This is a genomic window from Pseudoxanthomonas sp. Soil82 (assembly GCF_040446535.1).
GTDB lineage: Bacteria > Pseudomonadota > Gammaproteobacteria > Xanthomonadales > Xanthomonadaceae > Pseudoxanthomonas > Pseudoxanthomonas kaohsiungensis.
Genome location: NZ_JBEAAK010000001.1, coordinates 900,711 through 954,236, shown reverse-complemented (window position 1 = coordinate 954,236; position 53,526 = coordinate 900,711). Strand labels below are relative to the sequence as shown.

Sequence of the window (53,526 nt, the reverse complement as noted above, 5' to 3'; positions counted from 1 at the left end):
GTCGACGAACGCCGCCTCGAGCGCCAGGGTCCCGAACACGCCGCGACGGGTGCCGGTGAGCACGCGCAGCATCTGGCCGCGGCCACCGGGCATCCTGCCCAGCGGCAGGAAGGCCACGTCGCGCAAACGGGCCGCGGTGTCGCGCTCGGACTGGAACAGCGGCGTCAGCCAGCGGCTCCACAACTGGTAGATCCAGACGTGCGAACGGCGCGAGCGCTGGTAGGCGTCGAGCGCGTTGGCCAGCGACGGCGCCTCGCGGAGCGATCGCGCCAGTGCGGCGGCATCCATCAGCGCCATGTTCACGCCCTGCCCGAGCTGCGGACTCATCGCATGCGCCGCATCCCCGGCCAGCACGACCCGCCCCCGGTACCAGTGGCGCGCGATGGTGTCGCGATAGCGCGCCCGTGCCAGCTGCGCGGCGTCGGTGATGCCGGCGAACACGGCCGACGCTTCCGGCCACAGTTGCCGCAGCTCCCCGTGCCAGGCATCCAGTCCCCGCCTTTCCCAGGCTTCGAAGTCGTCGGCGCGCAGGCTCCAGAAGAAGCTCAGGCGACGGGTCGGGTCGCCCGGGCAGCCGCCTACCGGCAGCAGCCCGACCATGCGCCGCGCGGCGACGTAGCGCTGGCGCAGTTCGGCCACCGCCGGCCACTCGCCGACCGGGAGCAGGCACCACAGCGCGCCCCACGGATAGGGCCGGTCAATGCGCGGGGCCGCCACCTCCTGGCGCAGGCGCGAGGCCGCACCGTCGGCGACCACGACCAGGTCGTACGGCCCGTGCACCTCGCCCTGCGCATCGCGCAGCAGGCCGCGCTCGTGGTCCACGGCCACGATCTCGCGGCCGGCATGCAGCGCCCGCGAGCGGCCGGGCCAGGCCGAATCGAGGATCGAGAACAGGGCACCGCGCTGCAGGCCGACGCCATGCAGGCGCCGGTCCAGCCCGGCGTAGCGCATGTCCATCACCGCGCGGCCGCAGGGCGTGTCGCCGAACAGCCGGTCCACGCGTGCGCCGTGGCGCAACACCGGCTCCAGCAAGCCCATCTGCCACAGCACCTGCAGGCCGCTTGGCTGCAGCAGGAAACCCGCGCCCACCGGGCCCGGCTTCGTGACGCGCTCGAACACGGTGACCTCGTGCCCATCGCGTTCCAGCAGCACGGCACTGGCCTGGCCGGCACTGCCGTAGCCGACGATGGCGATGCGCTGCGATTCCATGGCTGTCCCCGCTCTCCGTTGCCCGTCCTTCCCTTTCGCTATCCTAGCCGGCGATCCCGGCAACCGGTGCGGACCGCATGCTCCTCTCCTCTCGAAACCTCGCCCTGCTACTGCTGCCGTTCCTGCTGCCCGCGGCGCACGCCCATGCCGCCGCGCAACCGGCGCCGGAACTGCTGTGGACCGTCGGCGGCTTCTCCGCGCCGGAATCGGTGGTCTACGACCACGCGCGCGACCGCTTCTACGTGTCCAACATGGCCACGCGCGGCGACGGTGCGATCGCCGGCGACGGCTTCATCAGCCGGCTCGACGGGCGCGGCAACATCACCGAGCTGAAGTGGATCACCGGCCTGCAGAACCCGAAGGGACTGGCGCTGGCGAACGGCCGCCTGTATGCGGGCGACGACGACGCGCTGGTGGAGATGGACCTGGACGGCGCGCGCATCGTCGCCCGCCATGCGCCGGACGACGGCGGCCCGGCGCAGTTCAACGACGTCACCGCCGATGCGCGCGGCAACGTCTACGCCTTCAGCGGGCGCCTGGACACCGTGTTCCGCCTGTCCGACGGCGCCTTCGCGCCCTGGGCGAAGGTCGACACGGACACCACCGGCAAGTTCAACGGCGTGCGCGCCGACGGCGACCGGCTGCTGCTGGGCAGCTGGCGGGTGCCCGCCGCGCAGGGCGAGCAGTTGGGCCACCTCACCACGATCGACCTGGACACCGGCGCGGTCGGCCGCATCGGCAACGCGCCGATCGGCCATATCGATGGCATCGAGCCCGACGGCCGCGGCGGCTGGATCGTCAGCGATTTCACCCCGGGCCGGCTGCTGCGCATCGGCCCGGATGGCAGCGTCGAACCGCTGCTGACGCTGTCGATCGGCACCGCCGACCTGCACTACCTGCCCGACCGCCAGTTGCTGCTGGTGCCGATGCTGCGCGACGACCACCTGCGCGCGTACCGCTGGGCGCCGGCGGACTAGGCCGGGCCGGCCGCGCGGGGTCACTCGCCCAGCAGCGCCAGCACCTGCGCGTCGGACAGGCCGGTATCGGCCAGCGGGTTGGCGCTGACCTGCGCGTACCAGTCGGGCACCGCGGCCAGCCGCGGCCGGGCGAAACGGATCCAGTCCACGTCCATGGCCATGTCGGTGCGGGCGTCGGCCTCGCGGCTGCGGTTGATCCTCTCCGGATCCTCGGGCAGGCCGTGCGGCACGTCGTCGCTGTGGGTGTAGGCGACCAGCCCCACCTGCATGGCCGGGTTGTTCTCCATCCGGTACCAGCGGTCGCGTACCTGCCATTGCGATTGCGCGTCCGGGCGCGCCAGCGCGACCAGGGCCATGCCCACGCGCACCAGCCGCAGCTCCACCCAGCCGGTCGGGAACGGCCGCAGCTTGAGCGAGGAATAGCTGTTGTAGGTGCCCTTGGTCTCGGTCATCTGCACGCCGGGCACGTGGCCGACGCCGGTGGTGATGAAATGCCAGTTCTCGCGGCGCGGCTGCCACTGCGCCGCGCTGCTGCGGTTGGGCACGCGCGCCAGCAGGCCGCCCAGCGACCAGGTGCCGCCGGCCACTTCGGTGGCCGCGCCGCGCACGCGCACGCGGGCGCGCACGTCGAAATCGCCCTGCACCTCCTGGAACAGGAACGGGGCATTGAGGTCGCGCACCCACGCCGAATGCTGCGGCTGCAGGTTCAGCGCGCCCGGCGTGGTCCGGCCGATGTCCAGGTGCCTGATCTTGTCGGGCCAGCCGTAGGCCTCGTGGAACAGGGTCCACGGCGCGTGCGTGCCGCGCGCATCGAATTCGTCGCTCAACCGCGACAGGTCGTCGGCCGACGCCACCGGCGCCAGCAACACAAGCCACAGCAGACTGCGCATGTCGTACTCCCGCGGTTGGACAAGCGTGCAGCGTGTCGACGCGGACCGGGAACGACATGTTTACATGCCGGTTTGCCTATGTCCGCCGACCGTCCGCGCGGACGTCCGCGGACACTTCGCGCCGGCGCGCGCAGCGGCTACCCTGAGCCGGGGTTGCGACGGAGCGGCGATGAGCACACCGGCACCGGGTCCACATTCGCCGCAGGGCCTGCTGCGCGCCGTCGGCCGCTGGCAGATCCTGGGCCTGTCGATCAACAGCGTGGTCGGCAGCGGCGTGTACCTGCTGCCGGCGGCGGCGTTCGCGCTGCTCGGCCCGTGGAGCGTGTGGGGCGTGCTGCTCGCCGGGGTGACCGTGAGCCTGCTGGTGCTGTGCTACGCCAAGGCCGGCAGCTATTTCGACGTGCAGGGCGGCAGCGCGCTGTACGCGCGCGAAGCGTTCGGCCCGTTCGCCGGGTTCCAGGTCGGCTGGATGATCTGGCTCACCCGCATCGCGACGGCCGCCTCGCTGGCCAACGGCCTGGCCGCGGCGGTCGGGCGCTTCTGGCCACTGGCCAATGAAACCGGAGGGCGCATCGCCGTGGTGGCCGGTTCGCTGCTGCTGCTGGCAGGCATCAACATCGCCGGCGTGCGCTGGGCGGCGAACGTGTCGATGGCGCTGGTGTTCGGCAAGCTGTTGCCGCTGCTGCTGTTCCTCGGCATCGGCGTGTTCCATGTCGACTGGCAGCTGGCCTTCGGCGGTGAGGTGCCGGCCGCGCTGGACTGGCGCCAGACCGGCCAGGCCGCCCTGCTGCTGCTGTTCGCCTACGCCGGCTTCGAGAACCTGTCGGTGGCCGCGGGCGAGTACCGCAACCCGCGGCGCAACGTGCCGTTCGCGCTGGTGGCGATGATCGCCCTGGTCACCGCGCTGTATGCGGCGGTGCAGCTGGTGGCACAAGGCACGCTGTCCGCGCTGGCGGAATCGGCCACGCCGGTCGCCGACGCAGCCGCGATGTTCGGCGGCGAGCCCCTGGCCTGGCTGATGACGATCGGCGCGGCGCTGTCGATCCTCGGCACCAGCAACGCGACCATGCTGCTGGGCCCGCGCTTCCTGCACACGCTGGCCAGCGACGGCTATGGTCCGCGGGTGCTGGCGCGCGTGCATCCGCGGCTGCACACGCCGGCGGTCGCGATTGCCTTCCAGTGCGCGCTGGCCCTGGCGCTGGCGCTGAGCGGTTCGTTCGTGCAGCTGGCGCTGCTGTCGATGGTCACCCGCCTGCTGGCCTACATCAGCACGGCCGCGAGCGTGCTGGTGCTGCGCCGGCGCCTGGGCGATCCGCCGGGCGCGTGGCGCCTGCCGGGCGGGCCGCTGGTGCCGGTCGCCGCGCTGCTCCTGTCGCTGGCGATGCTGCTCAGCGCGAGCATGGCGCACCTGCTGGCGGTCGCACTGGCGATGGCGGTGGGCAGCGTGTTCTACCGCTTCCCACGACCGGCGCGCTGATCCGCCACCGGCCAGCCTGTGCCGCCTAGCGCGACTGCAGCGCGGTCTGCAGCCCGACCAGGCGCGCGACCATGATCGCCAGGTAGAGCTGGCCGATGATCGCCTCGAACACGGCCAGCCCGCGCATCACCGGCGTGGCCGGGGTGAGGTCGCCGTAGCCCAGCGTGGCCAGGGTGACGAAGCTGAAGTAGATCGCATCGCCCATGCCCAGTCCGTGCGCGAGCGGAGCGCCGGCGAACAGCATCGCATTCGGCTGCAGGCGCACCACGGCCACGTAGATCACGCCCCAGCACACGCCCACGAGCAGGTAGGCGCTCAGGGCGGCGCACAGGTGCTCGGCGTCGATGCGCACGCTGGACAGCGAGTAGCGGATGGCGCCGTAGGCGGCGACCACGGCCACCCCGCACCACAGCAGCGCGGCCACGGCCGAGCCACTGGCCGACTCCGACTGCGAGGCGTACCAGCGCAGCGCCAGGGCCAGGCCGAGGACGGCGAACATCACCCGACGCTTCTGCAGCACGCCGATCGGCGCGACCGCCGCCACCAGGCTGGCGGTCAGCAGCACCTCCATGAACACGCGACCGAAGTCCAGCGCTTCCAGCAGCGGGCCGACCGCGATCGTCGCCAGCAGGGCGAAGAACAGGAGCGCGTAGCGATGGCGCGTGAACGGGCCGGGCAGCGGCAGCGGGCTCGGCTGCACCGGCTCACCCCGCGGCGTCGGGCACGAAGAAGAACACCGTCGCCAGGATCAGGTACACCGCCAGCAGCTGCACGCCGCGCAGCCAGTCGGCGCGCCCGTCGCTGGCCACCTGCCCGGCGATGATCACCGCGAACAGGATGGTCAGGACCAGGCCCGGACCGAACACCAGCCCCATCGGGTGCGGGCCGACGAAGAAGCTCAGCAGCACCAGCAGCGGCGCGACCAGCAGCGCCAGCTGCACGCTGGCGCCGAGCGTGATCGACATCGACAGGTCCATGCGGTTGTGGCGCGCGGCCACGATCGCGGTGGCCTGCTCGGCCGCGCCGCCGATCACCGCCAGCACGAACACGCCGGTAAACGCGTCGGAGAAGCCCATCGCCTCGCTGGCCGCCTCCACCGTGCCGACCAGGATCTCGCTGAGCCAGATGATGCCGACCGTCACCGCGCACAGGACCGCCATCGCCTTGCCGGGCGTCCATTGCGGGCCGTGGTGCAGGTCGCCTTGGTCGGGCTGCCCGGCGGCCGCGGCCGCGTCGGCACGGCTGCGCACCAGGGTGAAGGCCACGTTGGCCACGTACACGGCCAGCATGATCCCGGCGATCAGCGCGCTCATCGAGGTCATCTGCACCTGCGCCTGCGGCACGATGGCCAGGTAGGCGGCAGGGATGATCAGCGCGGTCACCGCCAGGGTGAGCATGGTGGCCTGGGTGCGCGCGGCGCGCGCATCGTAGGCCTGGTCGCCATGGCGCGTGCCGCCCAGCACCATCGCCACGCCGAGCACGAACAGGATGTTGCCGATGATGGTACCGGCGAGCGAAGCCTTGACCATGTCGTGCAGGCCTGCCCGCAGCGCGGCCAGGGCGATGATGAGCTCGGCGGCGTTGCCGAAGGTGGCATTTAGCAGCCCCCCCAGGCCAGGACCCAGCCGCGTGGCCAGCGAACCGGTCGCCTGCGCCATGATCGAGGCCAGCGGCACGATGCCGCCGGCGGCGACGGCGAAGACCAGCAGGTCGTTGCCGGGGGCGAAATGCTCCAGGGCGATGGCGATCGGCACGAGTACCAGCAGCCATTTCATCGGCGGATTCCAGCGCAGTGGGCGCCGGTACCGTCGCGCAGGCGGCGGCGGCCGGGCAATTGGCCCTTGGCCCTACCCGCGCCGGGCAGCGGGTATCGGTGGTGTGGCGCGCTTGCCGCGCCACTATTCCGGAACGGCGGGCGAAGTATCCGGTCTCTTCATAGTCCGGCCGCGTCGCCGGCCTCGCTGCGCCGATATGCTGGCCTGCCAGTTCCGCCGGTCCCGGGCGGGCGCAGACAAGGATGGCCGTGAACCGGATCCGGCGTGCGTGGCCCGCGATGCTTGCCCTCGCGTTGCTCTTCCCATGGGAGGCGCCGGCGCGCAAATCCGCCGGTCTCGCCGAAACCCCGCCGATGGGCTGGAACAGCTGGAACACGTTCGGCTGCAAGGTCGACGAGCGGCTGATCCGGCAGATGGCCGATGCGATGGTCGCCTCGGGCATGAAGGAGGCCGGCTACGAGTACATCAACATCGACGACTGCTGGCACGGCGGACGCGACGCGGACGGCTTCATCCAGGCCGATCCCAAGGCCTTCCCGTCGGGGATGAAAGCGCTGGCCGACTACGTGCATGGCAAGGGCCTGAAACTGGGCATCTATTCCGATGCCGGCAACACCACCTGCGCCGGCCGGCCCGGCAGCCGCGGCCACGAGTACCAGGACGCACTCACCTACGCACGCTGGGGCATCGATTACGTCAAGTACGACTGGTGCGACACGAAAGGCCTCGACCCGGCGTCGGCGTACACCACCATGCGCGACGCGATCCACCGGGCCGGACGGCCGATGCTCTTCAGCATCTGCGAATGGGGCGACAACAAGCCCTGGGAATGGGCGAAGGACGTCGGCCATGCCTGGCGCACCACCGGCGACATCTATCCCTGCTGGAATTGCGAGCACAGCCATGGCTCGTGGTCCTCGCTGGGCGTGCTGCCGATCCTGGACAAGCAGGCCAGGCTGCGCCAGTACGCCGGCCCCGGCCACTGGAACGACATGGACATGCTGGAAGTCGGCAACGGCATGAGCGAGGACGAGGACCGCGCGCACTTCTCGCTGTGGGCGATGCTCGCCTCGCCGCTGATCGCCGGCAACGACCTGCGCACGATGAGCGAGGCGACCCGGCGCATCCTCACCCATCGCGACATGATCGCGATCCACCAGGATGCCCTCGGCATCCAGGCGATGAAGTGGCTCGACGAGGGCGACATCGAGGTCTACGTCAAGCCACTGGAACGCGGCGAGTACGCGTTGCTGCTGCTCAACCGCGGCGACCTCGCCCGCGACCACCGGGTGGACTGGAGCTTCCACGAGATGAAGGACGACCTCAGCGGGCGCAGCATCGATTTCGGCCGCGAGCGTTTCGCCTGGCGCGACATCTGGAGCGGCGGCACCGGCAACACCGCGACTGCGTTTGCCACGTCGATCCCCGCGCACGGCGTGGTCGTCCTGCGGCTGTCGCCCCGCTAGCGCGCGGTCCATCGATCGACGCGACTCCCCGAGTGCAGGGGCGGCCGGCATCGCTGCCGGCCGTCGTGTATACCACTGACCTCGCAACCCGCCGGCACGTCCCCATGCCCGACTACACTGCCCCCGGTGCCTACGTCGAAGAGACCGCGTTCAGCGCACGCCCGATCGAAGGCGTCGGCACGACGACCGCCCTGTTCGTGGGCCCGGCGCGGAGCGGTCCCGTCGTCGGCACGGTGGAAGCATCCGACGACTTCCCGCTGCTGACCAGTCCTGCCGATTTCGAGCGCGTCTACGGTCGCCCTGTGGCGCTCCGCTTCCATGGCGCGACGGCGATCAATTACCTGGCCCACGCCGCGCGCACCTATTTCCAGGAAGGCGGTTCGCGCCTGCATGTCGCGCGCGTGGCGACCGTATCGCAGGCGCCCGGCGACGGCGGCGCGACGGCCGCATCGGCGGTGTTGGCCGCCGGCGACGCGGCAGGGGCAGTGGCCATCCACGCCGCCTTCCCGGGCGAGGCGGGCAACGGCACGGTCACCCTCACCGAAACCGCGACCCCGGCCACTGCGGCGATGCTGGCGTCGGCGCCCGCGGGCAGCTGGCTGCGCACCGGCGGCGACGGCACGAGCGCGGACTTCCTCAAGACCGGCGACGCGTGGGTCGGCTGCACCGATCCGGATGCGGTCGTGCACGACGCCGGCGCACTGCTCTCCCGGCAGCCCCGGTTGCTGGCGCTGGATATCGCCTTCGTCGATGCGGATGGACGCGAAACGGCATGGCACGCACTCGGCTACGACCGTCGCCATCCGCGCTGGGCCGGCGAGGTGCTGTCTTCCCACAACGCCCGGCGCCTCTGGCATCCGCTGCTCCTGCAGGTGGGCGAACGGGTCGATGCGGCCAGCCTGCGCACGATGCTGCTCGGCAACGCCGCTGCCGGGGCGCGAGGGGCCACGCGTTGCCAGTGGACGCTGTCCGGCGGCAGCGACGGTCCCGTACCCACGGCCGACGACTACGAGCACGCGCTGCGCCTGGCCGGAACGCTGCAGGAGGTTTCCACGGTGGCGGCACCCGGTGCCGACGTTGCCATGCAGGCCCTGGTCGCCCATGTCGACGGTTCGCGCAACCGGCGCTTCGCCGTGCTGGACCCGCCGCAGGGACTGGACATCGCCCAGGTCCGGGCGCTGCGACGCAGCCTCGATACCGCGCATGCGGCCCTGTACTACCCGTGGGTGGCCATCGCCCGGCCCAGCGCCGACCCGGGCGATGGCCCTCCGGAGACCTTGCTGCTACCACCCTCCGGCTTACTCTGCGGCATCTACGCCCGCACCGATGTCGAGCGCGGCGTGCACAAGGCGCCCGCCAACGAGGTCGTGCGGACGGCCGTCGGCTTCGAGCGCGCGATCGACCGGGCCCGGCAGGACGTACTCAACGCGGAGGGGGTGAACTGCCTGCGCTGGTTCGAAGGACGCGGCCACCGGGTCTGGGGCGCGCGCACGCTGTCACCGGACCCGCAATGGAAGTACGTGCCGGTCAGGCGCCATCTCGACTATCTGCAATCCTCCATCGAACGGGGCACGCAGTGGGCGGTGTTCGAGCCCAACGACGAACGACTGTGGACCAGCCTGCGCCAGCGGATCGGCGACTTCCTCCTCGCCGAATGGCGCAAGGGCGCGTTGCAGGGGACGACGCCGGAACAGGCCTTCTTCGTCCGCTGCGATCGCACCACGATGAGCCAGGTCGACCTCGACGCCGGGCGGGTCGTCTGCCTGGTCGGGGTGGCGCCGATCAAGCCCGCCGAGTTCCTCGTCTTCCGGGTTGGCCAGGCGACCGCGGCGTCATGAAGGCCTTGCCGCCGGCGCCACGTCCGTCCGCGCGCGCGCCAGGCGCAGCGCGTTGGCCACCACCGACACCGAGCTCAGGCTCATCGCCAGCGCGGCGATCATGGGGCTGAGCAGCAGGCCGGCCAGCGGATACAGCACGCCCGCGGCGACCGGCACCCCCAGCGCGTTGTAGAGGAAGGCGAAGCCCAGGTTCTGCTTCATGTTGGCCAGGGTCTGCGCGGAGATCGCGCGCGCCGCCACGATCCGGCGCAGGTCGCCCTTGACCAGCGTGACCTGCGCGCTGGACATGGCCACGTCGGTGCCGGTGCCCATGGCGATGCCGATGTCTGCGGCAGCCAGCGCCGGCGCGTCGTTGATGCCGTCGCCGACCATCGCCACCTTGCGCCCTTCCGCGCGCAGGCGCTGCACCAGCGCCACCTTGTCGGCCGGCTTCACCCCGCCGTGCACTTCCTCGATGCCCAGCGTGCGGCCGACCGAGCGCGCGGTCGCTTCCGCATCGCCGGTGGCCATCACAATGCGCAGGCCTTCGCCGCGAAGGGCCGCGAGCGCATCGGCGGTGGTGGCCTTGACCGGATCGGCCAGGGCGATCGCGCCCGCCAGGCGGCCGTCCCGCGCCAGGTACATGACGGTCGCACCCTCGTCGCGCAGCGCATCGGCCGCGTCGCGCACCGGCGCCAGGTCGACGCCCACGGAGGCCATCAGCGCTTCGTTGCCCAGCGCCAGCGCGTGCCCGTCCACGTGCCCGCGCACGCCCTGCCCGGTCACCGATTCGAAGCCGGTGGCCGGCGCGAACGCCAGCGTGCGGCGCGCGGCTTCGGCCAGGATCGCCGCGGCCAGCGGATGCTCGCTGCCCTGCTCCAGCGCCGCCGCCCCGGCCAGCAGCGCGTCCTCGCCAGCGTCGCCAGCGGCCAGCAGCGCGCGGAACGCCGGGCGGCCTTCGGTCAGCGTGCCGGTCTTGTCGACCACCAGCGTGTCGATCCTCGCCAGCTGCTCGATCGCCGCCGCGTCCTTGAACAGCACGCCCTCCTGCGCGGCGCGGCCGGTGGCCACCATGATCGACATCGGCGTGGCCAGGCCCAGCGCGCACGGACAGGCGATGATCAGCACCGAGACCGCGTTGACGATGGCGTAGACCCACGAGGGCGACGGACCGAAGAAGCCCCAGGCCAGGAAGGTCAGCAGCGCGATCGCCAGCACCACCAGCACGAACACATGGGATACCCGGTCGGCCATGCGCTGCATCGGCGCCTTCGAGCGCTGCGCCTGCGCGACCAGTTGCACGATCTGCGCCAGGACCGTGGCCGACCCGACCTGCTCGGCGCGCATCACCAGGCTGCCTGTGCCGTTGATCGTGGCACCGATCAGGCGCGCGCCGGCCGCCTTGTCCACCGGGATGGGCTCACCGGTGAGCATCGATTCGTCGACGCTGGAATGGCCCTCCAGCACCGTGCCGTCGACCGGCACCTTCTCGCCCGGGCGCACGCGCAGGCGATCGCCCACCTGCACTTGTTCGAGCGGGATGTCGGCTTCGCTGCCGTCGCCGGCGATGCGCCGCGCGGTCTTCGGCGCCAGGCCCAGCAACGCACGGATCGCCGCGGAGGTGCGCGAGCGCGCCTTCAGTTCCAGCAGCTGGCCGAGCAGGGTCAGCGACACGATCACCGCCGCCGCCTCGAAGTACACGTTGACCCGGCCATGCTCGCGGAACGAAGCCGGGAACACGCCCGGCGCCACCGTGGCCACCACGCTGTAGGCGTAGGCGGAGGCCACGCCGATCCCGATCAGGGTCCACATGTTCGGGCTGCGATGGCGGATCGACTGCACGCAGCGCTGGAAGAACGGCCACGCCGCCCACAGCACCACCGGCGTGGCCAGCGCGAACTCCAGCCAGGTGCGCGTCGGCGCGGCCAGGCCGTGGAAGCGGTGGCCGAACATCGCCAGCACGAACACGGCCAGGCTCAGCGGCAGGGTCCAGAAGAAGCGCCGGCTGAAGTCGCGCAGCTCCGGGTTGTCTTCCTCCTCCAGGGTGGGCATCTCCGGCTCCAGCGCCATGCCGCACAGCGGACAGGTGCCGGGCCCGGCCTGGCGGATCTGCGGATGCATCGGGCAGGTGTAGATCGCGCCCTCGGGTGGCGGTGCCGCGGGTTCCGTCCCCGGCTGCAGGTAGCGCGCCGGATCGGCCTCGAACTTCGCCCGGCAGCCGCTGGAACAGAAGTGGTAGGCCTGGCCCCCGTGCGTCGCCGATCCACCCTTGGCATCGGCCGGGTCGACGGCCATGCCACATACCGGATCGCGCATCGTCGCCTGGCCGTCGCCGTGGCCCCCGGCGCAGCAGGCGCCCGGCCTGGTGGGACCGTGCTGGCCGTGGGAATGCAGCGGATGCTGGTCGTGTCCGTGGCTCATGCCGGCTCTCCGGCCAGCGCCTTCAGGATCGGACAGCCCTCCACGCTGCCATGCCCGGGGCAGGCCTCGACCAGGGACTGCAACGCAGTCCGGATGCGTTCCAGTTCGGCGATGCGCCGGTCGACGTCGGCCAGCCGCGCGGCGGCGGTGGCTTTCATGCCGGCCATGTCGTTGTCGCGCCGGCTCGACAGCGACAGCAGCTCGCCGATGTCCTCCAAGGTGAAGCCCAGTGCCTTGGCCTGGCGCACGAAGCGCAGGCGGCGCAGGTCGGCCCCGGCGTACACGCGGTAGCCCGACGCCAGGCGCGGCGCCGGCGGCAGCAGGCCCTGGCGCTCGTAGTAGCGGACGGTGTCGATGTTCACGCCCGCCTTGCGGGCCAGTTCGCCGATCTTCATGGGGAGGCATCGTGCGGGGATGGGCATAGCTTGGACCCTTGACCCAAGTCCAGTGTCAAGGCCCACCCGGCGCCGCCACCCCACCGGAGGTGGCCGGCGTGCGGCCACCGCCTGCGCTACAGCCTTCCTTCCGAGCCGGTGTAGGCCGCGCCCTGCACGTTGCCGTTCTCGTCGGACAGGCACGACCAGGGCGCCTGTGCGCCCGGCACCTGGATGGTCACGCCGACGCCGGCCTCGGCCCACAGCACCTCGGTGACACTGAGCTGCTCCTTCGCCACGCCGGCCTGGCGCGCCACTTCGGCCAGGCATGCCTCGCGCGCAGCGGGGTACTGGTCACCGGCCGCGGTAGCGGAGGTGGCCGGTGCCGGCACGGGCTCGGTGGCAGTGGCCGCGGCCGCGGCATCGGCCGACGGCGTGGCGGCCGGGATGTCCGCATCGTCGCGCTTGTTGCAGGCCGCAAGCATCGCAGCCGACAGGCAGGCGAGCAGCAGCAGCGAGGAAGGCTTCATGGCGCAGCTCCGCGATGGATGGCATGCCCAGGCTAGACCGGCCGCGTGCAGGTCCGGTGACGAGGCGCGCCATCCCGCTGCCGCGGCGCGTGCGCCACTCGCGAAGCGGCCGCGATGGATCGATGCCGGATGGCGCGTCCCGACCTGGCCGCGCCCCCTCCGCGGATCGGTGCGGCCAGCGCGGAGGCCCGCTACGGCCGCGCCTCCAGCACCAGGTTGAACGGCGTCTGCGTGGCGCGACGGAACCGGCTGAAGCCGGCTTCGGCCATCACCTCGCGCAGGCGCGCCTCGCCGGCCTGCGCGCCGAGCGCCGGCCCGTTGCGCGCCAGCGACACCGGCACGCATACCTGCGATGAGGCGCCGTAATAGACGCGGCCGACCGGATTGAGGTTGTCCTCGACCCGGTCGCCGGCGAACGGCTCGACCAGCAGGCAGGTGCCGTCGTCGGCGATCGCCTGGCGCGCGTGGCGTGCGGCGCCGACCGGGTCGCCCATGTCGTGCAGGCAGTCGAAGAAGGCGATCAGGTCGAATCCCTTCCCCCCATAACCGGTGGCGTCGGCGACTTCGAAGCGCACGTTCTCCACGCCCGCTGCCGCCGCGCGTTCGGTGGCGACCCGGATCGAATCGGCGTGGTAGTCGTAACCGGTGAACTCCGAGGCCGGATAGGCCTGCGCCATCAGCACCGTGCTGGCCCCGTGGCCGCAGCCGACGTCGGCGACCTTCGCCCCCTGCTGCAGCCTGGCGACCACGCCATCCAGCGCCGGCAGCCATTCGCCGAGCAGGTGCGCGTTGTAGCCGGCGCGGAAGAAGCGCTCGGTGCCGTGGAACAGGCAGGCGTGGTGCTCGCCCCATTCCATGCCGCGTCCGCTGCGGAAGTTGTCGATGGTGCGGTCGAGCGCATGGAACGTCGCCTCGATCAGGTAGTACGCACCGGGCAGGTCCACCGGTCCGCCGGGTCCGGCCAGGCACAGGGCCTGCACCTGGTCGAGGCTGTAGCGCCCGCTGGCCGCGTCGTACTGGACGTAGCCGCCGGCCGCCTGGTTGGAGAGCCATTCGCGCACGTAGCGCTCGTGGGTGCCGGTGCGTTGCGCCAGCTCGGCCGGTGTCGCCGGATCGTCGGCCAGCGCCTTGTACAGCCCGAGGCGGTCGCCGGCCAGCACCAGCGTCGCGCTGATCGCGGCGCCGAGGTCGCCGACCGCCATGCCGAGGAACTGGCCCAGGCGCTCCTGGTCGAGGGTGGCTTGTTGCTCGTTCATCTCGCTGCTCCTGCGGTCTGGCCTCCCCCCCAGGCGGAATGCCTTGCCATCGATTGCAACGCGATGCCGGGCAGGCAGCGGACGCGGACCGTTGGCCCACTGCGCGGCTACCTGAACAGGACAGGCGGCGGCAATGCCACCGCCATGCATCCGCCGGCGACGGACCAACGTGGATCGGCAGGACGTCGGCGTTGTCGATCCCAGCCCGTGCCCCGCACGTTGTCCCATCGCAGATGGAGCGCGCTGCGACGACGCCCGTCGCTACCGGATGACGCCCGGCGGCGCGCCCTCAATCGTTCCGGGGCGCCCGTGTCGCACCGAAGGTGAGGTGGTCGTCCAGCTCCGGACCACCGCCGCGATCGCCGCTGCCGGCGGCCACGAGCAGCACGCCGCCGAGCATCGTCGCCTGGGTGCCGTGCCGGCCTTTCGGCAGCGGCGGCAGCGTGCTCCAGCGCTGCGTGGCCGGATCATAGGCTTCGACCTCGCTGTGGCCGGGCACCTGCGCCGGGCTCTCGCCGCCCAGCACCACCAGCCTGCCGTCCATCGCCACCGCCGGGGCGCCGGCGCGCGGCGTGGGCAGCGGCGCGGGCAATGTGCGCCAGCGACCGCTGCCGATGTCGTAGACGTCCACCCCGGGAATGGTGAGCGACATCGTCTCGCCGGTATCGTGAGAGGTGCGGCGACCGCCAGCCGCGTAGATCCGTCCGTCGATCACCACGGCATGGAAATGGTCGCGCGCGTGCGGCGCGTCGGCCAGCGCGCGCCACTGTCCGGTCGCCGGGTCGAACACGTCTAGCCACGGCACGAAGCCGGCCATGTGCCCGCGCGTATTCCCGCCTACCAGGTAGACCAGCCCATCGTGCACGACCACGCCGGCGGCGCCGCGGCGGCGGTGCGCCGGCACTTCGGCGCCTTCGCTCCAGCGGTCGCTGGCGGGGTCGTAGACCAGCACGTGGGTCAGCGGCTGCTCTTCGGGAAAGCCGCCGGTGAACGCACCCAGCACCCATAGCCGGCCGTCGTGGTCGACCGCCTGCATGTGGTGGACCTCGAGCGGCGGTGGCGCGCCCCGCGTCCAGGCACCGGTGGCCGGATCGAAGATGTCGAGCGGTCGCGCATCGCGCCCGCCCAGCAGGTAGAGGCGCCCGTCGACCGCGACGAAGCCGTTCTCGTGGCGGGCGGCTGGCTTGCCCTGCGCGGCCGGCATCGACCAGGCAGGCAGCGCATCGCCGGCCACCGCCAGCACGGGAGCAAGCAGCAGGCCGGCGGAGAAGACGGCGTGCCACAGCCGATGCGGCAGGCGTGCGGGTCGAAGCGGAACGATCAGGTCCATCAGGTGTTTCCGTACAGCGGCAGGGGCGTCGCGGCGACGCCCGCCGACCCTAGCGCAATCCCGCGCACCGCGCCTGCGCCGGGCGGCCGCGTCAATGCGCGTGCGCGTTTGCGGCCGCTGCGGGCATCCGCCGCCACACCTCGCGCTCCACCACCCTGCCCTGCGCGTCGCGACGCTCCAGCGTCCAGGTGTCGCCCTCGAGGCGGTAGTCGAAGCGGTACTGCCCATCGCCTTCGAGCGGGAAGGACGCCATCCGCGGCGTTTCGGTGTACTGGCCATCGACGGCCTCGTAGCCGCCGGCGCCGCCGGCCCAGAACTTGCCGTCGCGGGTGGTGGTGAAGGCGAAGGTGCCACCGTCCAGCACCTTGATGCCCTGCAGCTTGGCCTCGCCGTAGTCCACGCGCTGGCCCGCGCCATCGACGAATTCGCCCGCCTGCAATTGCCAGGCGCCGTCGAGGCTGGCGGCGGGCGCGGCCGAAGCGGCGAACAGCAACGTGGCGAACAGGGCTAAGCGATGGGTCATGGCACGGGCCTGGCGGTCGTCGTGGGAGCTGCAGGGTATCGCCCCGCCGCGGTCTGGCGCCATCGATCCGCCGCCGGCCGTGGATCGACGCAGGCCCTCGCCACGCAGGCTCAGGCCGCCGGCACGCCTTCGCCGCCGGCCTGCGCTTCGCGTGTTCGCGAAGGCGAACGCGGAAACCGGGTGACCACCGCCGCTGCTGCCAGGCCGAGCATCAGCGAGCCGACGTACATCCATGCATAGCTGCCGTAGCGGTCGAACAGCCAGCCGCCGAGCAACGGGCCCAGCGCCATCCCCAGCCCCGAGAGCATCGTCATCGCGCCGATGACGCCGCCGAGGATGCGCGGCGGGAACGCCTCGCGCGCCAGCGATGCGTAGAGCGGCATGGTGCCGCCGTAGGCGAGGCCGAACACGAACGCCACCGCGTAGAACCCGCCGAGCCGTTCGACCGCCAGGTACGCCACGGCCGCCAGCGCCTGGATCGCCAGGCCCGCGACCAGCACCGGTTTGGCGCCATAGCGGTCGCCGAGCAGGCCGAACAGCAGGCGCCCGCCGAGGCCCGCGGCGCCTTCCATGCTGTAGATGGTCACCGCCGCGGTCACCGACAGGCCGCAGCCGACCGCGTAGCTGACCGTGTGGAAGATCGGCCCGGAGTGCGCCGCGCAGCAGGCGAAGAACGCCAGTGCCAGCACGATGAACGGCTTCGAGCGCAGCGCCTGCGCCATCGTCATGCCCGGAGCGGCCACGCCGCCGGTCGCATGCGCGTCGCCCACGGGCGCGGCACGCACGAACCAGGCTGCCGGCAGGGTGAGCGCCCAGCACAGCAGGCCCAGTACCAGCAGCGTCTCGCGCCAGCCGACCTGGGTCAGCAGCCAGGCCACCAGCGGCGACATCGTCATCGGCGCCACGCCCACGCCCGCCGAGACCAGCGCGATGGCCAGGTTGCGGCGGCGATCGAACGCGGCCGCGGTGGCGGCCATCACCGGCGCGAAGAAGCTCGCGACCGCCACGCCCAGCAGCAGGCCGAAGGTCAGCTGGAACTGCAGCAGCGTGGTCGCGCGGCTGGCCATCACCAGCGCCAGCCCGAGCAGGACCGAGCCGGCCAGGACCACCGGCCGCGGGCCGATCCGGTCGCTCAATGCGCCCCAGCCGAATCCGGCGAAACCGCTGGCGAGGAAGGCCACGGTCATGGCCGCCGACAGTCCCGCGCGCGACCAGCCGGTGTCGCTGCCCATCGGCTGCAGCAGCACCGCCAGCGAGAACAGCGCGCCGACGCCGACGCAGCCGAGCACCGCGCCGGCGGCGACCAGCGACCAGTTGCGGTCCAATGCCGGGACGGCAGTGGTGGAAGGCGGCATGGCGGCAACTCCTGGGGTAGACCCGGGAACGACGGACCACCCGGGCCGGATTCGACAGGGGGCAACCGGCGATGCGCGACGCCGACCAGGCTGGCCGCCCGCGGCGCGGCCATGCCACGGCGCCCGCGGCGCCCGACGTATCAGTGCAGCGCCGCCATGTGGCGAACGTCAGCCGCTGGCGTGGTCGCAGCAGGGCGGCGCGCCGATCGCGCCGCCGGTGGATCAGCGCGGACCGCCGCGCATCGCCGGACCGGGCCCGGACTCGGGCCCGAAGCCGCGCGGTCCCACCGGATGGCCCCGGTAGTACCCGGGGCCGGGGTAGCCCGGCCCGTCGTAGGTGTTCATGTCCAGGCGCATGTTGATCGTACGCTCGTCGCCGCTGTCGGTGGTATAGGTATCGCAGTAGTTCAGGCTGGCACCGCCGAAGGTGCTGCTGCCCAGCTGCGAGGAGTAACCCATCCCGGTGGAGACGCTGCCGGTGACCTTGGCCTCGCTTCCGTCGGGCGAGGTCGGGCACAGGGTGCGCCGTACGCCCCGCGAACTGGCCGCCGGCGCCGGTACGCCGGACGCATCGCCGTAGTAGGTGCCCGGAGGATCGTTGCCATACGGCGAGGCGGCCTCCGGCAGCTTCAGGTCCAGCGCCGCCGCATCGCTGGCGAAGGCCGGAGCGGCGGCCAGGCACAAGGCGAAGACAGGGATGGCGATCAGGCGCATGGCGGCGGTTCCGGAAGTCGCCGGACGGGCGACGTGCGGCCACGCTAGCAAGCCCCGATTGAATGGGGGCTGGCTTGCGGCCTGCACGCCCGTCGCGGCGACCGGACCACACGCTGCCGCCTGCGTGCCTGCAATCCACATCGCCGTGACGCCGCTACCGGGAAGATCGCCGCATGAACCGCATGCAGCCCCGCCCCACCCTCGCCCATTCCCGGCGCACGGTGCTGATCCGCCGGCGGCTGACCCGGCCCCGCCCGCTCACGCCCCTGTACCCGATCCTGGGAGGCACCATGCAACCGGAAGACGACGCCCGCCTCGGCACGCCGCCGGAGGCGCGCCATCCGCAGGCCGACGGCGGCAAGCCGCCACGCATGGCCATGGGCCTGATGATCGGCCTGATCCTCGGCTGCGCGGCGGTGGTCGCGGTCGTGCTGTGGCTGTTCGGCAACGTGCCTGGCAGCGGCTGAGACCGCGCGCGACGGCGGGCGGCGGCGGCGACGCCCGCGCCGCCACGCGCTAGACTGCGCGCCCCCGAGGCTTTGGCCGACGAACGAGCGCCGCCCCGATGATCAACAACGACGTGCTGCGCAGCATCCGCTACATGCTCGACCTGGGCGATGCCAAGGTGGTGGAGATCGTGCACCTGGTCGACCCGGCATTCCCGCTCGACAAGGCCGACATCCCCGCGCTGCTGAAGAAGGAAGACGAGGCCGGGGCGGTTCCATGCAGCGATGCGCTGCTCGCGCGTTTCCTCGATGGCCTGATCGTCTACTACCGCGGCCGCGACGAAAGCCAGCCGCCGCGCCCGGTGGAGCAGCGCATCACCAACAACCTGGTGCTGAAGAAGCTGCGCGTCGCCTTCCAGCTCAAGGACCTGGACATGCACGAGATCTTCGCCCAGGCCGGCTTCCCGCTGGGCAAGCCGGAAATGACCGCGCTGTTCCGGCAGCCCGGCCACAAGCACTACCGTCCCTGCGGCGACCAGATCCTGCGCAACTTCCTCAAGGGGCTGACCCTGCGTTACCGCACCGGCGGCTAGCGGGCGGCCGGCAACGCGGACGCGTCCGCCTGCGCCCGGAACCGCACCGGGATCCGCGACAGCCGCCGCAACACCGCGCGGTCCGCCGAGTTCTCCAGGCGCTCGAACAGCAGCATCTCGGCCGGACGCCACAGGCCCACCCAGCCCACGATCAGCAGCCCTTCGCCGAGCACGTCGGCTCCGGGCGTATGCACGCTGTGCAGCAGGTGCCTGGCGAGCAGCGTCACCGCCAGCACCGCCAGGCCGATCAGCAGGGCCAGGCGACCGATCCGCATGCGCCGCCGCAGCTTCCACTCCTCGTGCTCGAGCGCGCGGCGGAAATGCGCGTGCACCGCCGCCTCGATCTCCGGCAGGCTCCCGCGCAGCGCCTCCGGCCCCCGCACCACCAGCTCCAGCGGCTCCTTGGAAGGCACCTCGTCCACCGACTCGCGCAGCCAGGCTTCGGCTTCGCGGTCCAGGGCGCGGTCGTGGAAGGGCGCCGGATCCAGCGAGTCGAACAACTGGGGCAGCGAGTCGATCCGCATTTCGATGGCGGGCATGGCAGTGGCTCCGGGCTCCATAGCGAGGATATCCGCCGCGTGCCGGTGGCGCGGAATCAGCGGCGGCGACGGTACTCCAGCAAGGCGTAATACAGCAGCGGGATCACCAGCAGGGTGAGCACGGTCGAGACCAGGATGCCGAACACCAGCGAGATCGCCAGCCCGTTGAAGATCGGATCGTCGAGGATGAACATCGCGCCGGCCATCGCCGCCAGCGCGGTGAGGGCGATCGGCTGGGCTCGCACCGCGCAGGCGTCGACCACGGCCTGCTCCGGCGCGTGCCCGCGCGCGACCAGGTGGTTGATGAAGTCCACCAGCAGGATCGAGTTGCGCACGATGATCCCGGCCAGGGCGATCATGCCGATCATCGAGGTCGCGGTGAACTGCGCGCCCATCAGCGCGTGGCCGGGCATGACCCCGATCACGGTCAGCGGGATCGGCGCCATGATCACCAGCGGCACCAGGTAATCGCGGAAGTAGGCGACCACCAGCAGGTAGATCAGGACCATGCCCACCGCGTAGGCGATGCCCATGTCGCGGAAGGTCTCGTAGGTGATCTGCCACTCGCCGTCCCACTTGACCGAGAACGCCGCGGTGTCGGCCGGCTGGCGGATGAAGAACTGTTCCAGTCGCTGGCCGTCGATGGCGTTGCCGGAAACCTGCCCGACCAGGTCGAACATGCCGTACAGGGGACTGTCGGCGCTGCCGCTCTCGTCGCCAGTCACGTACACCACCGGCAGCAGGTCCTTGTGGTGGATGTCGCCGTCCCAGCCGTCGCGGCGCACCTGGACCAGCTCGGACAGCGGCACCAGCTGGCCCTGGCCGCCACGCACGCGCAGCGCCAGCAGCCCGTCCAGCGTGGCCTGGTCCGCCGGCGGCAGGCGCAGGCGGATCGGACGCGGCTGCCTGGAACCGTCGTCGACCAGGTAGCTGGCATCCAGCCCGCCCAGACCCGAGGCGATGGCCTCGGTGATCGCCGCCTGCGACACGCCCAGCCGCGCGGCGCGAACGCGGTCGACCACCAGCGTTTCCCGCGCCGCCTCGGCCTCCACGCTGCTGTCCACGTCGACGATGCCGCCGGTGGCCAGGAAGCGCTGCTCCAGCGCCTGGCCCAGCGCCCGTGCACGACCGTAGTCGGGGCCGTAGACCTCGGCCACGATCGGCGCCAGCACCGGCGGTCCGGGCGGCACTTCCACCACCTTCACCGAGGCGCCGTGGCGCTCGCCGATCCGCGACAGCTGCGGGCGCAACGCCGCGGCGATGTCGTGGCTCTTGCGCCGGCGCTGGTGGCGGTCGACCAGGTTGACCTGGAGATCGCCCAGGTTGGCACCCTCGCGCAGGTAGTACTGCCGCACCAGGCCGTTGAAGTTGATCGGTGCGGCGGTCCCGGCGTAGCCCTGGTAGTCGAGCACCTCGGGCGTGCGGTCGAGCACGGCGGCCAGCTCGGCCAGCAGTGCGCTGGTGTCCTCCAGGGTGCGGCCTTCCGGCAGGTCGACCACGACCTGCAGCTCGGACTTGTTGTCGAACGGCAACATCTTCAGCACCACCAGGCGGACGCCGGCCAGGCCGGCGGCGACCAGCACCAGCCCGGCCATCGCGGCGAACAGCAGGCGCCGGCGCCGCGCGCCGCGGTCCGGATCCAGGAACGGCCCCATCAGCCGCGCGAACAGGCGGTGCAGGCGCGCGGCCATGCCACCGCCGGCGTGGCGGTCGCCGCCGCCCGCGCCGCCGGCATCGGCCTCGGCCGGCGGTGCATGGCGGCGCAGCAGCTTCAGCGACAGCCACGGCGTGACCACCAGCGCGATCAGCAGCGACAGCAGCATGCCGACCGAGGCGTTGATCGGGATCGGCCGCATGTACGGCCCCATCAGGCCGGTGACGAAGGCCATCGGCATCAGCGCCGCGATCACGGTGAAGGTGGCCAGGATGGTCGGCCCGCCGACCTCGTCCACCGCCGGCGGGATCGCCTCGCGCAGGGATTTCCCGCCCTCGGCCATGTGCCGGTGGATGTTCTCCACCACCACGATCGCGTCGTCGACCAGGATGCCGATCGAGAAGATCAGCGCGAACAGCGAGACCCGGTTGAGGGTGAAGCCCATCGCCCACGATGCGAACAGGGTCGCCGCCAGGGTCAGCACCACCGCCGAGCCGATCACGATCGCCTCGCGCCGGCCCAGCGCGAACAGCACCAGCAGCACCACCGAGCTGGTGGCGAAGAACAGCTTCTTGATCAGCGTCAGCGCCTTGTCGCTGGCGGTCAGCCCGTAGTCGCGGGTGACGGTGACCCGCACGCCCTCGGGGATGACCTGCCCCTGCAGCGCGTCCAGCCGTTCCCGCACCTGGCGGGTGATGTCGGCGGCGTTGGCGCCGGGCTTCTTGGCGATGGCCAGGGTCACGGCCGGGGCCGTGCCGCTGGCCGGCCCTTCGCGGCCGGGCGGCGCACCGTGCCAGACGTAGCGCACCGGCAGGTCGGCCGCGTCGGTGATGGTGGCCACGTCCTGCAACCGCACCGGCTGGCCATCCGCCACGCCCAGCACCAGGTCCGCGACCTCCTGCCGGTCGGCGAGGAAGCGACCGGCGGCGACCTGGACCACGCCCTCCGGGCCGATCCGTTCGCCGGCCTGGCGCGCGAGGTTGGCGGCCTGCAGGGCGGCGGCCAGGTCGGACACCGCCAGGTCGTGGCTGGCCAGGCGCGCCGGATCGAGGGCGACCATTACCGCGCGCTCGGGGGCGCCGATGGTGGCGATGTCACGCGTGCCGGGAATGCGCTTGAGCTCGGCCTCCAGGGTATGGGCGACCTCGGCCAGCTCGACCGCGCCCTGCCGCGGATCGTCGGTCCACAGGGACAGGGTCATCACCGGCACGTCGTCGATGCCCTTGGGCTTGACGATGGGCGGGCCCACCGCCACGCCAGGCGGCATCCAGTCCTGGTTGGAGAACACCTTGTCGTACAGGCGCACCAGCGCCGGCTGGCGCTCCACGCCGACCTCGAACTCCACCGTCAGCACCGCCATCCCGGGCCGGCTGGTCGAGTAGGTGTGCTTGACCTGCTCGATCTCCGCCAGCTTCTGTTCCAGCGGATAGGCGACCAGCTGCTCGACCTGGCGGGCGTCCGCGCCGGGGAACGGCACGATGACGTTGGCCATGGTGACGTCGATCTGCGGCTCTTCCTCGCGCGGGGTGATGGCGACCGCGACCAGGCCGAGCAGCAGGCCCAGCAGCGCCAGGATCGGCGTCAGCGGATTGTCCTGGAAGGTGCGGGCGATGCGCCCGGACAGGCCCAGGCGGACGGGTTCCAGCGCTGCCATGTCAATTCCCGCCCTTGCGCGCGGCCACCAGCGCCTGCACCGCGGCGACCGGGTCGGCGGCGATGGTTTCGCCCGGCGCCAGCCCGGCGATCACCTCGACCATGCCGTCCGCCCGTGCGCCCAGGCGCACCTGCCGCAGCGACAGGTGCCCATCGGCCAGCACGTAGACCGCGTCGACCTCGCCGCGCCGCGCCAGCGCCGTTTCGGGCACGCGCGGGAACGCCGCGCCCCTGGCCGCCGGGAAGGCGACCTTCGCGGTCGTGCCCGGCTGCGGCACCGGATCGAGCGGTGGCAGCTGCACGCGCACCCGGACCGCATGGGTCGCGGCGTCGGCGGCGGGAAACACCACCACGTCGGCGGCATCCACGTGGCGGCCATCGCCGAAGGCGACCTTGGCGACCGGGTTCGCACGGATCGCCTCGGCGTCCGACTGCGGCACGCTCACTTCGATGCGCAGCGCCTCCGGCGCGAACACGGTGATCAGCGGCTGGCCGATGCCCACGCTTTCGCCGGGCTCGACCGCGCGCATGCTGACGATGCCGGCATAGGGCGCGCGGATGGTGGTGTAGGCGCTCTGCTGGCCGACGTTGGCCAGTTGCGCCCGGGCCGCATCGCGTTCGGCACGGGCCTGGTCGAGCTGCATCTTCGACACGTACTGGTTCTCGGCCAGGCCGGCCATGCGCTTGTAGGTGGCCTCGGCCAGCTGCAATTGCGCGCGCGCGGCATCGACGCCGGCCTGCTGCTCGACCGCCGTCAGCCGGACCAGCACCTCGCCGGCGGCGACGCGGTCGTTGACGTCGTGCCGGACCTCGGCCACCCGCCCGCTGGTCTGCGCGGTCAACCCGGCCTCGCGCACGGCTTCGACCACGCCGTCCCATTGGCGGCCGCCGCCCTCCACGCCGGCCGCGACCACCAGCGTGTCCAGGCCCTCGATGGGTGCCTGCGTGGGCACGTCCTCCGTTCCACCGCAGGCGGCGAGGGCGGCGGCGAGCGCCAGCGACGGCAGGCGCGGCAGGATCTTCATGCCCTTCCTCACGGTGCCGGCCTCACTTGAACGCGCAACCGCCGGGCAGGCCCAGCTTGCGGAACACGATCGCCGCCGGGCAGAAGCCGGTGACGCTGGACTGCAGCAGGTTCAGCCCGACGAACGCGGTGAGCAGCAGCCACCAGGGCGAAACGAGGTACACCAGGGCGACGCTGGCGAGGACCATCATGCCGGCGAAGGCGAGGACGGCGCGGTCGATGTTCATGGTTGTTCTCCTGTTGCCTGGGGGAATTCTTCGCGTCAGCGGATTCGCATGACGCCGAGCAGCTTGAGCACGTACTTCTCGTAGACCGGTTCGGTGTTGCCGGACCTCATCTTCATGAGGAAGTACTTCTCGAAGGCGACCTTGGCCATGTGCACCCACCCGCCCTTGCGCGCCCAGGTGACGTTGCGCGGCGGGATCTGCGGCAAGGCCACAAAGGCGACGCCGGTGTCGCCCATGTCGGCCAGGCAGATCGCGTTCCAGGTGGCTTCCGCGGTGGCCGGGGCGCTCGCGATGTCGGCCTGGATGTTGCGCGCCACCGCGGTGACCATCGACTCGATCATGAAGCCGGTCTTGGGCGCGCCGGTGGGAACCGGCGTCGCCTCCACCGGCGGAATGGCCACGCACACGCCCAGCGAGTAGATGTTCGGGTACGCCGGATTGCGCTGGTGCCGGTCGATCAGGATGAAGCCGCGCGGGTTGCACAGGCCTTCGATCCCGCGCACCGCGTCCACGCCGGTGAATGCAGGCAGCACCATCGAGTAGCGGAACGGAAGCACGTGCTGCTTCTTCGGCTGGCCGTCGTCGTCCATCTCGGCCACGTCCATCTCGCCGTCGCGCACGCCGGTGATCTTCGCGTTGGCCAGCCAGCGGATGTGGCGCTGGCGGAACTCGGATTCCAGCAATCCCCTGGAGTCGCCCACGCCGCCCAGGCCCATGTGGCCCACGTAGGGTTCCGGGCTGACGTAGGTGATCGGCACCCGGTCGCGCAGCCTGCGCTTGCGCAGGTCGGCATCGAGGATCATCGCGAATTCGTAGGCCGGGCCGAAGCAGCTGGCGCCGGCCGCCGCACCGACGACCACCGGGCCCGGCGCGTCCAGGAACGCCTGGTAGGCCTGCCACGCCTTGGCGGCATGCTCGGTCGTGCAGACCGATTGCGTATGGCCGCCCGGCCCCAGGCCCGGGACCTCGTCGAAGGCCAGGCGCGGTCCGGTGGCGATGACCAGGTAGTCGTACTCCAGCGCGCGGCCGTCGCGCAGCAGGACGCGGTTGCGCTCCGGTTCGACCCGCTGCGCCCCGGCCCCTTCGAAGCCGATGTCGTGGCGGGCCAGGTGCGTCGGCACGCTGATCTGGATATCCGCCGGCCGGCGCCAGCCGACCGCGACCCACGGGTTGGAGGGCGTGAAGGAGAACAGGTCGCCGTCGCCGACGACCGTGACCGCATGGCCCTTGCCCAGCGCGCCACGCAACTCGTAGGCGGCGCTCATTCCGCCGATGCCCGCGCCCAGAACGATGATGTGTGCCATGTCCCGGTCCTCCGGCAGCCGACCCGCCCAGCGGGCGATTCCACCGGCTTGCATTTAAATTAGCACTGTCTTATATTAGCGTCAACTGATTTATATGGGAACGCCCATGCCCGTGGATATCAACGAGCTGGTAGCCGCCGCCCGGTCACGCATCCGCGAGGTCGAGCCGGGCGACTGCCTCGCCGGCGAGGCGCTGGTGGTCGACGTGCGCGAGCCGGCCGAGTTCGCCCAGGGCCACCTTCCCGGCGGGGTGAACCTGCCGCGCGGCGTGCTCGAGTTCCAGATCCGGGCGCACCCGGCGGTGGCCGGCCGCGCCGCCGGGTCCTCGGCGCTCCCGCTGCTGCTCTACTGCCTCACCGGCGGGCGTTCCGCACTGGCTGCCGACAGCCTGGGCCAACTCGGCTTCGAGGACGTCCGTTCGCTTGCCGGCGGACTCCAGGCGTGGCGCAATGCGGGCCTGCCCGTGAGCATGGATTGACGATGGCCCGAAACCAGACGCCTCCCGCCTTCGACCTGGACGCCATGCACGCCCATGCCGGCGAGGCGACGCGGCTGCTCAAGGCGCTCGCCAACGAGAAGCGGCTGCAGGTGCTGTGCCTGCTGGCGGGTGGCGAGCGTTCGGTCGGCGAGATGCAGGGTCTGCTCGACCTGGGCCAGTCGGCGCTGTCGCAACACCTGGCGGTGCTGCGGGACGAAGACCTGGTGCGCACGCGGCGCGAGGCGCAGACGATCTTCTACGCGCTGGCGCCAGGCCCGGCCGAAGCGGTGATCCGCACCCTGCATGGAATCTACTGCGCGCCGCGCCGCCCGGGCCGGCCCAGGAAATGACCGCGCCACCACCGGCCCCGTTGCCCACCAAGGAAACTTCCATGTCCGCCATTCCCTCCTACACCGAGCTCACCCGCGAGGTCTCCCGCAACCTGACCCCCCTGCGCACGCACAACGCCGACGTCATGGAGGGCTTCGGCGCCCTGAGCAAGGCCGCGCTCGCACCGGGGGCGCTCGACGAGAAGACCAAGGAACTGATCGCCATGGCGATCGGCGTGGCCAACCGCTGCGACGCCTGCCTGGGTTTCCACGCCAAGGCGCTGGTGCGGCTGGGCGCGACACCGGAGGAGTTCCGGGAAATGCTCGGCGTCGCCGTCTACATGGGTGGCGGCCCTTCGCTGATGTACGCCGCCAACGCGATGGCCGCGTACGAGGAGTTCAGCAAGGCTCCGTAACGCCTTCGCACGCCGGGGCGGGCTTCACCACACCAGGTCGTCCGGCACCTTGAACTGCGCGTAGTAGGCGTCGTCGGCCGAGTCGGGCGCCGCGTCGGCCTCCGCGCCCTGGCCATGGTCGAGCACGATCATGTTCGGGTCGCGCTCGCGCACCTTGTCCGCGGCCACGCGCGGCAGCAGTTCGAAGCGGTCGTCGATGCGCACGATCACCAGCGCGCCGGCCGACAGCTTCCTGCGCTGGTCGTCGTCGACCCGAACGCTGCGGATGGCGCCATCCACGGTGAAGCGGTACTCGCCCTCGCCCGCGCGCGGCACCTTGCGGTCCTCGACGATCTGCCGCGCCTGCGCACGCAGTTCCGCCGCCCGTGCCTGCGCCTTGCGCGCGGCGGCGAGGGCTCGATCACGCTCGGCCTTCTCGGCGCGCGCGCGCTCGGCCTCGCGCTGGATCTCGCCCGGCTCCACGGGGCCCTTGCCATGCCGGGCGCGGACCTGTTCGCGCGCAACCTCGGCCACCTTGGATTTCTTGACCAGGCCGGCCTTGAGCAGCTGTTCCTGGAGCGGATTGGGCTTGGCCATGTCGTGCCTGTCTGCGCGCGGGATCGACGGTCATCATACCGCCGCCCCTCGCGCGCACCGCGGGCGCGAGGTTCCGGGCCCCAAGGCCGGCCGCGGGGTTCGGCGCCAGCCAGCGACAGCGGTCCAGCGGACCACGCGGCAGCGCCGCCCGATGCAGGTTTGCGTATCGCGCCATTCCATTTCGCGAGCCGCGCGGCACGCGCCGCGGAGCGTTGGCGACGCCATGCCAGTATTGTGCGGCGCCAATGCGCACACGGGAGGAGTGGATGGACGATCGACTGCGGCGGATGCGCATCGCCATGCTGGCGGTGGTGGCGGTGATGGCCATGCCGGGGGCGGCGCAGCCGGCGCCGCGCGAGGCGGACGCCGACGCGCTGGCCACCGCGCTGGTGGCGCGGATGACGCTCGAGGAAAAACTGCCGCAGCTGCTCAACACCGCGCCGGCGATCCCGCGCCTGGACGTGCCGGCCTACAACTGGTGGACCGAATCGCTGCACGGCGCGCTTGGCACCCTGCCGACCACCAATTTCCCCGAACCGATCGGCCTGGCCGCCAGCTTCGACGAGGACCTGGTGCAGCGCGTGGCCGCGGTGATCGCGACCGAGGTGCGCGGCCTGCACGCGCTGGCGCGGCAAACCGGGCGCACCGGGCGCATCGGCACCGGCCTCAACACCTGGTCGCCGAACCTCAACATCTTCCGCGACCCGCGCTGGGGCCGCGGCCAGGAAACCTACGGCGAGGACCCGTTCCTGACCGCGCGGATCGGCGTGGCCTACGTCCGCGGCATGCAGGGCGACCACCCGCAGTGGCTGGACGTGGTCGCCACGCCCAAGCACTACGCCGTGCACAGCGGCCCGGAGTCCACCCGCCACCAGGCCAACGTCTACGTCTCCCGCCGCGACCTGGAGGACACCTACCTGCCCGCGTTCCGCGCCGCGGTGGTCGAGGGCGGCGCCGGCTCGGTGATGTGCGCCTACAACCGGGTCGACGGCCAGCCGGCCTGCGCCAGCGACCTGCTGCTGCGCGACACCCTGCGCGACGCGTGGGGCTTCGACGGCTACGTGGTCTCCGACTGCGACGCGGTCACCGACATCCGCGCCCACCACCGCTACGCACCGGATGCGGCCAGCGCGGTGGCCGCGGCGCTGCGCGCCGGGGTCGACAACGAATGCACCGGCGCCACCCTCACCGACACCGCCGGGCTGACCGAACCTTACCGCGAGGCACTGGAACGCGGACTGGTCTCGATGGCCGACATCGACCGCGCGCTGGTGCGGCTGTTCAGCGCGCGCTTCCGCACCGGCGACCTGGCCGGGCTGCGGCCGCTGTCCACCGCCAGCGCCTCGCCGGCCGACGTCGGCGCGCCCGCACATGCGCCGGTGGCGCTGGAAGCAGCCGAGAAGAGCCTGGTGCTGCTGAAGAACGACGGCCTGCTGCCGCTGCGCGGCGCGCCGCGGATCGCGGTGGTGGGCCCGCTCGGCGACGCCACCCGCGTGCTGCGCGGCAACTACTCCTCGCCACAGTCGGCGCCGCCGGTCTCGGTGCTCGAGGGCCTGCGCCGCGCGATCCCGGATGCGAAGATCGAATACGTTCCGTTCGGCGAGACCTACACCGACGGTGATCCGATCCCGAGCAGCGCGCTGCGTACGCCCGACGGCGAACCCGGTCTGCTGGCGCGCTACTTCAATGCCGCCGCGGTGCCGCCGGCGCGCTTCGCCCCCGGCGAACTCGACGCGTGGATCGCGCGCACCGGCTTCGAAACACAACCCGTGGTCACCCGGGTGGAGCGGGACGTCAACTCGCGCAGCCTCGACCTGGCCCAGGTGCGCGACGTGCACCGGGTGGAATGGAGCGGCTACCTGGTGCCGCCGGAAACGGGCACCTACCGCCTGGGCCTGGGCGGCTTCAACGGCGAGCTGCGCCTGGACGGCCAGCCGTTCGTGGACCTGCGCAAGGCCTCGTGGAACAGCCTGCCCACGCTGAAGACCGTGCACTTGGAAGGCGGCCGCCGCTATCCGATCCAGGTCACCACCGAGGCACGCATCCTCACCGGCATCGGCCTGCTGTGGAAGCGCGTCTCCGAAACCCCGGAAGCGGACCTGCGCGCCGCCGCGGCCGACGCCGACGTGCTGGTCGCGGCGGTCGGCCTGACTTCGGACCTGGAGGCGGAGGAAGCGCCGGTGGAAGTGCCCGGCTTCAAGGGCGGCGACAAGACTTCGCTGGACCTGCTCGCCGACCAGCAGGCGCTGCTGGAGGCCGCGCGCGCCACCGGCAAGCCGCTGGTGGTGGTGGTGATGAACGGCAGCCCGGTCAACCTGGCCTGGGCGCGCGAGCACGCCAACGCGATCATCGAAGCCTGGTATCCCGGCCAGGCCGGCGGCCTGGCGGTCGGGAACGTGATCGCCGGCCGCGCCAATCCGTCCGGACGCCTGCCGCTCACCTTCTATCGCTCGGTGGATGAGCTGCCGCCGTTCGGGGACTACGACATGCGCGGCCGCACCTACCGCTATTTCGAAGGCACGCCGGTGTATCCGTTCGGCCACGGCCTGAGCTACACCCGCTTCGAGTACGCGCCGCTGCAGCTGCGGCCGGCGAAGGGTGGCAGCAGCGAAGGCCTGCGCGTGAGTACCGAGGTGCGCAACAGCGGCGATCGCGCCGGCGACGAAGTGGTGCAGCTGTACCTGCAGTTTCCCGACATCGAGGGCGTGCCGAACATCGCCCTGCGCGGCTTCCAGCGCGTGCCGCTGGCGCCGGGCGAGCGGCGCCGGATCGAGTTCGATCTGGACCCGCGCGCGCTCAGCGCGGTCAACGCCGAGGGCCAACGCCAGGTGATGCCGGGCGATTACCGGATCTGGGTCGGCGGCGGGCAACCGGCCACGCTGGCGGCCGGACAGGGCGCACCGTTCCGGATCGACCGGCTGCGCGCGGTGGAACGCTGAGGCCGCGCCTGCCCCGGCCCGGGCAGGCTTGAAACACCCGGGGAATGTGAAGATAGTTGCGCGACCGGGCGCAATCGGGTGGTTCTCGATGGCAGCAGATGCAGTATCCGTCTTCGTGGTGGATGACGACGTGCAGTTCCGGGAGGGCCTGTCGCGCCTGCTGCGTTCCTACGGCTGGCGCGTGGATGCATACGGGTCCGCCGATGACTTCCTGCGCCAGGCACCGGAACATGCCGTGGGCTGCGTGCTGCTGGACATCTGCATGCCGGGCATGGACGGCACGGCCCTGCACGACCGCCTGAACGGTTTCGACTGTCCGCTTTCGGTCATCTACTTGACCGGCCATTCGAGCGTTCCCCTCAGCGTGCGTGCGATGAAGCATGGCGCCTACGACTTCCTCGAAAAGCCGGTTTCCGAACACGTGTTGTTGGCGGCGATCGCAGGCGCCACGGCGCAATCCGTCGCCCGCAGCGCCGTGCTGGCGCGCAGCAGGGAGATCCACGAGCGCCTAGGGGCGCTGACCCCGCGCGAGCGTGAGGTGTTGTCGCAGGTCGTCGCCGGGCATATGAACAAGCAGATCGCCGACCGCCTGGCGATCGCCCTGAAGACAGTGAAGGTGCACCGCAGCCGGGTGATGTCGAAGATGCGCGTGCGCTCGGTCGCCCAGCTCGTGGCACTGTGCGACGAAGCGGGGGTGGGGGCCTGATCCGGAACGGACGAATGCCGGCTCCGGGCGCAGGAGGGTCCGCCGGCCGGGCGTGCCTGCCCGGTGTGTGGGCGCCGCCGTCCGGCCGCGGGCACCGCTGGACCGGACAGGGCGGGCCGGGGACGTGAACTGGGTCGGCACGCTCTGGCCCATGATCAGCGCGGCCAGCCTCACCCTTGCCCTGGTCTACTGGCTGGCGCGGGTGCGCGGACCGGCGCGCCTGTCCCACCTGCTGATCGCGGTGGCGGCCGCTTCCGTCGCCGCGGTCGGCCTGCTGGAACTGGCCGCCATGAACACGCAGCATCCGGCCGACTACGCGCGGATGGTCCGCTGGGCCCACGTGCCGGTCGCGACCAGCGCGATCTGCGTGGTCGGGTTCGTGTTCCACCACTATGGCGTGGGCAGTCCGCTGCTGGCCGCGCTCGCCGTCGCCACCCGCGCCGCCTGCCTGCTGCCCAACTTCTTTTCCGGCGCAAACCTCAACTATTCGACCATCGAGTCGATCCGTCCGGTCCTGTTCCTCGGCGCACGGGTCAGCATCCCGGATGTCGCCACGCCCAATCCCTGGATGCTGCTCGGCAGTGCCAACGCGCTGCTGGTGGCCATGTTCATCGGCCACGCCATCTTCCAGCTCTCCACGCGCCGTCGCTCGCCGGAGAGGACGCGCGCGATCGCGACCTGCACGGCAATCCTCGCCTTCGCCGCCGCCTCCGGCACCTGGACCTGGCTGGTGGTCCATGGCCGCATCGATGCGCCGATGCTGTTCGCACCCATGTTCCTCGGCGTCCTGCTGGCGATGGCATATACCCTGGCCGGCGGCTTCGGCTCCGCCGGCCGGCTCGCGCACAGCCTGGAATTCGCGCTGGGACGCCGGCGCGCCGCCCGGCGCCACATGCTGCAGGCGATGGATGCCGCGCGCGTGGGCTTCTGGAGCTTCGACGGTGATTCGGGCCGGGTCCGGCTTTCGCACCACGCCTGCACGCTGTTCGGCATCCCGCCGCAGGACGCGCTGGCTGGCGAAGCGCTGCTCGCGCGACTGCCGCGCCGCGACCGGCCCCTGCTGGCCGCTGCCGCAACACGGGAGCGCGGCGAGCTGCACTGCGAGTTCCGGGTGAGGCTGGGCGAGGGTCGCCATCGCTGGCTGGCCGCCCATGGCCGCCGCGCTCCGGGCGAAACGGATCGCCGTCTCGAGGGCGTGCTGGTCGACATCACCGACCGGAAGGAAGCCGAATCCCGGTTCCGCCGCGTGGTCGAGGCCGCCTCCGCTCCGCACCTGGTGGTCGCGCCGAGCGGCCGGGTGGCTTTCGCCAACCGCGCGGCTGCCGGCCTGTTCGGACACCGGCTCGATGCACTGGCCGGGATGGATGTCCGCCAACTGATCCGGCCTGAAGGTGATTCCGGTACGACGCCCGGCGCGCGCCAGTATGGCTGGCTGCCATCGGCCGCGATCGGCAGCAGCGTCGCGGTGTCCGGACTGCGCAAGGACGGCGCCGCGCTGGTTCCGCTGGTAGCGTTGTTCAATCCCATTCCCTTCCAGTCCGACCTGTTCCTGCTGGTCTCCCTGCGCGACCTGCGCGGAAATTACGGGGGAGGCGAGGCTACCCTGCAGCATGACGACGCCGCGCACCTGTCGCGGGTATCGATGGTGGAAACCCTGTCCGGCTCGCTCGCCCACGAACTCAACCAGCCGCTGGCCGCGATCCTGGCCAACGCCCAGGCCGCGCGGCGCTTCCTCGATGGCCCGGTGCCCGACCTCGACGAGGTCCGCGCCAGCCTGGCCGCGATCGCCGAGAGCGACGTCCGCGCCGCCGAAATCATCAAGCGCATGCGCGCATTGCTGCGCAAGGACACCTCGGAATTCGCCCCCTTCGACGTGGGCGCGGCGATCGGCGAGGTGGCAGGCATGCTGCGGGGCGACCTGCTGATCCGCGAGGTCGATTTGCAGCTCGACCTGCACGAGCCGCTCCCGCCGGCCTGGGGAGACCCGATCCAGATCCAGCAGGTAGTGCTGAACCTGGTGATGAACGCCTGCGACGCGATGCGGCAGCGGCCGCCGCCGCGACACGTGACCGTGCGGGCGACCGGCGAGGACGACGCCATCCGCGTGACGGTGGAAGACCGCGGCTCGGGTGTCGGCGCCGGCGACCTGGAGCGGATCTTCGAGCCGTTCCACACCAGCAAGCGGGAAGGGCTGGGACTGGGGCTGTCGGTGTGCCGGACGATCCTCCTCGCCCACCAGGGCGAGATCTGGGCCGAGAGCGAAGGGGCCGGCAGGGGCGCCGCGGTCAGCTTCCGCCTGCCCACGGCGCAACGGCTGCAGGCGCAGCAGACGGACGCCGCGGTCGCCGCCGACGCGACGCGGGCGCGCGCCCCCGGCCAGGCCCTGCCCGGGCAGGGCTAGCAGCCGCGGCGGCCACCGCGTCGCCGTACCGCGGCCGGCTTCCGCCGGCCTGCACTCCGACCGGCTGCGCCGCTCAGGGCAGCAGCGGCACGTTCAGGGCCTGCTCGTAGCGCACGATCGCGCGGATCTTGCTTTCCAGCTGCAGGTAGGCCACTGCCTTGGACGCCGGCACGGCACGCTTGAGCTTGCGGTAGGTGTGGCCGAGCAGGTCGGTTTCGTCCTTCTCGATGGCCAGGGCCTGCTCCGCGAGCTGCGCCGCGCGAGCGTCGTCGAGGGCGTCCTCGTTCCAGGCTTTGGCGTAGGCCAGCACGTTGTCCAGGCGACGCTTGTTGAGCGCAGCGAGTGCCTGCTGGTGCTCCTCGAAAACCGGCCAGAACCGCTCGGCCTGGCCCTCGTCGAGCTGCAGCTGCGCATCGACGAAGGCACGCTTGTCCTCGGCCGTCTGCGCCTGCAGCAGGCGCATCCCCGCGTACAGCGGCTCGACGTCCGGACTGGGCTGGGCGGCCGGGCTGGCCAGGGCATTGGACGAGATCGCCAGGGCGACCAGCAGTACTGGGAGGCTCTTCTTCATGCGTGGATTCCTGTTGGGGACGGTGTGTCGGGCGCCTCATCGGCCCCGCGAGCGGGCTTGGCACGCGGTACCGACGCCGGCAGACGGCTTCCTTCGTCGCGTGTCGGCCGCGCCGATTTAACCCGGATCCGGTGGTGGCGACAGTTGCCCCTAGGGGCAATGTCCCGATCCGCGTTCCGGTCGTAGGGTAGGTGCTCCGAGGCACCTGCCGGATCCGCCCCCCCTTGTTCAGGTGGCGCATCCCGTCCTGGATGGAGGCAGCACATGTCGCAATGGAAACTCCCGCTGGTCATGGTCATGGCCGTGATCGCAGCACCGGTCGGCGCCCAAGCGCAGAAGCCCAGTGCCTATCCGGCCAAGGGCCAGTCCGCCGAACAGCAAGGTACCGATGACACCCAGTGCCTGGCCTGGGCGAAGCAGACCACTGGAATCGATCCGGCGGCGCCGCCGCCACCCCCGCCGCAACCGGCGCCGCAGGGCGAGCGCCTGCGCGGCGCCGCGCGCGGCGCTGCCGGAGGCGCGGTGATCGGCGAGCTGGTCGATGGCGATTCGAGCAAGGGTGCCGGAATCGGGGCCACGGCGGGCGTGCTCGCCGGCGGTGCCCGCGCGCGCCACCACCAGGCCGCGCAGGCCCAGCAGGCGCAGGCCGCCCAGCAGCAGCATGGCTCGGCCTACTACCAGGCCTACTCGGCGTGCATGCAGGGCCGCGGCTACACCGTCGGCTGACACGGCCGGCAGGCCCGGCTTTTCACGTGGCGAAGGGGAACACGGGCTTCCCGCCTGCCGCCATCCGCCCCGGCCAACGCGTCGTTGCCGTCGACCGCCATTATCAGGAGGACCCATGAACGCCGCATTCCCACGACTGAAGTACCGCAGCCTCGCCACGGCTATTGGCGCCCTGCTGCTGTCCGCACCGGCCTGGGCGCAGGAGTCCCTGCCGTTCCCGGACAAGCCCTCCGGCAGCAAGGCCGGCCCGACCATCGCCCAGTCCAGCTACAGCCCGCTGCCGGCGCAGTCGCGCCTGCCGGCCAATGCGCCCAACATCGTGGTGATCATGCTCGATGACGTCGGGCCGGCGCTGCCGGGCACCTTCGGCGGCGTCATCGACACGCCCACGCTCAGCCGCCTGGCCAGCGAGGGCGTGTCGTACAACCGCTTCCACAACGCGGCGATGTGCTCGCCCACGCGCGCGGCCTTGCTCACCGGCCGCAACCACCACCGGGTGGGCAACGGCCAGATCGCCGAACTGGCCAACGACTGGGACGGCTACACCGGCCGCATCCCGCGCACCTCGGCCACCGCGGCCAAGGTGCTCGGCTACTACGGCTACGCCACCGCCGCGTTCGGCAAGTGGCACAACACGCCCGCCAACGAAACCACCGCGGTCGGCCCCTACACCAACTGGCCGGCCGGTGAAGGCATCGGCTTCGACTACTTCTACGGCTTCCTTGCCGGCGAGTCCTCGCAGTGGGAACCGGCGGTGGTGGAGAACACCGTGCGCATCGATCCCTCGCACGGCAAGGAGGGCTACCACTTCACCGAGGACATGACCGACAAGGCCGTCTCGTGGATGAAGCAGGTGCACGCGCTGAGCCCTGACCGGCCGTTCTTCATGTACTGGGCGCCAGGCGCCGCGCACGGGCCGCACCACATCTTCAACGAGTGGGCGGACCGCTACGCCGGCAGGTTCGACGGCGGCTGGGACCAGATGCGTGAGGAGATCTACGCGCGGCAGAAGAAGCTGGGCTGGATCCCGAAGGACACCGAACTGACCCCGCGGCCGGACACCCTCGCCGCCTGGGCCGACATCCCCGAGGACGAAAAGCCGTTCCAGCGGCGGCTGATGGAAGTGTTCGCCGGCTACACCGCGCATGCCGATGCGCAGGCCGGCCGCATCATCGACGCGCTGGAGGAAATGGGCGTCCGCGACAACACCCTGGTCTTCTACGTCTGGGGCGACAACGGCTCCAGCGCCGAAGGCCAGAACGGCACGATCAGCGAACTGCTGGCGCAGAACGGCATCGCCACCGAGATCAAGGACCACATCCGGGTGATGAACGAGCTGGGCGGCATGGAGGTGCTCGGCTCGCCCAAGGCGGACAACATGTACCACGCCGGCTGGGCCTGGGCCGGCTCCACGCCGCACCGCTCGACCAAGCTGGTGGCCGCGCACTTCGGCGGCACCCGCACGCCGCTGGTGGTTTCGTGGCCGCAGAAGATCAAGCCGGACAAGGCGCCGCGTTCGCAGTTCCACCACGTCAACGACATCGTGCCCACGATCTACGACGTGCTCGACATCACCCCGCCCAGGCTGGTGGATGGCATCAGCCAGGATCCGCTGGACGGCGTGAGCCTGGCCTACACCTTCGACTCGGCCAAGGCACCGGGGCGCAAGAAGAGCCAGTACTTCGAGATCATGGGCAGCCGCGCCTACTACCAGGACGACTGGATCGCCTCGGTATTCGGCCCGCGCATCCCGTGGAAGGCGGGCCTGGATCCGGCCATCTTCAAGTGGTCGCCGGACCAGGACACCTGGGAACTGCACGACCTGCGCAGCGACTACTCGCAAGCCAGGGACGTGGCCGCCGCGCACCCGGACCAGGTCGAGTCGCTGAAGGCGGGCTTCGCCCGGGATGCCCAGGACAACAAGGTCTGGCCGGTAGGCGGCGGCCTCTGGTCGGTCGTGTTCCATCCGGAGGATGCGCCCTCCAACCCGGCGACCTCGTTCCAGTACACCCAGGAGGTGGTCGGCGTGCCGGAGTTCGCCGCCCCCAAGGTCGGCGCACGCAGCAACCTCGTGACCATCGAGACCGAACTGAAGCCCGATTCGCAGGGCGTGCTCTACGCCCTGGGCGCGTTCTCGGGCGGCGTGGCGCTTTGGATCGACCAGGGCAAGCTCAACTATGAGTACAACCTGTTCGAGATCGAACGGACGCGCCTGGCGTCGAGTGCGCCGCTGCCGACCGGCAAGGCCAGGATCGAGGTGGAAAGCCGCAAGGCCGGGACCGGCCACGCCGCACCGATGGACGTGGAGATCCGGGTCAACGGCAAGACGGTCGCGCAGGGCCAGGTGCCGCGCTCGGCGCCTCTGGCCTTCACCGCCAACGACGCCTTCGACGTGGGGCGCGACAGCTACTCGCCGGTGGCGCTGGACTACTTCGACCGCAAGCCGTTCGCGTTCAACGGCAAGATCGACCGCCTCGACGTCCAGTACGTCCAGTGAGTGGCCGGCGGTCGCCGCGGGAACCACGGCGGGGGCGCGGCGCCCCCGCCTACGCGTACCGGGTGGCCCGACCTTGCCAGGGAGAAAATGCATGAGCGACCTGTGGCCGGGCGAGCGCGTCAACCGGGGCTTCGCCCGCTGGGTCCTGTCGGGCGTGCAGCTGCTGCTGATGGCACTGGTCGCGCTGGGCTTGCTGGACCTGTTCTACCTGCTGGTCCGCGGCGTCTCCGGCAAGCTCGCGTCGATCCACTCGGTCGGCGACCTGCAGCATGCGATGCAGCACGGCTTCGCCGGGATCCTGCTGATCCTGATCGGGCTGGAACTGATCGAAACCGTGCGGGTCTACCTGCACGACCAGCACGTGCGCCTGGAAACGGTACTGGCCGTCGCGGTGATCGCGGTCGGCCGGCACATCCTGGAGATCGACCTGCAGGCGACCGGAGGCATGACCCTCATCGGCATCGCCGCGCTCACCCTCGCCCTGGCGATCGGATATTTCCTCGCCCGCTGGCGCCCGCCCGGCACCGGGGCCGGGCCGCTCCCCGCACACGACACGGAGGAAACACCATGAACCATGCAATCGCCACATCACGCATCGTCCTCGCGGTTGCCGCGATGGGCGGATGCGCCGGGGCATCCGCCGCCGAATCCGGCGACTGGCAATGGATGGTGGAACCGTACGCGTGGGCGGCCAGCATCGGCACCGACCTGCGCACCTACCAGCCGCCTACCGATGCCAACACCGATTCCTCGTTCTCGGACATCGTCGACAAGCTCGACGGCGTGTTCATGGGGCGGGTGGAAGGCCGCAACGAACGCTTCGGCGTGTTCGCCGACTTCATCTACCTGGGCCTGGCCGACAGCCAGCAGCGCCGGGTGATGCATACCAGCACCGACCTGGACACCCGGCTGTTCGACGCGGCCTTCTCGGTGCGCGTGGGCGGCGAGCGCGATACCGGGCTGGACGTGTACGGCGGCATCCGCTACATCGACGTCGACCTGACCACCCGCTTCGTCCCCGACAACCCGGCCTTCGCCCCGCGCACGCTCGATGCGGGCAGGAGCTATACCGACTTCCTGCTGGGCGCGCGCTACACCTGGCCACTGTCCGACCGCTGGACGCTGACGCTGCGCGGCGACGGCTCCACCGGTGACACCGACGGCACCTGGAGCGCCTCGGCCATGGGCGGCTACCGCACCGGCAACGGCGCATGGCTGTTCGGCTACCGCTACCTGGAGGCGGAGTTCGGCAATGCCAACAGCGACGTCACCCTGGACCTCGGCGGCCCCGTGGTCGGCTACGGCTTCAGGTTCTGACGCAGAGGTGACCCGATGAAAGCAGCAAATACAGGATTGAAGCTGGTCATGCTGGCGATGCTGGGCACGGCGTTGTCCGCCTGCTCCCGCGAGCCGGCCGGGCCCGCCAGCGGCGAGGCGCCCCAAGGCCCCGCTCCCGCCGCCGCTCCCGCGGCCGCCGCGGCCGCCACCGACGCGGCGACGGACAAGACCCCGGGCTTCAACTTCCGGATCCCCGACAAGGTCATGACGCCCGACACGGTCGAAACCCGGCTCGGGACGCTGCAGTTCTTCGACGGCATGCCGGATGCGGCCACGGTCGAGAAGGTGTACGACAACCTCGACCTGATGCGCGGCGTGGAGACGTTCCTCAACGGCATCCCGGCCAGCTCGATCGAAGGCCTGCGCCTGGCCCACGTAGAGCAGGGGCTGACCGCGTCGCACCAGGCGCTGATCTTCGACGACCTGCTGGACTCGGCGCCGCTGATGCTCACAGGCAATACCGACACGGTCTATTGCTCGGTGTTCCTGGACCTGCAGAAGGACGGGCCGACGGTGGTGGAGATCCCGGCCGGTTCGGGTCCGGGCACCGTCAACGACGCCTACTTCCGCTTCGTCACCGACATGGGCGCGCCGGGGCCGGACCGCGGCAAGGGCGGCAAGTACCTGGTCCTGCCGCCGGACTACACCGGCGAGCTCGATCCGCCGGTGGGCGGCATGGAAGCGGTCGTGGACGGCGAGAAGTACTTCGTCTCCCGCTCCACCAGCTACGCGAACTGGCTGATCCTGCGCGGCTTCCTGGTGGACGGCAAGCCGGATGCCGCCTCGGCGATGTTCCGCAGCGGCCTGAAGGTGTACCCGCTGTCGATGAAGGCCACCCCGCCGGCGATGGAGTTCCGCAACGGTTCCCGGCAGTTCTTCAACACCATCCACGCCAACAACTTCGACTTCTACGAGGAACTGCACACGGTGATCGAGCGCGAGCCCGTGTCGACCTTCGACCCCGAGCTGCGTGGCACCTTCGCCGCCATCGGGATCGAGAAGGGCAAGCCGTTCGCGCCGGACGCGCGGATGAAGAAGATCCTCACCGAAGCGGTGGCCATCGGCAACGCCACCGCGCGCGCGATCAGCTTCCGTCCGCGTGATCCGGATTCTCCGATCAATCCCGGCAGCGCGTGGCGGCACGCGTTCCTCGGCGGCGACTACCAGTGGCTGGCGAACGAAGGGCGCGGCGGCCGCAACCTGGACGCGCGCACCCTGTTCTTCTACCAGGCCACGGTCAACACCCCGGCGATGACGAAGAAGATGGTGGGCGCCGGCTCGCAGTACGCGTACGCGGTGACGGATAAGGACGGCAACTACCTCGATGGTGCCAAGACCTACAAGCTGAACGTCCCGGCCAACGTCCCGGCCAAGGATTTCTGGTCGGTGGTGGTCTACGACCCGCAGACCCGCTCGCAGCTGCAGACGGGGCAGACCTTCCCGAGCAAGAACAACAGGCGCGATGCGCTGGTGGTCAACGCCGACGGTTCGGTGGACCTGTATTTCGGCCCGACCGCGCCGGCCGGCAAGGAGGCCAACTGGATCCAGACCGTGCCCGGCAAGGCCTGGTACACCCTGTTCCGGCTGTACGGCCCGCTGGAGCCGTGGTTCGACCGCAGCTGGCGGCTCGGGGAGTTCGAGCAGGTCGGCTGACCCGGGCGGCGCGGGTCGCCGCGCTTGCGTGCCGCCTGCCTCGTGACAGGCGGCCGCGCCCTCCCGGTGCGCCTACCGCGCCTCCACCCGGAACGGGATGTTGGCGTAGGCGGCGTGGTCGTGGCCGTCGCGCACTTCCACGAACAAGCGGTAGTTGCCGACCTTGGCCGGTGCGGTGAAATGCAGGCGGCCGTCGGCGTCGATGCGCGCATGCAGGTCCACCTGCGCGGGCACCGCCTCCGGGTCGCCGCCGATGGTGGTGGCGGTGCTTTCCTCCAGCGCGTACCAGCGCCATTGCAGCGCGTCGCCCTCGGCATCGCGCGCTGGCGCCGTCGCCTCGTGCACGCCGCCCGGGGCCAGCACCACGCTGTCGGTGGCCAGGCGGCCGTCGATCCGCGTCGGTTCGATCGACGGCGCACGGTTGGCCGGCCACTGACCGGTCCACAGCTGCTGCATCGCATCCACCGCCGGCGTCGATTCGCCGGTGGGCAGGAACAGTCCATACCAGGTCGGTGTGCGCTCCTGCTTGTTGCCCCACAGGAACACGTACGAGCCCAGGCCCTGGCGCGTGTCGGCAGCGATGGTGTCGCGATAGCGCTGCTGCAGCAGCTGCGCCTTGCGCGAAGCGTCGTCCTCCACCGGCGCGCCCCAGGAGGTCAGCGGGCTTTCCCAGTGCCCGGTCGGGCCCCATTCGGTGACGATGTACGGCCCGGTCCAGTCGGCGGCCTTGAGCTTGGCCGGCAGCTCGCCGATGTCGCCGTACAGCTGCACGCCGATCAGGTCCAGCGACGGCGCGCGCGCCTTGATCCGGTCGATCAGTTCGCGATCGAAGCCGGCCAGCGGCGTCACCACCGGATGGTTGGGATCCTCGGCGTGGATCATGTCGGCGATCTGGCCGACCGCATCCCAGACCTTCGGGTTGCTGTATTCCAGGTTCAGTTCGTTGCCGACCAGCCACATCAGCACCGCGGGGTGGTCCTTGTACAGGCGCACCTCCTCGCGCAGCGCGGCCAGCTGCGCGGCCACCGCCTGTTCGTCGTCGTAGTCGAAGCCGTGGCGCTCCTTGCCCACCGCCAGGCCCATCGCCACGGTCAGGCCATTGCGCTGCGCACGGTCGAGCATCGCCCGCACCTTGGCCGCGTCGGTGCCGGTGCTCCAGGTGCGGAACGAATTGCCGCCGCGCGCGGCCAGCTGCTCCAGGTCGCCGCTGGCCGAACCGGCCCCGCGTACATGGTAGGGCTGGCCGTCGACGGTCATGCGGTAGCCATCGGCGCCCTGGACGATGCGCACCTGCGAAGGGCCCTCCGTGTTGGAAGCGCCCTGCGCCCTGGCGGCCTCCTGCGCCCCGGCCGCGGACGCCAGGCTCGATCCCAGTGCCAGCAGGCACGCCATCACTGCACGCATGTTCCCTCCCGGGGAAGTGGTCGAGGGCCGATGGTAGCGGAGTAACCGGACGTGGACGTCGCTTCAGGCCCGCACGTAGCGGTCGAAGTGGGCGACGTAGTCGTCCAGGTGTTCCTCCAGCATCGCCCGGTACTGGGCCGTGAAGTAGTCGAGCGCCTCGGCCTTGTCGGCAACGAGTCCCTCGGCGCTGCGGTGCGCGGCAGCGGTGGTGAACGCGTTGAAGCGGGCGGCCGCGTACAGCGTGGAGGCGCTGACGTCGCCGCGCGGCTGGCCCTGGCCGACCTGCCGGTTGGCCAGGGCGATGACCGCGTCGGCCCGGTCGAAGAACGCCTGCGGGATGTCGGACCTGGCGGGCATGCATGTCTTCCGGGTGCGGGAGGTGCGCGGACTATACCTGCGAACCGCCACGGGTCCGGAGCGCGCTTTCCGCGAAGGCGTGCGTAGCGGCACGCGGGCGTCTGCACGCGCGCACAGTGGGAAAGGGCGCGCAGAAAAAGTGCACCCCGACCCCGGCTCCTCACTCCCAGCCGAGGTCCGGCTCGGGGTGGTAAGCGATGCCCTGCGCGTCCAGGTGCGGGCGCAGCGCGCCCATGCGCTGGACGAAGCCGGCGTAGTCGCGCTGCGCCATCGGCGTCCAGGCCACCTCCGACACCGCCGCCAGGCGCGGCCACAGGCGGTTGTCGGCGGCCGCGTCGTCGTGGACCAGTTCGGTCCACAGCGCCGCCTCCACGCCCACGGCGGTCTCGAACTTCGACGGATCGAAACTGTAGGTGCGCGCGATCGGCACGCCTTCCTTGCGGCACCAGTCGTAGGTCTGCGGCTGGCCGGCGTAGTTGCCGTGGTCCAGGTAGAAGTACGTGCACGGCGACAGGATCAGCGGGTGGCCTTCGGCAACGGCGGGGGCGATGTCGTAGCCGTCGTTCCACAGCTGCAGCAGCATGTCCGGCGAGGTATCGGCAACCGAACCTTCTTCCCACACGATCGGCGTGCGCCCCATCTCCTTCACCATCGCCGCGGCGCGGCCGACAAATTCGCCGTACAGCGGATCCTTGATCTCGTCGCCGCCGATATGGATCTGCTGCGACGGGAACACCGCCAGCACTTCCTCCAGCACGTTGCGGACGAACGGATAGACCACGTCCGGCTTGGACAGGCACAGCACGCTGAAGCCCACTTCCAGGCCGTCGTAGGTGGACAGGTTGTCCTCGTCGTCGCAGGCCAGCTCGTTGTACGAGGCCAGCATCGCCTGCACGTGCCCGGGCATGTCGATCTCCGGCACGATCGTGATCCCGCGCGCCTGCGCATAGGCGACCAGGTGCTCCAGCTGCTCCTGCGTGTACCAGCCGCTGCGCCCGCCCTTGACCGCGCTGGCGCCGCCGATCTCCACCAGCTTCGGATAACGCTTGATCTCCATGCGCCAGCCCTGGTCGTCGCTCAGGTGCAGGTGCAGGCGGTTCATCTTGAACATCGCCATGCGGTCGATGTGCTTTTCCAGGTACTCGACCGGCATGAAGCTGCGCGCCACGTCCAGCGACAGGCCGCGCCACGGATAGGCCGGCGCATCGGCGATGGACAGGTGCGGCAGCCTGTATTCGGGTTGCGCGGTGGGCGGCAGCAGCTGGCGCAGGCTCTGCACCGCATGCAGCAGGCCGATGTCGGTACGCGCGACCAGCGCGACGCCCTCGCCCACCTCCAGCCGGTAGCCTTCCTCGCCCAGCGCGGCGTCGTCCTCCAGCGCGAGGCGCACGCGCACCGGCGCTGCCCCGTCGCGGGCCAGCGCCAGGGTGTCCAGCAGCTCCTCCAGCGCACGCGTGGCCATCGGCGCATCGGCGGGCAACTCGACCGCCACCGCCTTGGCGATGGCCAGTTCGCCGGGACGGGTTTCCACCGACGCCGGCAGCGGCACGATCCGCGCCGGCGGCGCGGCGGCCTCGCCCGTATCCGTGGCGGTGGCGACGCCGGTCGCATCCGGTGATGAGGGACTGCAGGCGGTCGCGGCAACGGACAGGCAGGCCAGCAGGACCTTGGACGCGATCGACAGCTTCATCGTGTGGACATCACCGGGACGAGGACGGAGTGAGGATAGTGGCAGCAGCGCGTTCGCGCACGCCTGGCGCCGCGGCGCGTGCCTGCGTTCGCAGCTATGCCAGGCGCGCAATGCTCAGGGCACCGGCATCGCCCGCTGGTCCCAGCGGATCTGCAGCGCCTGCTTGTCCTTCCACGCGCCGATGTGGATGTGCGGCATGCGCGAGTAGCCGTTGTTGCCGACCCGGGCGATCGCCTGTCCTGCCTTGACCTGCTCGCCTTCCTTCACGGACAGCGACTGGACATGCGCGAGGACCACCCGGGTCCCGTCGGCCGCCTGCAGCACGACCATCGACGCCGGCGGCTTTCCGAGCACGCCGGGGACATTGGTCGTGGCGTTCACGCCGACCTTGAGCACGGTGCAGTCGCACGGCGACAGCACCGGCTGGTCCCAGCCGAACCAGTCCTCGTTGCGGAGGCCGTCGCCGCGGTAGGACTTCATGAAGGCATGGCCGCCTTCGTCGACGAACTGCTGCTGCACGCAGTCCTGGCCCAGGTCGTCGCCCAGGTAAGGCAGCTCGCCCCAGGGGTGTTCGGAGCAGGCATAGGACGCGGCGAACAGCGGATGGGCGAGGAACTGCGCGGGCAGCGGCGCGCTGGCGGCGGCTGCGGCGCGCGCGTCGGCGCTTGCCCCGGTGCGCGCGTCGGCGTGGGCCAGCGGTGCGACGGCCAGCGCCAGAATGCCCGCCGCCAGGCTGCGCAGGCTATGAACGGGGCGCCGCGCCGGTTCCTGGATTGCCGCTCGATCCATGCTGCACCTGCCTGTCCGTCGGGTAGGCCTGCAGTGGAGCCGATGCGTGCAGCACCGCGCATGGCCCGTTGGTCACCCGTGCGCCTGCCGCAGCGGCGGCGCAACGCTTTCCGCAGACACCAATGCGGCGCGCGTTTTTTCCCGACATTTGCCCCTAGAATTCCGCTCCCGCCGCACGCCCGCCGCCCATGCCCCCTGCGTCCCCCTTCCACGAACTGCGCCTGTGGCTCGGCATCGAGCGCAGCACCACCAGCCATGGCGAGAAGTGGATCTCCGGGATCGGCGCGCTGCTGGGCATCGTGGCGGTGTACTGGATCACCCGCGCGGTGTTCCCGCACGGGTTCACCACGACCCCGGGCGGCGCGCTGATGCTCACCTCGATGGGCGCCTCGGCGGTGCTGCTGTTCGCCGTGCCGCTGGGCGCGCTGTCGCAGCCGTGGGCGGTGGTGGCCGGGCACCTGGTCTCGGCGGTGGTCGGGGTGAGCTGCCAGAAGCTGTTCCCGGGGGAAACGTGGACCGCGGCGTTGGCGGTGGGCCTGGCGGTGGGCGCGATGCACTACCTGCGCTGCATCCATCCGCCCGGCGGCGCCACCGCGCTGGCCGCGGTGATCGGCGGCGCCGAGGTGCATGCGCTCGGCTACCACTACCTGGTGGCGCCGGTGGCGATCAACGTGGCGGCGATCGTGCTGGCCGCGCTGGCGTTCAATGCGTTCTTCCCGTGGCGCCGCTATCCGGCGCACATCCACCGCCGCGCCCAGGCCGTGCCTGCCACCGAGCCGGCGCAGCGCCAGTTCGAGCTGACCCAGGAAGACCTGTACGCGGCGATGGAGCAGCTCAACTCCTACGTCGACATCACCTCCGAAAGCCTCACCGAGCTGCTGGAGCTGGCCAAGCAGCACGCCGAACGCAACATCACCCACCCGCGCGAGATCGAGGCCGGCCGCTTCTACAGCAACGGCAAGCTCGGCAACCTGTGGAGCGTGCGCCAGGTGCTGGACAACAGCGCGACCGACCCGGCTTCCGACGGCACCGTCCGCTACCAGGTGCTGGCCGGCGACGGCATGCACCGCAGCGGCCAGTGCAGCGTCGCCGAGTTCCGCCAGTGGGCGCGCTTCGAAGTGCAGCCGCAGGGCAACGGGCGCTGGTTCAAGCGCGAGTAGGCGCACGACGCATCCGCGCCGGGTCTCTCGCACACCCCCGACGATTTCTGCTCGTCGCTGTCTCGGCCACGTCCGGGCTGCACCTCGCACTGCCCTGGCGAGTTTCGGGCTTCTCGTAGAGCGGGGCTTGCCCCGCTGCTCTCGCACCGCCGGTGCGGCGTACCCGGAAGACCGGAAAGCAGCGGGGCAAGCCCCGCTCTACGACGACGTGCCGGGTCTCGCGCGCCGCCATGCCAGGAGGCGGTCGGCGGCGGGGCACGCCAATGCCGGGCGGCCCGGGCCTCAGGACGCGGGGTCGAACATGAACACCCGCAGCTCCTGCGCGCAGCGGCAGGCGCGGGCCAGGCGCGCGGCCCAGGCGATGGCGTCCTCGCGGGTCGGCAGCTCCAGCACGCAGAAGCCGCCATCGAGTTTCGGCCCGGACGGATAGCCGCCTTCGGCCACGCTTCCATCGGCGGAGACGAGCACCGGCGGCACGCCTTCGTCGATGCCGCCGCCGAACACATACACGCCGGCGGCCTTCGCGTCCTCGATCACCGCATGCGAGTCGTCGCTCGCTGCCGCCAGTTCGGCTTCGGTCACGACCATCGCCGCGCTCGGGAAAGAGATCAGGTACTTGGCCATGCGGTCCTCGTGGCGGATTCGGATTCGGATTCGGTTTCGGGTGCGGGTGCGGGTGGCGGATCGGGCGGCTGGTCGCGTGCGCGCCGACGGCCATCGCTCCCCGACGTCGGTCGTCGCGCCAAGGGTATTCGAGCACACCTGGACGCGCCGCGCCGTGGCGCCCGGCGGGCGCAGCGGTAAGTTCGCATCCGCAAAAGAACGAAGGCACCGCGAACGGTGCCTTCGTTGCCTTGCCTGGAAGGCGACGATCGGCTCAGCGGCCGTCGCCGTCGGCGTCGCCCGGCAGCACGCGCTCGACGCTGTGCCACGCGTCGCGGGTGGCGTGCCTGGCCTTGTCCCAGCCCAGGCGCGAGTTGCCCCTGGCCTTTTCCCAGCCCTGGCCCAGCTCGCTCTCCAGGCGGTCGTCCCACTGGCGGTCGGCATAGCGCGCACGCGCCTGGGTGCCGTAGCGGTACGCCGGGCGGTAGTCGTCGAACGGCGCATCGCCGTCGCGGTAGTCGACCTTGTCGAACTGGCCGGCGTAGTAGCGGTCGGTGGCGTCATAGGCGCGATGGGTGCGGTCGCTGCGGTCCCAGGCATCGCGCACCGCGTCGCGGGCGTGGTCCCATTCCAGCTTCGACTCGCCGCGCACCTGGCCCCAGCCGGCGCCCAGCTCCCGCTCCAGCGAATCGTCCCAGGTGCGGCCCGGCAGGCGGTTGCGCGCGTCCACGCCGTAGCCGTAGGCCGGCGCGTAGTCGTTCTCGTAGTCGAAGCGGGCATCGTGGTACGGACGCGAGGTGTGGCTCTCGCGCCAGAATTCGACCTCGCCGGTCGGATCGATGCGCTCGGCCACGCCCTTGCCGGCCGCCGCGCCCACCAGGGTGCCGATGCCTCCGCCGATCAGCATGCCCAGCGGGCCGCCCAGTGCACCGACCATCGCACCGGCAGCGGCGCCGCCGAGGCCGCCGACGCCGACGCCGACCGGGTGCGAGCCGGGGGTGCCGCTGATGGGGTCGCGGTTGAGGTCGCGGGTCTCGTTGTGTTCGATGTTGTCGCGCTTGTCCATGTCGTGCGTTTCCCTGTTCGAGTTGGCGGTGTGGATTGCGAGCGGCGTGCGCCGGTCGCCCTGCGGTGCAGGTGCGGCCAACTTGCGCGGCGCGGCGTGAGCCACGCGTCACACCACGGGTGATGGTTGTCGTGGAGCGCGCGGCGTTCAGCGCGGCGTGGGGTTCGCGGAGGGTGCGTGCAGGCGCCGACGCGCGCGCAATGCATGGATGAACGGGTCAGGGATGCGCGTGATGAGCCGGTGCCGGATGAATCACTCAGCTTGCGGTACGAGGCCGCGCCGGCGTCAGCCCAGGTCCATCGAGAAGTACTTCGCTTCCCAGGCCAAGCCTTCTCGCGCGTAGAAGCGGTGCGCATTGGCGCGCTGGACGCCCGACACCAGCCGCAAGTGCCGGCAACCCTGCGCACGGGCGTGCTCGGCGATCCACGCCAGCAAGGTCCGGCCATGGCCACGCGAGCGCTCGGCCGGCGCGGTGACCAGGTCTTCGACTTCCAGGTAGCGCCCGCTGTGCAGCCACTCGCCGATGCGTATGCCGGCCAGCGCGCGTAGGCCGTCCTCTTCCAGCGCCACCAGCCGGTAACCGGTGGTGGCCATCAGCCGCCTGACCGTGGCCAGGTAGTCTTCGCGCGCCAGCTGCGGGCGCAGCACCGACATCAGTTCGAAGCTGCGGTCGATGGCGGTGTCGTCGTCCAGAAATGCGATGTCCACGGTTCGTCCCTGGAGTGTCGGGGCGAAAGCATCGCCGGCGATGCCGCCGGCTTCAATGGCCTGCGCGGGCATGCGGTGCTGCTTGGACGTTCCGGTCGACGAACCACCGGCGCACGCCCGGCAGGAACATCATCAGGCCCGCGACGATGCGCACCGAGGTCGCCGCCGTTTCCAGCGTCATCTCCCAGCCGAATTCCTCCCAGGCCATGCCCGGCCAGAACAGGAACGCGACCCAGACCGGCGTGAACCCGATCAGCCACCCGCGCGCAAAGCGGCTGCGGTGCAGCACGCGATGGCTGATGAACGCGGTGACCAGCGCCATGAGCACGAGCGTCACCGCGACGCTGGCCAGCGGGTAGGGGCGCACCTGTGCATCCAGCTCCGGATCCGGTGCCAGCAGCATCGCGGCTGCCGACGGCAGCGTCAGCAGGAACGAGGCCACATACAGGCCGATCGCGATCCGCACCAGGCGACCGCGCGAGGCGTCCTCGCGCGGGACCGCGGCGGCCGTGGGCGGCGGCGCATAGGGATCGTGCATGCAGTCCTCGCTCCGAAGCGGTGTTGGACGGGACGCTGCCGCGACTTCAGCGGTCCCGCGCCTGCTCAGCTCTTTGCGTTGCACCCCAGCAGGCGCGTGCTGGTCGGGAAGTCGATGTTGACCGCGCGGCTGGACAGCGCGGTCGCGCCGAGCAGGCGTGCCACCGAGGCCGCGGCCGCGCCCGGGTCGGAACATTCGGAGGGGACGTACGCCACCGTGTACAGGTCCTCGAACACCACCGCCGGTGCGGCCGCGCTGTCGGCCGGATCGAGCCGGTACACGCGGATCATCACCGTGAGTTCCGGGTTGATCCAGGTCGCGGCGGTCCTGCCCATCGCATTGGGCGCCGAGGCGGCCTCCTCGCATTTCATCTCGTCCTTGCCCACCTGCTGGCAGGAGGTGCCCTGCGCGCCGACGATCATCTTCGACTTCTCGCCGGCCCGGCCCTCGCGCGCCGACAGCGCGATCCGCGCCACGAACTGCGGCGAGGCGCCGTCCGAGGCGGCCAGCAGCGCGGACTGCGGCAGCACCGTGCGCAGCCCCTCCAGATAGCCCTCGGCGACCTTCGCGCCGGCGCCGGTCCCGCCGTCGTCCACCACCGTCACCGCCACCCCGGCCGTCGCGCCGTCGTCCGCCAGCCGCGCGAACTCGGCGCGCTTGCCGACCGCGCGCTCGTACTGGATGGTGGAGGTGCCGCGCACCGACACCAGCTCCTTCAGCGGATTGGCCTGCGCCGCCGCACCCTGCAGCGACAGCAGCATCCCCGCGACCACGATCACTCCCGTCGTGAATCCCCTCATGGCGTTGCTCCCTGGCATGGCGCGCCCGCGCGCCGGACGTTGCGTCCACCCGTGCCTTGCAACCGTGCCGTGGGACGCGCGCACCGACCTTCCCTCGATGCGCCTGCGGCAGGCGGGGGCAGCGTACCTGCTTCCGGGGATGGCTGCGCGGAACGGGATCCGCGGCCAGGAGCCGGCCGGTCGCGCCGGCTAGCGCACCGGCACCGCTTCGCCGTAGCGCGGCTGCAGCGGCGTGCGACGGAACGGCGGATACGCCGACGGAAGCGCCGGATGCGGGTCCGGCGCAGCGGCGCCGCTCAGGTTCCCAGCAGTTCCACCTCGAACAGCAGCGTCGCGTTCGGCGGGATCACGCCGCCGGCGCCGCGCGCGCCGTAGCCCAGCGTCGACGGGATCACCAGCACGCGGGTGCCGCCGACTTTCATGCCCTGCACGCCCTCGTCCCAGCCCTTGATCACCATGCCCGCGCCCAGCGGGAAGATGAAGGGCTCGTCGCGGTCCTTGCTCGAATCGAACTTGTCGCCGCGCTCGCCATCGCGATAGAGCCAGCCGGTGTAGTGCACGGTGACGTTGCGGCCGGGCGCGGCCTCCGCGCCGGTGCCGACGACGGTGTCCTCGTACTGCAGGCCGGACGCGGTGGTGGTGAAAGCCATGGGCGGATCCTTGGGGCGTTAGGAAAGATGCCGCCAGTCTAGTCGTGCGTGACCGCACGGGCGACCGTGGAACCTGCCGGTGGCTCCACGGCGCGTGGAACCTGCGTTGTAAGGCGGGGTTATCCACAGAACGGAGCTTTTTTCTTCACGCGCCGAGCAAAAAGCTCGGACGTTGGACAAAATTTCATCATCGACCGAGTTCCAGGCTCGGCGGTCGGAGCAAAAAGCTCGGACGTTGGACAAAATTTCACCATCGTCCGAGCTCCGGGCTCGGCGGTCGAAGCAAAAAGCTCCGGCGTCGGACAAAATTTCACCATCGTCCGAGTTCCGGACTCGGCGGTCGGAGCAGAAAGCCCGGACGTCGGACAAATTTTCATCATCGACCGAGCTCCGGACCCGGTGGAACGGTCCTGGCGCCCGGCTCCACTCAGCGCCGCGACAGGCGTCGCGCGTTGGCGACCGCCTTGCGCCGCACCGGCGCCAGGCCGCGGGACAACACGCGCTCCCAGTCCGCCCCGGCCCGCAGCGCCTGCGTGGCCGACCACGGCGTGCCCGACAGGCAGGCCAACAGGAAGCGCTGCTGCGCCAGCACGGCCTCGACCCACATCGCCATCCAGCCCTGGGCGAAGGCGGTCTGCTTCCCCAGCACCATGCCGGTGAATTCGCGGCGGTCGCGGGCCGACGGCGTCGTGCCCACCGCGGCCATCCGCGCCAGCCGGTGCGCGACGACCTGCGGTGCGGCGATGCCCAGGTCGACCAGCTGGCTGGCCGATCCGAGGCGTGGACGGCGCGGGCGGCTCATGGGTGCGTTCCTGCGATGGCGTAGGCCGACCCTAGGCCGCGCGCCGGCGGCACGGCGTGAAGCGCCTGGAAAGTGCGCCCTGACCCGGGCTCCCACGGCTCGGGAAGCGCACTCCGGCCCCTGTTTCCGTCCCGGCGATCGGCCCTCCCGTGCCCGGTCGTGTAATGTCCGGGTCGCGCCCACCCGAGGATCCGCCGATGCACCTGCGTCTTTCCGCGTGCCTGCTGCTCGTACTGGGCCTGTGCACGGGCAGTGCCCATGCCCACTTCGCCGTGGACCTGGATGACACCCACGTGTCACGCCATGGACCGGGCGAGATCAAGAACGCGCCGTGCGGGCGCCCGGACAGCGAGCGCGGCGAGACGGTGCACACGTACGCGCCGGGCCAGACGATCGACGTGTCGTGGATCGAGTACGTCGGCCACCCCGGCTACTACCGCATCGCCTTCGACAACGACGGCCACGACGACTTCCGCAATCCGGCGACCATCGCGCCCGCGGGCCGCGCCTGCGCGGTGGGCGAGCCGAACTGCGGCGACGGCGACTTCTACAACAACGCCACCGTCCTGATCGACGACTACGGCCGCCACGACGACACCCCGAGCGGCAAGCGCTATTCGGCCCAGGTCAAACTGCCGGACGTGGAATGCGAGAACTGCACCCTGCAGATCATCCAGTTGATGACCGAGCAGTCCAAGTCGCCCTACGACCCGTCCGCCGAGGACGCCGACGACATCTATTACCAGTGCATCGACCTGAGGCTGCAGGCCAAGCGATAAGGCGGCCGCGAAGGGGTCAGGTTGCGTTCCAGCGACGGTGCATGTGCTCCGGGTCGCCAGGCGCACTACCTGAAGACGTCAGAGGCCGCCCTGGCGCTTCTCGGCCTTGTCGCGTGCGTCGGGGTTGGACAGCTTTCGCGGATCGGCGTCTTCGCGCTTGGGCGGCGGCGCCTTCTCCTGCTGCGACTTCTTCATGCTGTCGGGGGTCTGGGGGGTTCCCATCCTGGTTCTCCTGCGATGGATCGCAGGACAGGCTGCTCCGGCGGGAGTCATGCGCGCGTGTACGCCCCCAGCGCCCGCACCGGGGCATTCACCCACCCGCATCCCTGTTTCCGTCTACGGCTGCCCGGAGATCACGCCCCTGATCCAGTCGGCGTAATGCCCCAGGCGCACGTTGCACGTCACCTGGTCATAGCGGCCGTACCTGGCCGTGAGCATGTGGCCGTCGATCACTTTCCAGGACGCCAACCCGGACAACAGCCACTGGTCTTCGACCTGCACCAGCGTGGGTCCACCACTGTCGCCGTTGCCAAGCGCGCCCTCGAGCGGCAAGGCCGACGACGGCCCGTCGAACCGGTAGCAGAACCAGCGATCGTCCACGCGGCTGATCTCGTTGTAGGCACGACGAAGCTCCGTCCGGCTGGGCGCGCCGAGCCGGTAACCGGCAGCCCCGTTGCCGGTCGCACCTTTGCCGATGAGTTTGACGATCTCGCCTGGCTGCACCCCCTCTTCGTAGATGGCGGCAGGGGTGACGTCGGTGACCGGCCTGGCCAGCTTGACCAGCGCGATGTCGTCGGACGACGAGACGAACGACACCATCGCGCCTGACTCACCCGTGGCCGCCGCCTGGTGGATCAGTTCCTGCGGCAGCGTCCTGTAGCCCTCATGGATGACGACGCGCTCGACCCGCCGCGACTTCCCGTTGATGCCGACCTTCCGGAGCTTGCCGCGCCGCGGCAGCGTATGGGCCGCGGTGATGACCCACTGCGGCGCGACCAGCACGCCGTGCCCCGACTTGGGCATGTCGACCAGCGCAGGGAACTCCGACGATGGAACCCGGTATTCCGCGTCATCGACGTCATGCCGGATGACGATGGCGTCGGCCGTGGCAGGCAGCGCGAGAAGAAGCGCGGGCAGAAGAAGGCGGATCACATGTGATTCCAGTAAGGGGCCGACTCCCGACATCCTGACCCGGCGTACCGGTTATACAAGAGGCGGGCAGATTGAGCCCCAGCGCAGATGCACGCAATCCCGAACCGCAGAGGGCACTGAGAAGGAGTGAACCTGACCGCGTTTCGCCGACACAGCACCGTGGCAGTGGTGCTGCGAGCATCCGCGCTACGCATTCCCCTCGCGTACCGATGACTCCGGCGTGCGCCCGGCCCGGTACGGCAACACGAACAGGTACAGGCCGCTGGGCACCAGCAGGGCCAGCGGCAGCAGCGGCGAATAGGTGATCCACGGCGGCGGCGGCCCGAACGCCATCGCCGCGAAGTTGGCGACCACCGCCAGCACGAACAAGATCGAGACCCAGCGGTGCAACTGCCGGATCGCGCGCGCGACGTTCATGCCGCACCCCGCGACTGGATCATCTTCCAGCCGTTGCCGGACGGGTCGCGGAAGCCCGCGTCCACCGTGCCGTAGCGGTCGACCGGCTCCTGGGTGAACTCGACCCCGGCGGCGCTCATGCGTGCGTAGGCCGCGCGGCAGTCGGCCACGGTCAGCACCAGCGGCGGCATCGCGCCCTTGGCCACCAGCGCCTGAGCCGCCTGCGCGGTGGCCGCATCGAGCACCGGCGGGCCGGGCAGGAACAGGCCGAGCTGGAACGACGGCTGCTGCGGATGCTGCACCGTCAACCAGCGGTAGCCGCCATTGCCCACGTCCGTGTGCACCCGGAAGCCGAGCTTGTCCACGTAGAACGACAGCGCCTCGTCCTGGTCCCGCACGTACAGCCCCACCACGCCCACGCCTTCCATCACGCCACCTCCTCAGATCG

54 protein-coding genes (2 of these 54 running past the window's edge) are annotated in these 53,526 nt (G+C 71.1%); 19 read left to right on the top strand and 35 right to left on the bottom strand.

The window, feature by feature from the left end; genetic code table 11:
* Positions 1–1,209, bottom strand: the 5' portion of a protein-coding gene (locus ABKA19_RS04260; protein ID WP_353687804.1) for an FAD-dependent oxidoreductase. 51 nt of this gene lie to the left of the window's left edge; 1,209 of the gene's 1,260 nt are visible here — the first part of the coding sequence; it begins with the start codon at positions 1,207–1,209; its stop codon lies off the left edge, out of view.
* A 77-nt stretch (positions 1,210–1,286) separates the two neighbouring features.
* Here ABKA19_RS04260 and ABKA19_RS04255 point away from each other — a divergent pair, with 77 nt between their 5' ends.
* Positions 1,287–2,186 carry an SMP-30/gluconolactonase/LRE family protein gene (locus tag ABKA19_RS04255; protein WP_353687803.1) on the top strand — a complete coding sequence of 300 codons (900 nt, stop codon included), beginning with the start codon at positions 1,287–1,289 and terminating at the stop codon, positions 2,184–2,186.
* Positions 2,187–2,206: 20 nt separating this feature from the next.
* Here ABKA19_RS04255 and ABKA19_RS04250 read toward each other — a convergent pair whose 3' ends face one another.
* The gene (locus ABKA19_RS04250) at positions 2,207–3,076 is read right to left on the bottom strand and encodes a DUF1349 domain-containing protein (RefSeq protein WP_353687802.1); all 870 of its coding nucleotides are present in this window, start codon (positions 3,074–3,076) and stop codon (positions 2,207–2,209) included.
* Between the two features lie 169 nt (positions 3,077–3,245).
* Here ABKA19_RS04250 and ABKA19_RS04245 point away from each other — a divergent pair, with 169 nt between their 5' ends.
* Entirely contained in the window at positions 3,246–4,553 is a 1,308-nt protein-coding gene (locus ABKA19_RS04245) for an APC family permease (protein WP_353687801.1), read from the top strand.
* A gap of 25 nt (positions 4,554–4,578) precedes the next feature.
* Here the strand turns inward: ABKA19_RS04245 and ABKA19_RS04240 are convergent, their stop codons facing one another.
* Positions 4,579–5,253: a potassium channel family protein gene (locus ABKA19_RS04240; protein ID WP_353687800.1), complete on the bottom strand. Its 675-nt coding sequence runs from the start codon at positions 5,251–5,253 to the stop codon at positions 4,579–4,581.
* A gap of 4 nt (positions 5,254–5,257) precedes the next feature.
* Positions 5,258–6,328 (bottom strand): calcium/proton exchanger, encoded by a 1,071-nt coding sequence (gene cax, locus ABKA19_RS04235; protein ID WP_353687799.1) that lies wholly within the window; start codon positions 6,326–6,328, stop codon positions 5,258–5,260.
* 353 nt (positions 6,329–6,681) lie between these two features.
* On the opposite strand from cax, the gene aga27 reads away from it, so the two are divergent.
* Positions 6,682–7,794 carry an alpha-galactosidase Aga27 gene (gene aga27, locus ABKA19_RS04230; protein ID WP_353687798.1) on the top strand — a complete coding sequence of 371 codons (1,113 nt, stop codon included), beginning with the start codon at positions 6,682–6,684 and terminating at the stop codon, positions 7,792–7,794.
* Positions 7,795–7,898: 104 nt separating this feature from the next.
* Positions 7,899–9,632, top strand: a complete 1,734-nt coding sequence (locus ABKA19_RS04225; RefSeq protein WP_353687797.1) for a phage tail sheath family protein — start codon at positions 7,899–7,901, stop codon at positions 9,630–9,632.
* Here ABKA19_RS04225 and ABKA19_RS04220 read toward each other — a convergent pair.
* From ABKA19_RS04220 to ABKA19_RS04185, 8 genes are all read right to left on the bottom strand, one after another.
* Entirely contained in the window at positions 9,627–12,032 is a 2,406-nt protein-coding gene (locus tag ABKA19_RS04220; RefSeq protein ID WP_502945701.1) for a heavy metal translocating P-type ATPase, read from the bottom strand. The genes ABKA19_RS04225 and ABKA19_RS04220 overlap by 6 nt on opposite strands.
* On the bottom strand, positions 12,029–12,427 hold the full coding sequence (locus ABKA19_RS04215) for a heavy metal-responsive transcriptional regulator (RefSeq protein WP_353687796.1): 399 nt from the start codon (positions 12,425–12,427) through the stop codon (positions 12,029–12,031). Before ABKA19_RS04215 ends, ABKA19_RS04220 begins: the two co-directional genes overlap by 4 nt.
* A 116-nt stretch (positions 12,428–12,543) precedes the next feature.
* Positions 12,544–12,936, bottom strand: coding sequence for a hypothetical protein (locus ABKA19_RS04210; RefSeq protein WP_353687795.1), 393 nt, complete (start codon positions 12,934–12,936; stop codon positions 12,544–12,546).
* Between the two features lie 191 nt (positions 12,937–13,127).
* On the bottom strand, positions 13,128–14,192 hold the full coding sequence (locus ABKA19_RS04205) for a class I SAM-dependent methyltransferase (protein WP_353687794.1): 1,065 nt from the start codon (positions 14,190–14,192) through the stop codon (positions 13,128–13,130).
* 289 nt (positions 14,193–14,481) lie between these two features.
* The gene (locus ABKA19_RS04200; RefSeq protein ID WP_502945700.1) at positions 14,482–15,522 is read right to left on the bottom strand and encodes a Kelch repeat-containing protein; all 1,041 of its coding nucleotides are present in this window, start codon (positions 15,520–15,522) and stop codon (positions 14,482–14,484) included.
* Between the two features lie 91 nt (positions 15,523–15,613).
* The gene (locus ABKA19_RS04195; RefSeq protein ID WP_353687793.1) at positions 15,614–16,045 is read right to left on the bottom strand and encodes a hypothetical protein; all 432 of its coding nucleotides are present in this window, start codon (positions 16,043–16,045) and stop codon (positions 15,614–15,616) included.
* Between the two features lie 110 nt (positions 16,046–16,155).
* Complete coding sequence (locus ABKA19_RS04190; protein ID WP_353687792.1) at positions 16,156–17,400, bottom strand: MFS transporter; 1,245 nt, start codon at positions 17,398–17,400, stop codon at positions 16,156–16,158.
* 222 nt (positions 17,401–17,622) lie between these two features.
* Positions 17,623–18,114, bottom strand: a complete 492-nt coding sequence (locus tag ABKA19_RS04185; protein WP_353687791.1) for a hypothetical protein — start codon at positions 18,112–18,114, stop codon at positions 17,623–17,625.
* 182 nt (positions 18,115–18,296) lie between these two features.
* Between ABKA19_RS04185 and ABKA19_RS04180 the strand changes: the two genes are divergently transcribed.
* Together ABKA19_RS04180 and ABKA19_RS04175 are read left to right on the top strand one after the other, a co-directional pair.
* A complete protein-coding gene (locus ABKA19_RS04180) occupies positions 18,297–18,581 on the top strand; it encodes a hypothetical protein (protein WP_353687790.1) in 285 nt (94 codons plus the stop codon).
* 98 nt (positions 18,582–18,679) lie between these two features.
* Positions 18,680–19,153, top strand: coding sequence for a YehS family protein (locus ABKA19_RS04175; RefSeq protein WP_353687789.1), 474 nt, complete (start codon positions 18,680–18,682; stop codon positions 19,151–19,153).
* Here ABKA19_RS04175 and ABKA19_RS04170 read toward each other — a convergent pair.
* From ABKA19_RS04170 to ABKA19_RS04150, 5 genes are read right to left on the bottom strand one after another with little or no spacing between them, the layout of a single operon-like run.
* Positions 19,150–19,692 carry a hypothetical protein gene (locus ABKA19_RS04170; protein WP_353687788.1) on the bottom strand — a complete coding sequence of 181 codons (543 nt, stop codon included), beginning with the start codon at positions 19,690–19,692 and terminating at the stop codon, positions 19,150–19,152. The two genes, ABKA19_RS04175 and ABKA19_RS04170, sit on opposite strands and share 4 nt — an antisense overlap.
* A 56-nt stretch (positions 19,693–19,748) precedes the next feature.
* On the bottom strand, positions 19,749–23,000 hold the full coding sequence (locus tag ABKA19_RS04165) for an efflux RND transporter permease subunit (RefSeq protein WP_353687787.1): 3,252 nt from the start codon (positions 22,998–23,000) through the stop codon (positions 19,749–19,751).
* Between the two features lies 1 nt (position 23,001).
* A complete protein-coding gene (locus tag ABKA19_RS04160; RefSeq protein ID WP_353687786.1) occupies positions 23,002–24,024 on the bottom strand; it encodes an efflux RND transporter periplasmic adaptor subunit in 1,023 nt (340 codons plus the stop codon).
* A 22-nt stretch (positions 24,025–24,046) separates the two neighbouring features.
* Positions 24,047–24,250 carry a YgaP family membrane protein gene (locus ABKA19_RS04155; RefSeq protein WP_353687785.1) on the bottom strand — a complete coding sequence of 68 codons (204 nt, stop codon included), beginning with the start codon at positions 24,248–24,250 and terminating at the stop codon, positions 24,047–24,049.
* Positions 24,251–24,285: 35 nt separating this feature from the next.
* On the bottom strand, positions 24,286–25,554 hold the full coding sequence (locus tag ABKA19_RS04150) for an NAD(P)/FAD-dependent oxidoreductase (RefSeq protein WP_353687784.1): 1,269 nt from the start codon (positions 25,552–25,554) through the stop codon (positions 24,286–24,288).
* A 106-nt stretch (positions 25,555–25,660) separates the two neighbouring features.
* On the opposite strand from ABKA19_RS04150, the gene ABKA19_RS04145 reads away from it, so the two are divergent.
* The 3 genes from ABKA19_RS04145 to ABKA19_RS04135 are packed head-to-tail and all read left to right on the top strand — an operon-like array spanning position 25,661 to position 26,777.
* Complete coding sequence (locus tag ABKA19_RS04145; protein ID WP_353687783.1) at positions 25,661–26,032, top strand: rhodanese-like domain-containing protein; 372 nt, start codon at positions 25,661–25,663, stop codon at positions 26,030–26,032.
* A gap of 2 nt (positions 26,033–26,034) precedes the next feature.
* Positions 26,035–26,382 carry an ArsR/SmtB family transcription factor gene (locus ABKA19_RS04140; RefSeq protein ID WP_353687782.1) on the top strand — a complete coding sequence of 116 codons (348 nt, stop codon included), beginning with the start codon at positions 26,035–26,037 and terminating at the stop codon, positions 26,380–26,382.
* Positions 26,383–26,423: 41 nt separating this feature from the next.
* Entirely contained in the window at positions 26,424–26,777 is a 354-nt protein-coding gene (locus ABKA19_RS04135; protein WP_353687781.1) for a carboxymuconolactone decarboxylase family protein, read from the top strand.
* 24 nt (positions 26,778–26,801) lie between these two features.
* On the opposite strand, the gene ABKA19_RS04130 is transcribed toward ABKA19_RS04135, so the two are convergent.
* Positions 26,802–27,353, bottom strand: a complete 552-nt coding sequence (locus ABKA19_RS04130; protein ID WP_353687780.1) for a DUF2058 domain-containing protein — start codon at positions 27,351–27,353, stop codon at positions 26,802–26,804.
* A gap of 266 nt (positions 27,354–27,619) precedes the next feature.
* On the opposite strand from ABKA19_RS04130, the gene ABKA19_RS04125 reads away from it, so the two are divergent.
* The 3 genes from ABKA19_RS04125 (at position 27,620) to ABKA19_RS04115 (ending at position 33,399) form a co-directional block, all read left to right on the top strand.
* Positions 27,620–30,292 carry a glycoside hydrolase family 3 C-terminal domain-containing protein gene (locus ABKA19_RS04125; protein WP_353687779.1) on the top strand — a complete coding sequence of 891 codons (2,673 nt, stop codon included), beginning with the start codon at positions 27,620–27,622 and terminating at the stop codon, positions 30,290–30,292.
* 88 nt (positions 30,293–30,380) lie between these two features.
* The gene (locus tag ABKA19_RS04120; protein WP_353687778.1) at positions 30,381–30,998 is read left to right on the top strand and encodes a response regulator transcription factor; all 618 of its coding nucleotides are present in this window, start codon (positions 30,381–30,383) and stop codon (positions 30,996–30,998) included.
* A gap of 151 nt (positions 30,999–31,149) precedes the next feature.
* Positions 31,150–33,399, top strand: a complete 2,250-nt coding sequence (locus ABKA19_RS04115; protein WP_353687777.1) for a sensor histidine kinase — start codon at positions 31,150–31,152, stop codon at positions 33,397–33,399.
* A gap of 73 nt (positions 33,400–33,472) precedes the next feature.
* Here ABKA19_RS04115 and ABKA19_RS04110 read toward each other — a convergent pair whose 3' ends face one another.
* Positions 33,473–33,970 carry a hypothetical protein gene (locus ABKA19_RS04110; RefSeq protein WP_353687776.1) on the bottom strand — a complete coding sequence of 166 codons (498 nt, stop codon included), beginning with the start codon at positions 33,968–33,970 and terminating at the stop codon, positions 33,473–33,475.
* A 264-nt stretch (positions 33,971–34,234) separates the two neighbouring features.
* Here ABKA19_RS04110 and ABKA19_RS04105 point away from each other — a divergent pair, with 264 nt between their 5' ends.
* The 5 genes from ABKA19_RS04105 (at position 34,235) to ABKA19_RS04085 (ending at position 40,184) form a co-directional block, all read left to right on the top strand.
* Positions 34,235–34,696, top strand: a complete 462-nt coding sequence (locus ABKA19_RS04105) for a YMGG-like glycine zipper-containing protein (RefSeq protein ID WP_353687775.1) — start codon at positions 34,235–34,237, stop codon at positions 34,694–34,696.
* 115 nt (positions 34,697–34,811) lie between these two features.
* A complete protein-coding gene (locus ABKA19_RS04100; protein ID WP_353687774.1) occupies positions 34,812–37,193 on the top strand; it encodes an arylsulfatase in 2,382 nt (793 codons plus the stop codon).
* A gap of 91 nt (positions 37,194–37,284) precedes the next feature.
* On the top strand, positions 37,285–37,764 hold the full coding sequence (locus ABKA19_RS04095; RefSeq protein WP_353687773.1) for a phosphate-starvation-inducible PsiE family protein: 480 nt from the start codon (positions 37,285–37,287) through the stop codon (positions 37,762–37,764).
* The gene (locus tag ABKA19_RS04090) at positions 37,761–38,510 is read left to right on the top strand and encodes a hypothetical protein (RefSeq protein WP_353687772.1); all 750 of its coding nucleotides are present in this window, start codon (positions 37,761–37,763) and stop codon (positions 38,508–38,510) included. Before ABKA19_RS04095 ends, ABKA19_RS04090 begins: the two co-directional genes overlap by 4 nt.
* 15 nt (positions 38,511–38,525) lie before the next feature.
* The gene (locus ABKA19_RS04085; RefSeq protein ID WP_353687771.1) at positions 38,526–40,184 is read left to right on the top strand and encodes a DUF1254 domain-containing protein; all 1,659 of its coding nucleotides are present in this window, start codon (positions 38,526–38,528) and stop codon (positions 40,182–40,184) included.
* A 72-nt stretch (positions 40,185–40,256) separates the two neighbouring features.
* Here ABKA19_RS04085 and ABKA19_RS04080 read toward each other — a convergent pair whose 3' ends face one another.
* The 4 genes from ABKA19_RS04080 to ABKA19_RS04065 all read right to left on the bottom strand — a co-directional run bounded on the left by ABKA19_RS04080 (position 40,257) and on the right by ABKA19_RS04065 (position 44,424).
* Positions 40,257–41,588 (bottom strand): glycoside hydrolase family 2 TIM barrel-domain containing protein, encoded by a 1,332-nt coding sequence (locus ABKA19_RS04080; RefSeq protein WP_353687770.1) that lies wholly within the window; start codon positions 41,586–41,588, stop codon positions 40,257–40,259.
* A 63-nt stretch (positions 41,589–41,651) separates the two neighbouring features.
* Positions 41,652–41,945, bottom strand: a complete 294-nt coding sequence (locus ABKA19_RS04075; protein WP_353687769.1) for a DUF3144 domain-containing protein — start codon at positions 41,943–41,945, stop codon at positions 41,652–41,654.
* 160 nt (positions 41,946–42,105) lie between these two features.
* A complete protein-coding gene (locus ABKA19_RS04070) occupies positions 42,106–43,635 on the bottom strand; it encodes a beta-N-acetylhexosaminidase (RefSeq protein WP_353687768.1) in 1,530 nt (509 codons plus the stop codon).
* A gap of 114 nt (positions 43,636–43,749) precedes the next feature.
* On the bottom strand, positions 43,750–44,424 hold the full coding sequence (locus ABKA19_RS04065; protein ID WP_353687767.1) for a M23 family metallopeptidase: 675 nt from the start codon (positions 44,422–44,424) through the stop codon (positions 43,750–43,752).
* A 188-nt stretch (positions 44,425–44,612) separates the two neighbouring features.
* On the opposite strand from ABKA19_RS04065, the gene ABKA19_RS04060 reads away from it, so the two are divergent.
* Positions 44,613–45,584, top strand: a complete 972-nt coding sequence (locus ABKA19_RS04060) for an HPP family protein (protein WP_353687766.1) — start codon at positions 44,613–44,615, stop codon at positions 45,582–45,584.
* Positions 45,585–45,866: 282 nt separating this feature from the next.
* Here the strand turns inward: ABKA19_RS04060 and ABKA19_RS04055 are convergent, their stop codons facing one another.
* From ABKA19_RS04055 to ABKA19_RS04025, 7 genes are all read right to left on the bottom strand, one after another.
* A complete protein-coding gene (locus ABKA19_RS04055; RefSeq protein ID WP_353687765.1) occupies positions 45,867–46,208 on the bottom strand; it encodes a YciI family protein in 342 nt (113 codons plus the stop codon).
* A 253-nt stretch (positions 46,209–46,461) separates the two neighbouring features.
* A complete protein-coding gene (locus tag ABKA19_RS04050) occupies positions 46,462–47,253 on the bottom strand; it encodes a hypothetical protein (RefSeq protein WP_353687764.1) in 792 nt (263 codons plus the stop codon).
* Between the two features lie 285 nt (positions 47,254–47,538).
* Positions 47,539–48,033 (bottom strand): GNAT family N-acetyltransferase, encoded by a 495-nt coding sequence (locus tag ABKA19_RS04045; protein WP_353687763.1) that lies wholly within the window; start codon positions 48,031–48,033, stop codon positions 47,539–47,541.
* Complete coding sequence (locus ABKA19_RS04040; protein ID WP_353687762.1) at positions 48,014–48,499, bottom strand: hypothetical protein; 486 nt, start codon at positions 48,497–48,499, stop codon at positions 48,014–48,016. Before ABKA19_RS04040 ends, ABKA19_RS04045 begins: the two co-directional genes overlap by 20 nt.
* 65 nt (positions 48,500–48,564) lie before the next feature.
* Positions 48,565–49,299: a hypothetical protein gene (locus ABKA19_RS04035; protein ID WP_353687761.1), complete on the bottom strand. Its 735-nt coding sequence runs from the start codon at positions 49,297–49,299 to the stop codon at positions 48,565–48,567.
* A 296-nt stretch (positions 49,300–49,595) separates the two neighbouring features.
* The gene (locus ABKA19_RS04030) at positions 49,596–49,949 is read right to left on the bottom strand and encodes an FKBP-type peptidyl-prolyl cis-trans isomerase (protein ID WP_162378119.1); all 354 of its coding nucleotides are present in this window, start codon (positions 49,947–49,949) and stop codon (positions 49,596–49,598) included.
* A 427-nt stretch (positions 49,950–50,376) separates the two neighbouring features.
* On the bottom strand, positions 50,377–50,751 hold the full coding sequence (locus ABKA19_RS04025) for a polyhydroxyalkanoate granule-associated phasin (protein WP_353687760.1): 375 nt from the start codon (positions 50,749–50,751) through the stop codon (positions 50,377–50,379).
* 197 nt (positions 50,752–50,948) lie between these two features.
* On the opposite strand from ABKA19_RS04025, the gene ABKA19_RS04020 reads away from it, so the two are divergent.
* Positions 50,949–51,530 carry an SCE4755 family polysaccharide monooxygenase-like protein gene (locus ABKA19_RS04020; RefSeq protein WP_353687759.1) on the top strand — a complete coding sequence of 194 codons (582 nt, stop codon included), beginning with the start codon at positions 50,949–50,951 and terminating at the stop codon, positions 51,528–51,530.
* Between the two features lie 78 nt (positions 51,531–51,608).
* On the opposite strand, the gene ABKA19_RS04015 is transcribed toward ABKA19_RS04020, so the two are convergent.
* From ABKA19_RS04015 to ABKA19_RS03995, 5 genes are all read right to left on the bottom strand, one after another.
* Positions 51,609–51,752, bottom strand: coding sequence for a hypothetical protein (locus ABKA19_RS04015; RefSeq protein ID WP_353687758.1), 144 nt, complete (start codon positions 51,750–51,752; stop codon positions 51,609–51,611).
* A gap of 114 nt (positions 51,753–51,866) precedes the next feature.
* Entirely contained in the window at positions 51,867–52,682 is an 816-nt protein-coding gene (locus ABKA19_RS04010) for a S1 family peptidase (protein WP_353687757.1), read from the bottom strand.
* Positions 52,683–52,868: 186 nt separating this feature from the next.
* The gene (locus ABKA19_RS04005; RefSeq protein ID WP_353687756.1) at positions 52,869–53,099 is read right to left on the bottom strand and encodes a hypothetical protein; all 231 of its coding nucleotides are present in this window, start codon (positions 53,097–53,099) and stop codon (positions 52,869–52,871) included.
* The gene (locus ABKA19_RS04000) at positions 53,096–53,506 is read right to left on the bottom strand and encodes a VOC family protein (RefSeq protein ID WP_353687755.1); all 411 of its coding nucleotides are present in this window, start codon (positions 53,504–53,506) and stop codon (positions 53,096–53,098) included. The genes ABKA19_RS04005 and ABKA19_RS04000 overlap by 4 nt, the downstream gene beginning before the upstream one ends.
* Positions 53,506–53,526: the 3' portion of a helix-turn-helix transcriptional regulator gene (locus tag ABKA19_RS03995; protein WP_353687754.1), read on the bottom strand. The gene runs 459 nt beyond the window's last position; 21 of the gene's 480 nt are visible here — the last part of the coding sequence; its start codon lies off the right edge, out of view — the gene reads right to left on this strand; its stop codon occupies positions 53,506–53,508. Before ABKA19_RS03995 ends, ABKA19_RS04000 begins: the two co-directional genes overlap by 1 nt.

Excerpts from the sequence above, each read along its gene's own strand:
- ABKA19_RS04255 (WP_353687803.1), top strand. The coding sequence starts at position 1,287 with ATGCTCCTCTCCTCTCGAAACCTCGCCCTGCTACTGCTGCCGTTCCTG.
- ABKA19_RS04250 (WP_353687802.1), bottom strand. The coding sequence starts at position 3,076 with ATGCGCAGTCTGCTGTGGCTTGTGTTGCTGGCGCCGGTGGCGTCGGCC.
- ABKA19_RS04245 (WP_353687801.1), top strand. The coding sequence starts at position 3,246 with ATGAGCACACCGGCACCGGGTCCACATTCGCCGCAGGGCCTGCTGCGC.
- cax (WP_353687799.1), bottom strand. The coding sequence starts at position 6,328 with ATGAAATGGCTGCTGGTACTCGTGCCGATCGCCATCGCCCTGGAGCAT.
- aga27 (WP_353687798.1), top strand. The coding sequence starts at position 6,682 with ATGGGCTGGAACAGCTGGAACACGTTCGGCTGCAAGGTCGACGAGCGG.
- ABKA19_RS04225 (WP_353687797.1), top strand. The coding sequence starts at position 7,899 with ATGCCCGACTACACTGCCCCCGGTGCCTACGTCGAAGAGACCGCGTTC.
- ABKA19_RS04220 (WP_502945701.1), bottom strand. The coding sequence starts at position 12,032 with ATGAGCCACGGACACGACCAGCATCCGCTGCATTCCCACGGCCAGCAC.
- ABKA19_RS04215 (WP_353687796.1), bottom strand. The coding sequence starts at position 12,427 with ATGAAGATCGGCGAACTGGCCCGCAAGGCGGGCGTGAACATCGACACC.
- ABKA19_RS04210 (WP_353687795.1), bottom strand. The coding sequence starts at position 12,936 with ATGAAGCCTTCCTCGCTGCTGCTGCTCGCCTGCCTGTCGGCTGCGATG.
- ABKA19_RS04205 (WP_353687794.1), bottom strand. The coding sequence starts at position 14,192 with ATGAACGAGCAACAAGCCACCCTCGACCAGGAGCGCCTGGGCCAGTTC.
- ABKA19_RS04200 (WP_502945700.1), bottom strand. The coding sequence starts at position 15,522 with ATGGACCTGATCGTTCCGCTTCGACCCGCACGCCTGCCGCATCGGCTG.
- ABKA19_RS04195 (WP_353687793.1), bottom strand. The coding sequence starts at position 16,045 with ATGACCCATCGCTTAGCCCTGTTCGCCACGTTGCTGTTCGCCGCTTCG.
- ABKA19_RS04190 (WP_353687792.1), bottom strand. The coding sequence starts at position 17,400 with ATGCCGCCTTCCACCACTGCCGTCCCGGCATTGGACCGCAACTGGTCG.
- ABKA19_RS04185 (WP_353687791.1), bottom strand. The coding sequence starts at position 18,114 with ATGCGCCTGATCGCCATCCCTGTCTTCGCCTTGTGCCTGGCCGCCGCT.
- ABKA19_RS04180 (WP_353687790.1), top strand. The coding sequence starts at position 18,297 with ATGCAGCCCCGCCCCACCCTCGCCCATTCCCGGCGCACGGTGCTGATC.
- ABKA19_RS04175 (WP_353687789.1), top strand. The coding sequence starts at position 18,680 with ATGATCAACAACGACGTGCTGCGCAGCATCCGCTACATGCTCGACCTG.
- ABKA19_RS04170 (WP_353687788.1), bottom strand. The coding sequence starts at position 19,692 with ATGCCCGCCATCGAAATGCGGATCGACTCGCTGCCCCAGTTGTTCGAC.
- ABKA19_RS04165 (WP_353687787.1), bottom strand. The coding sequence starts at position 23,000 with ATGGCAGCGCTGGAACCCGTCCGCCTGGGCCTGTCCGGGCGCATCGCC.
- ABKA19_RS04160 (WP_353687786.1), bottom strand. The coding sequence starts at position 24,024 with ATGAAGATCCTGCCGCGCCTGCCGTCGCTGGCGCTCGCCGCCGCCCTC.
- ABKA19_RS04155 (WP_353687785.1), bottom strand. The coding sequence starts at position 24,250 with ATGAACATCGACCGCGCCGTCCTCGCCTTCGCCGGCATGATGGTCCTC.
- ABKA19_RS04150 (WP_353687784.1), bottom strand. The coding sequence starts at position 25,554 with ATGGCACACATCATCGTTCTGGGCGCGGGCATCGGCGGAATGAGCGCC.
- ABKA19_RS04145 (WP_353687783.1), top strand. The coding sequence starts at position 25,661 with ATGCCCGTGGATATCAACGAGCTGGTAGCCGCCGCCCGGTCACGCATC.
- ABKA19_RS04140 (WP_353687782.1), top strand. The coding sequence starts at position 26,035 with ATGGCCCGAAACCAGACGCCTCCCGCCTTCGACCTGGACGCCATGCAC.
- ABKA19_RS04135 (WP_353687781.1), top strand. The coding sequence starts at position 26,424 with ATGTCCGCCATTCCCTCCTACACCGAGCTCACCCGCGAGGTCTCCCGC.
- ABKA19_RS04130 (WP_353687780.1), bottom strand. The coding sequence starts at position 27,353 with ATGGCCAAGCCCAATCCGCTCCAGGAACAGCTGCTCAAGGCCGGCCTG.
- ABKA19_RS04125 (WP_353687779.1), top strand. The coding sequence starts at position 27,620 with ATGGACGATCGACTGCGGCGGATGCGCATCGCCATGCTGGCGGTGGTG.
- ABKA19_RS04120 (WP_353687778.1), top strand. The coding sequence starts at position 30,381 with ATGGCAGCAGATGCAGTATCCGTCTTCGTGGTGGATGACGACGTGCAG.
- ABKA19_RS04115 (WP_353687777.1), top strand. The coding sequence starts at position 31,150 with ATGATCAGCGCGGCCAGCCTCACCCTTGCCCTGGTCTACTGGCTGGCG.
- ABKA19_RS04110 (WP_353687776.1), bottom strand. The coding sequence starts at position 33,970 with ATGAAGAAGAGCCTCCCAGTACTGCTGGTCGCCCTGGCGATCTCGTCC.
- ABKA19_RS04105 (WP_353687775.1), top strand. The coding sequence starts at position 34,235 with ATGTCGCAATGGAAACTCCCGCTGGTCATGGTCATGGCCGTGATCGCA.
- ABKA19_RS04100 (WP_353687774.1), top strand. The coding sequence starts at position 34,812 with ATGAACGCCGCATTCCCACGACTGAAGTACCGCAGCCTCGCCACGGCT.
- ABKA19_RS04095 (WP_353687773.1), top strand. The coding sequence starts at position 37,285 with ATGAGCGACCTGTGGCCGGGCGAGCGCGTCAACCGGGGCTTCGCCCGC.
- ABKA19_RS04090 (WP_353687772.1), top strand. The coding sequence starts at position 37,761 with ATGAACCATGCAATCGCCACATCACGCATCGTCCTCGCGGTTGCCGCG.
- ABKA19_RS04085 (WP_353687771.1), top strand. The coding sequence starts at position 38,526 with ATGAAAGCAGCAAATACAGGATTGAAGCTGGTCATGCTGGCGATGCTG.
- ABKA19_RS04080 (WP_353687770.1), bottom strand. The coding sequence starts at position 41,588 with ATGCGTGCAGTGATGGCGTGCCTGCTGGCACTGGGATCGAGCCTGGCG.
- ABKA19_RS04075 (WP_353687769.1), bottom strand. The coding sequence starts at position 41,945 with ATGCCCGCCAGGTCCGACATCCCGCAGGCGTTCTTCGACCGGGCCGAC.
- ABKA19_RS04070 (WP_353687768.1), bottom strand. The coding sequence starts at position 43,635 with ATGAAGCTGTCGATCGCGTCCAAGGTCCTGCTGGCCTGCCTGTCCGTT.
- ABKA19_RS04065 (WP_353687767.1), bottom strand. The coding sequence starts at position 44,424 with ATGGATCGAGCGGCAATCCAGGAACCGGCGCGGCGCCCCGTTCATAGC.
- ABKA19_RS04060 (WP_353687766.1), top strand. The coding sequence starts at position 44,613 with ATGCCCCCTGCGTCCCCCTTCCACGAACTGCGCCTGTGGCTCGGCATC.
- ABKA19_RS04055 (WP_353687765.1), bottom strand. The coding sequence starts at position 46,208 with ATGGCCAAGTACCTGATCTCTTTCCCGAGCGCGGCGATGGTCGTGACC.
- ABKA19_RS04050 (WP_353687764.1), bottom strand. The coding sequence starts at position 47,253 with ATGGACAAGCGCGACAACATCGAACACAACGAGACCCGCGACCTCAAC.
- ABKA19_RS04045 (WP_353687763.1), bottom strand. The coding sequence starts at position 48,033 with ATGCCCGCGCAGGCCATTGAAGCCGGCGGCATCGCCGGCGATGCTTTC.
- ABKA19_RS04040 (WP_353687762.1), bottom strand. The coding sequence starts at position 48,499 with ATGCACGATCCCTATGCGCCGCCGCCCACGGCCGCCGCGGTCCCGCGC.
- ABKA19_RS04035 (WP_353687761.1), bottom strand. The coding sequence starts at position 49,299 with ATGAGGGGATTCACGACGGGAGTGATCGTGGTCGCGGGGATGCTGCTG.
- ABKA19_RS04030 (WP_162378119.1), bottom strand. The coding sequence starts at position 49,949 with ATGGCTTTCACCACCACCGCGTCCGGCCTGCAGTACGAGGACACCGTC.
- ABKA19_RS04025 (WP_353687760.1), bottom strand. The coding sequence starts at position 50,751 with ATGAGCCGCCCGCGCCGTCCACGCCTCGGATCGGCCAGCCAGCTGGTC.
- ABKA19_RS04020 (WP_353687759.1), top strand. The coding sequence starts at position 50,949 with ATGCACCTGCGTCTTTCCGCGTGCCTGCTGCTCGTACTGGGCCTGTGC.
- ABKA19_RS04015 (WP_353687758.1), bottom strand. The coding sequence starts at position 51,752 with ATGGGAACCCCCCAGACCCCCGACAGCATGAAGAAGTCGCAGCAGGAG.
- ABKA19_RS04005 (WP_353687756.1), bottom strand. The coding sequence starts at position 53,099 with ATGAACGTCGCGCGCGCGATCCGGCAGTTGCACCGCTGGGTCTCGATC.
- ABKA19_RS04000 (WP_353687755.1), bottom strand. The coding sequence starts at position 53,506 with ATGGAAGGCGTGGGCGTGGTGGGGCTGTACGTGCGGGACCAGGACGAG.